The sequence below is a fragment of the Meridianimaribacter flavus genome, assembly GCF_004366715.1.
Taxonomy (GTDB): domain Bacteria; phylum Bacteroidota; class Bacteroidia; order Flavobacteriales; family Flavobacteriaceae; genus Gaetbulibacter_B; species Gaetbulibacter_B jejuensis.
In genome coordinates this window covers 173,015-230,685 of sequence record NZ_SOQZ01000006.1, presented here as the reverse complement: position 1 = coordinate 230,685, position 57,671 = coordinate 173,015, and the positions used below count along the sequence as shown (strand labels likewise).

At 34.5% G+C, this 57,671-nt stretch carries 47 protein-coding genes and 1 rRNA gene (2 of these 48 running past the window's edge); 19 read left to right on the top strand and 29 right to left on the bottom strand.

Translation table 11 applies throughout. The features are described from left to right. The 6 genes from A8975_RS12950 to A8975_RS12925 all read right to left on the bottom strand — a co-directional run. Positions 1–410: ribosomal RNA gene (locus A8975_RS12950) — 16S ribosomal RNA — on the bottom strand (it extends 1,116 nt beyond the left edge of the window). 562 nt (positions 411–972) lie between these two features. After that, positions 973–2,937 (bottom strand): putative porin, encoded by a 1,965-nt coding sequence (locus A8975_RS12945; protein WP_131508997.1) that lies wholly within the window; start codon positions 2,935–2,937, stop codon positions 973–975. A 114-nt stretch (positions 2,938–3,051) separates the two neighbouring features. Continuing rightward, on the bottom strand, positions 3,052–3,903 hold the full coding sequence (locus A8975_RS12940; RefSeq protein ID WP_131508996.1) for a hypothetical protein: 852 nt from the start codon (positions 3,901–3,903) through the stop codon (positions 3,052–3,054). A gap of 22 nt (positions 3,904–3,925) precedes the next feature. Further along, positions 3,926–4,741, bottom strand: a complete 816-nt coding sequence (locus A8975_RS12935) for a hypothetical protein (RefSeq protein ID WP_131508995.1) — start codon at positions 4,739–4,741, stop codon at positions 3,926–3,928. Between the two features lie 17 nt (positions 4,742–4,758). After that, positions 4,759–6,177 carry a RagB/SusD family nutrient uptake outer membrane protein gene (locus tag A8975_RS12930; protein WP_131508994.1) on the bottom strand — a complete coding sequence of 473 codons (1,419 nt, stop codon included), beginning with the start codon at positions 6,175–6,177 and terminating at the stop codon, positions 4,759–4,761. A 12-nt stretch (positions 6,178–6,189) separates the two neighbouring features. Further along, on the bottom strand, positions 6,190–9,225 hold the full coding sequence (locus tag A8975_RS12925; protein ID WP_129761004.1) for a SusC/RagA family TonB-linked outer membrane protein: 3,036 nt from the start codon (positions 9,223–9,225) through the stop codon (positions 6,190–6,192). A 198-nt stretch (positions 9,226–9,423) separates the two neighbouring features. Between A8975_RS12925 and A8975_RS12920 the strand changes: the two genes are divergently transcribed. From A8975_RS12920 to A8975_RS12900, 5 genes are all read left to right on the top strand, one after another. Continuing rightward, on the top strand, positions 9,424–10,026 hold the full coding sequence (locus A8975_RS12920) for a ribonuclease HII (RefSeq protein ID WP_187347870.1): 603 nt from the start codon (positions 9,424–9,426) through the stop codon (positions 10,024–10,026). A 27-nt stretch (positions 10,027–10,053) separates the two neighbouring features. After that, a complete protein-coding gene (locus A8975_RS12915) occupies positions 10,054–12,492 on the top strand; it encodes a DUF3352 domain-containing protein (protein ID WP_134201005.1) in 2,439 nt (812 codons plus the stop codon). 258 nt (positions 12,493–12,750) lie between these two features. Continuing rightward, positions 12,751–13,800 carry a nucleoid-associated protein gene (locus A8975_RS12910; RefSeq protein ID WP_131508991.1) on the top strand — a complete coding sequence of 350 codons (1,050 nt, stop codon included), beginning with the start codon at positions 12,751–12,753 and terminating at the stop codon, positions 13,798–13,800. 109 nt (positions 13,801–13,909) lie between these two features. Further along, positions 13,910–14,419: an OmpA family protein gene (locus A8975_RS12905; protein WP_161566760.1), complete on the top strand. Its 510-nt coding sequence runs from the start codon at positions 13,910–13,912 to the stop codon at positions 14,417–14,419. Positions 14,420–14,673: 254 nt separating this feature from the next. After that, complete coding sequence (locus tag A8975_RS12900) at positions 14,674–15,024, top strand: hypothetical protein (RefSeq protein WP_134201003.1); 351 nt, start codon at positions 14,674–14,676, stop codon at positions 15,022–15,024. On the opposite strand, the gene lipB is transcribed toward A8975_RS12900, so the two are convergent. The 3 genes from lipB to A8975_RS12885 form a co-directional block, all read right to left on the bottom strand. After that, positions 15,021–15,731 carry a lipoyl(octanoyl) transferase LipB gene (lipB, locus tag A8975_RS12895; RefSeq protein WP_131508988.1) on the bottom strand — a complete coding sequence of 237 codons (711 nt, stop codon included), beginning with the start codon at positions 15,729–15,731 and terminating at the stop codon, positions 15,021–15,023. The genes A8975_RS12900 and lipB overlap by 4 nt on opposite strands. 4 nt (positions 15,732–15,735) lie before the next feature. Further along, complete coding sequence (locus A8975_RS12890; protein WP_131508987.1) at positions 15,736–16,491, bottom strand: hypothetical protein; 756 nt, start codon at positions 16,489–16,491, stop codon at positions 15,736–15,738. A gap of 65 nt (positions 16,492–16,556) precedes the next feature. Then, positions 16,557–16,715: a YqaE/Pmp3 family membrane protein gene (locus tag A8975_RS12885; RefSeq protein WP_129761015.1), complete on the bottom strand. Its 159-nt coding sequence runs from the start codon at positions 16,713–16,715 to the stop codon at positions 16,557–16,559. A 276-nt stretch (positions 16,716–16,991) separates the two neighbouring features. On the opposite strand from A8975_RS12885, the gene A8975_RS12880 reads away from it, so the two are divergent. The 6 genes from A8975_RS12880 to A8975_RS12855 all read left to right on the top strand — a co-directional run bounded on the left by A8975_RS12880 (position 16,992) and on the right by A8975_RS12855 (position 25,484). After that, positions 16,992–18,050 (top strand): helix-turn-helix domain-containing protein, encoded by a 1,059-nt coding sequence (locus tag A8975_RS12880; RefSeq protein WP_131508986.1) that lies wholly within the window; start codon positions 16,992–16,994, stop codon positions 18,048–18,050. Positions 18,051–18,157: 107 nt separating this feature from the next. Continuing rightward, a complete protein-coding gene (locus tag A8975_RS12875) occupies positions 18,158–18,589 on the top strand; it encodes a DUF1573 domain-containing protein (RefSeq protein ID WP_131508985.1) in 432 nt (143 codons plus the stop codon). A gap of 109 nt (positions 18,590–18,698) precedes the next feature. Continuing rightward, positions 18,699–20,390: a lysine--tRNA ligase gene (gene lysS / locus A8975_RS12870; protein ID WP_134201001.1), complete on the top strand. Its 1,692-nt coding sequence runs from the start codon at positions 18,699–18,701 to the stop codon at positions 20,388–20,390. 188 nt (positions 20,391–20,578) lie between these two features. Then, complete coding sequence (locus A8975_RS12865) at positions 20,579–21,841, top strand: hypothetical protein (protein ID WP_243832987.1); 1,263 nt, start codon at positions 20,579–20,581, stop codon at positions 21,839–21,841. A 157-nt stretch (positions 21,842–21,998) separates the two neighbouring features. Beyond that, complete coding sequence (locus A8975_RS12860; protein ID WP_134200999.1) at positions 21,999–24,494, top strand: zinc-dependent metalloprotease; 2,496 nt, start codon at positions 21,999–22,001, stop codon at positions 24,492–24,494. 90 nt (positions 24,495–24,584) lie between these two features. Continuing rightward, a complete protein-coding gene (locus tag A8975_RS12855) occupies positions 24,585–25,484 on the top strand; it encodes an endonuclease/exonuclease/phosphatase family protein (protein WP_134200997.1) in 900 nt (299 codons plus the stop codon). A 73-nt stretch (positions 25,485–25,557) separates the two neighbouring features. On the opposite strand, the gene A8975_RS12850 is transcribed toward A8975_RS12855, so the two are convergent. From A8975_RS12850 to A8975_RS14585, 6 genes are all read right to left on the bottom strand, one after another. Beyond that, on the bottom strand, positions 25,558–27,195 hold the full coding sequence (locus tag A8975_RS12850) for a dipeptidyl-peptidase 3 family protein (RefSeq protein ID WP_134200995.1): 1,638 nt from the start codon (positions 27,193–27,195) through the stop codon (positions 25,558–25,560). Between the two features lie 52 nt (positions 27,196–27,247). After that, positions 27,248–27,799, bottom strand: coding sequence for a GDYXXLXY domain-containing protein (locus A8975_RS12845; RefSeq protein ID WP_134200993.1), 552 nt, complete (start codon positions 27,797–27,799; stop codon positions 27,248–27,250). 3 nt (positions 27,800–27,802) lie between these two features. Then, entirely contained in the window at positions 27,803–29,092 is a 1,290-nt protein-coding gene (locus tag A8975_RS12840; RefSeq protein ID WP_134200991.1) for a DUF2157 domain-containing protein, read from the bottom strand. A gap of 103 nt (positions 29,093–29,195) precedes the next feature. Continuing rightward, positions 29,196–29,678, bottom strand: a complete 483-nt coding sequence (locus A8975_RS12835) for a hypothetical protein (protein WP_134200988.1) — start codon at positions 29,676–29,678, stop codon at positions 29,196–29,198. 35 nt (positions 29,679–29,713) lie between these two features. Beyond that, positions 29,714–30,181 (bottom strand): hypothetical protein, encoded by a 468-nt coding sequence (locus tag A8975_RS12830; RefSeq protein WP_134200986.1) that lies wholly within the window; start codon positions 30,179–30,181, stop codon positions 29,714–29,716. An 8-nt stretch (positions 30,182–30,189) separates the two neighbouring features. Continuing rightward, positions 30,190–30,339 carry a hypothetical protein gene (locus A8975_RS14585; RefSeq protein ID WP_161566759.1) on the bottom strand — a complete coding sequence of 50 codons (150 nt, stop codon included), beginning with the start codon at positions 30,337–30,339 and terminating at the stop codon, positions 30,190–30,192. A 151-nt stretch (positions 30,340–30,490) separates the two neighbouring features. On the opposite strand from A8975_RS14585, the gene A8975_RS12825 reads away from it, so the two are divergent. The 3 genes from A8975_RS12825 (at position 30,491) to A8975_RS12815 (ending at position 33,028) form a co-directional block, all read left to right on the top strand. After that, positions 30,491–32,002 (top strand): hypothetical protein, encoded by a 1,512-nt coding sequence (locus A8975_RS12825; protein WP_134200984.1) that lies wholly within the window; start codon positions 30,491–30,493, stop codon positions 32,000–32,002. A 78-nt stretch (positions 32,003–32,080) separates the two neighbouring features. Further along, positions 32,081–32,551 (top strand): hypothetical protein, encoded by a 471-nt coding sequence (locus tag A8975_RS12820; RefSeq protein ID WP_131508974.1) that lies wholly within the window; start codon positions 32,081–32,083, stop codon positions 32,549–32,551. A gap of 138 nt (positions 32,552–32,689) precedes the next feature. Next, positions 32,690–33,028: a hypothetical protein gene (locus tag A8975_RS12815; protein ID WP_131508973.1), complete on the top strand. Its 339-nt coding sequence runs from the start codon at positions 32,690–32,692 to the stop codon at positions 33,026–33,028. A 32-nt stretch (positions 33,029–33,060) separates the two neighbouring features. On the opposite strand, the gene hemL is transcribed toward A8975_RS12815, so the two are convergent. Genes hemL through A8975_RS12800 form a run of 3 tightly spaced genes read right to left on the bottom strand, consistent with a single transcriptional unit; the run spans position 33,061 to position 36,063 of the window. After that, a complete protein-coding gene (gene hemL, locus A8975_RS12810; protein WP_134200982.1) occupies positions 33,061–34,347 on the bottom strand; it encodes a glutamate-1-semialdehyde 2,1-aminomutase in 1,287 nt (428 codons plus the stop codon). 3 nt (positions 34,348–34,350) lie between these two features. Continuing rightward, positions 34,351–35,166: a glucosaminidase domain-containing protein gene (locus A8975_RS12805; RefSeq protein WP_134200980.1), complete on the bottom strand. Its 816-nt coding sequence runs from the start codon at positions 35,164–35,166 to the stop codon at positions 34,351–34,353. A gap of 6 nt (positions 35,167–35,172) precedes the next feature. Beyond that, positions 35,173–36,063: a 1-aminocyclopropane-1-carboxylate deaminase/D-cysteine desulfhydrase gene (locus tag A8975_RS12800; protein ID WP_134200978.1), complete on the bottom strand. Its 891-nt coding sequence runs from the start codon at positions 36,061–36,063 to the stop codon at positions 35,173–35,175. Between the two features lie 155 nt (positions 36,064–36,218). Here A8975_RS12800 and A8975_RS12795 point away from each other — a divergent pair, with 155 nt between their 5' ends. Beyond that, positions 36,219–39,896: a T9SS sorting signal type C domain-containing protein gene (locus A8975_RS12795; RefSeq protein ID WP_134200976.1), complete on the top strand. Its 3,678-nt coding sequence runs from the start codon at positions 36,219–36,221 to the stop codon at positions 39,894–39,896. Between the two features lie 81 nt (positions 39,897–39,977). Here the strand turns inward: A8975_RS12795 and A8975_RS12790 are convergent, their stop codons facing one another. Then, positions 39,978–40,301 (bottom strand): hypothetical protein, encoded by a 324-nt coding sequence (locus tag A8975_RS12790; RefSeq protein ID WP_134200974.1) that lies wholly within the window; start codon positions 40,299–40,301, stop codon positions 39,978–39,980. A gap of 50 nt (positions 40,302–40,351) precedes the next feature. On the opposite strand from A8975_RS12790, the gene A8975_RS14580 reads away from it, so the two are divergent. From A8975_RS14580 to A8975_RS12775, 4 genes are all read left to right on the top strand, one after another. Beyond that, on the top strand, positions 40,352–40,513 hold the full coding sequence (locus A8975_RS14580) for a DUF5522 domain-containing protein (RefSeq protein WP_161566758.1): 162 nt from the start codon (positions 40,352–40,354) through the stop codon (positions 40,511–40,513). 17 nt (positions 40,514–40,530) lie between these two features. Further along, positions 40,531–42,525: a urocanate hydratase gene (locus A8975_RS12785; protein WP_134201013.1), complete on the top strand. Its 1,995-nt coding sequence runs from the start codon at positions 40,531–40,533 to the stop codon at positions 42,523–42,525. An 18-nt stretch (positions 42,526–42,543) separates the two neighbouring features. Then, complete coding sequence (locus tag A8975_RS12780) at positions 42,544–43,089, top strand: DUF4136 domain-containing protein (RefSeq protein ID WP_131508967.1); 546 nt, start codon at positions 42,544–42,546, stop codon at positions 43,087–43,089. 125 nt (positions 43,090–43,214) lie between these two features. Continuing rightward, entirely contained in the window at positions 43,215–44,891 is a 1,677-nt protein-coding gene (locus A8975_RS12775) for a SulP family inorganic anion transporter (RefSeq protein ID WP_134200972.1), read from the top strand. A 34-nt stretch (positions 44,892–44,925) separates the two neighbouring features. On the opposite strand, the gene A8975_RS12770 is transcribed toward A8975_RS12775, so the two are convergent. The 10 genes from A8975_RS12770 to A8975_RS12725 all read right to left on the bottom strand — a co-directional run. After that, on the bottom strand, positions 44,926–47,001 hold the full coding sequence (locus A8975_RS12770; protein WP_187347869.1) for a thiamine pyrophosphate-dependent enzyme: 2,076 nt from the start codon (positions 46,999–47,001) through the stop codon (positions 44,926–44,928). Between the two features lie 121 nt (positions 47,002–47,122). Further along, on the bottom strand, positions 47,123–48,190 hold the full coding sequence (locus A8975_RS12765; protein ID WP_370450278.1) for a branched-chain amino acid aminotransferase: 1,068 nt from the start codon (positions 48,188–48,190) through the stop codon (positions 47,123–47,125). Positions 48,191–48,305: 115 nt separating this feature from the next. Then, entirely contained in the window at positions 48,306–49,589 is a 1,284-nt protein-coding gene (locus A8975_RS12760) for a dihydrolipoamide acetyltransferase family protein (protein ID WP_243832986.1), read from the bottom strand. Positions 49,590–49,795: 206 nt separating this feature from the next. Then, the gene (locus A8975_RS12755; RefSeq protein WP_134200967.1) at positions 49,796–50,392 is read right to left on the bottom strand and encodes a transferase hexapeptide repeat family protein; all 597 of its coding nucleotides are present in this window, start codon (positions 50,390–50,392) and stop codon (positions 49,796–49,798) included. Beyond that, the gene (locus tag A8975_RS12750; protein WP_134200965.1) at positions 50,392–51,150 is read right to left on the bottom strand and encodes an enoyl-CoA hydratase/isomerase family protein; all 759 of its coding nucleotides are present in this window, start codon (positions 51,148–51,150) and stop codon (positions 50,392–50,394) included. The genes A8975_RS12755 and A8975_RS12750 overlap by 1 nt, the downstream gene beginning before the upstream one ends. A 2-nt stretch (positions 51,151–51,152) precedes the next feature. Then, positions 51,153–53,690, bottom strand: coding sequence for a phenylacetic acid degradation bifunctional protein PaaZ (paaZ, locus tag A8975_RS12745; protein WP_134200963.1), 2,538 nt, complete (start codon positions 53,688–53,690; stop codon positions 51,153–51,155). Positions 53,691–53,925: 235 nt separating this feature from the next. Continuing rightward, positions 53,926–55,137 (bottom strand): 3-oxoadipyl-CoA thiolase, encoded by a 1,212-nt coding sequence (pcaF, locus tag A8975_RS12740; protein ID WP_134200961.1) that lies wholly within the window; start codon positions 55,135–55,137, stop codon positions 53,926–53,928. Between the two features lie 142 nt (positions 55,138–55,279). Beyond that, the gene (locus tag A8975_RS12735; RefSeq protein ID WP_134200959.1) at positions 55,280–55,684 is read right to left on the bottom strand and encodes a PaaI family thioesterase; all 405 of its coding nucleotides are present in this window, start codon (positions 55,682–55,684) and stop codon (positions 55,280–55,282) included. Between the two features lie 111 nt (positions 55,685–55,795). Next, entirely contained in the window at positions 55,796–56,950 is a 1,155-nt protein-coding gene (locus tag A8975_RS12730) for a 3-hydroxyacyl-CoA dehydrogenase NAD-binding domain-containing protein (protein WP_134200957.1), read from the bottom strand. Next, positions 56,950–57,671, bottom strand: partial view of an enoyl-CoA hydratase-related protein gene (locus A8975_RS12725; protein ID WP_208325373.1) — the 3' portion only. 58 nt of this gene lie beyond the right edge of the window; the window shows 722 of its 780 coding nt (coding positions 59–780); its start codon lies off the right edge, out of view — the gene reads right to left on this strand; its stop codon occupies positions 56,950–56,952. Before A8975_RS12725 ends, A8975_RS12730 begins: the two co-directional genes overlap by 1 nt.

The window sequence follows — 57,671 nt, the reverse complement described above, 5'->3', positions numbered from 1 at the left end:
GCACGCGGCATGGCTGGATCAGGCTTGCGCCCATTGTCCAATATTCCTCACTGCTGCCTCCCGTAGGAGTCTGGTCCGTGTCTCAGTACCAGTGTGGGGGATCCCCCTCTCAGGGCCCCTACCTATCGTTGCCATGGTGTGCCGTTACCACACCATCTAGCTAATAGGACGCATGCTCATCTTTTACCGATAAATCTTTAATCAAATGCCGATGCCGACTCTTGATACTATGGGATATTAATCCAAATTTCTCTGGGCTATCCCCCTGTAAAAGGTAGATTGCATACGCGTTACGCACCCGTGCGCCACTCGTCATCAGAAAAGCAAGCTTTTCCATGTTACCGTTCGACTTGCATGTGTTAGGCCTGCCGCTAGCGTTCATCCTGAGCCAGGATCAAACTCTTCATCGTTAAATCTTAAATATTATTTAACAACTAATATGGAATTTTATTCAGTACTCAAAATGGTCTATTCTTTTGTTTAATTAACATCGTTTCCAATGCTAATTTTACGCTGTCAATTCAATATGTTAATGAACTTTTATCTTCTCTTCTAAACCGTCTTATCGGTTAAGCGGGTGCAAATATAAAACCCTTTTTTTTATCCCACAATCTTTTTTGATTTTTTTTTGAAAATTTTTTCGAAACAATCCAAAACCCTTTTCTTAATCAGTATTTCTTGTGAACTTTTTGCCTCAACGTTCCCGTTTTTAGCGGCTGCAAATATACAACCTATTTTTTCTTTATCGCAAACTTTTTTTTACTTTTTTTTAATGTTTTTCTCGAAAAATTTCGCCCACTCTATAAACCAATACTTTACATGTAATATTCTTATCATTTATACTTCCTGGAAAACTACATTAAACTAAAATACACACTTTAAACACATATATACATAAACTTAAAACACACAAAATAACTCTACACTATTAATCTCTATTATCTTTATGTATAGTATAGGTGTAATAAAAGTTTATAGAAAGAAGTTCCATACAATACCAAATCTTACTGTGAAGTCTCGGTATGGATAGTTGGGAGCCGAGTAATAATTATAACCTGTCCAAGCTGAGTTAAAATGTTCTGCTTTTAAATAGATTCTTGTTTGACGAACTTTTGCATTGATAAAAAAGTCTAGCCTTGGAAAGTTTCCTATTTTAGTATTGTTTTGAACGTAAAATTCAGCAAGTATTGGATCGTAAGCATTCATATTATATTCGGAGAAATAATTAAATATGACTCCTGTTTGTAAATAGAGTGCTTTTTTAAAGAAGTGATTAGAATAGTATAATGTATTCCTAGTTATTATTTTTGGTACATTTAATATGTTTTCTCCATTTAGTACTTCTTGATACATGATGGTGTTGTCTAATGCAAATTTCCCATACTTAATTTCTTTATTAAGTTTTAATCTAAAATAATTAATTGAGGAATTAGCTTGATATGGTTTTACAAACGTAGTGTCAGTTTCTTTTTGAAAATAGGTGTAATTATCAATTATAGTATAATCAAAAGAAAGGTTTGCAATTTTTTTAGACTGTAATTGAAAAGCTATTTGTTGTGTATTAATATTTTTAAATAAGCTAGTGTTATCCCAATTATAGTTTAAATAGTCGCTTTGGTATAATTGAAAGTTATAATTTGGTGCTCTAGAACTTGAATTGAATGTTGCTAAAGCTTTAGTATTGTCATTAATTTTATAGGAGGCTTTAGCTTTAAAAAAGTTTCCCTCAAAATCTCCAGAAACGTTAACCCCTAGTTCTCCTTCTATACTAAACTTGTTGAAAGATTTATTATATGCTCCTCCTACAGATAAAACATCTCCTTTTATTCTATTAGTGATACTATTGTCATCTAAAAACACAACTGTATCATATCCATAGTTAAAATTATTGTAATCGAGATTTAATCTTAAATGACCAATATCTTTATTATGATAACTTGCATAAAACCTATTGTAGAAATCTTCTAAAGTTACTTTGTCATTAATACTACTGCTTAAAAAAGCGTCACCAAAATAATCGTTTTGTGTAGTTTGCGTAAATTGATAGTATTTATCTTCAAAAGAAATATTGTTACCGATTATTAGGGTATTATTTGCTATTGAGTCTTGAGCTTTGGTGATTTGGTATTGGTGCTCTAGATGAAACCTCTTACCTTCTAGTATGCTTTCAGCATTTTCAAAATTTGGGTCAAATACAGAACGGTCTAAAAACTCTTCATCTCCAGTTTCAAAATTTACTAAGTCTTCATCTTGCAAACCTCCATTTTCTTGGTTCATTAAATCTTGCATGACAATGTGAGCTCTAACCTTGTATCTTCTATTTTTTGTAGTGTAATTGGTAGTAAACCTAAAATTACCAGTACTTGTTAATATGTGCTGGTATTTTCCTAACGAACGAAGTCCTTTGTATGCAATAGAAAAATTTAGTTGTTCAGAAGTATTAACAGTAAAGAAGGCGTCTAATAGTTGACCTTGTTCAAAAGCAGATTTATAAAGAAGTTCTGTAAAGGGGGTTGGAACGTGATAATAATTAATATCTTCAATTTCCATATAATTAAAATGTCTTGCTCTTGCTCCAAAAAGAGGCATTGTTCTCTCGGAGTAAAAATTAGAACTTAATGTATTATATGTCTGTCCAAGATTAGAAAAGTTTAGTAGTTCAAAATTATCCTTTCTTAAATAGTTAAACTTATACTCCTTTTTTATTGTTAAAGTAGTATCAACAATAGTGGTATCGTTTTCAAAAGATATTATTTTATATAAGTCAATTGTAGCATCTTGGTTCTTTATATTTTTATTTGAAGTACTCTTATTTGAACTTCGCATAGTATCATTGACAACTTGATTTCTCTTTAATGCAGCTTTATCAACAGAAATTTCTTGAGCTAATCCTTTTAAACTAAAAAAAAATAATACAATACAAAGAAGGTTTTTCATATGCTTTTGATATACTTGATGCAAAAGTAAATATTTAAAACGAGAATTATAGGTGAATATTATGTATAAAAAAACCCACTTTAAAAGTGGGTTTTTTTAAAATATGATTTGTATTTACTGCTTAATAAGCTTGATTACAGCTTCATAATTAGTAGCACAACCAGAATCTGGTTCAAAATCTAAAATATTTACAGTTACTTCAGAATCGTCTTCAGAATCATATGTTCCTGGTGTAGAACCTGTAGATTGACCAATACTACCATTACCACAACCTAATGTACCATTACCTGGTTGAATAGTTCCAGAAACAAATACATTACCACATATTAAGTCTAATGTCATGAAATAAGGAGAATCGAAAGATCCTGGAGCGTATACATAATTAAATGTACGCGTGTTAGCATCTGCAGTTATGTCAACAATTTGATTACCTCCAAAAGCAGAACCGATACCAAAAGGAGCCGTTCCTGATATTTGTTGCATCATGTAAGAACCAGTTAAGAAATCAGAATCTACTGGACATGATCTAAAAATTGACAAATTGAATTGACTTCTAGCTAAAACACTAGTTTCCTCAACACTGTCTAAATTAAGCTTTAATGAGCTACCTGCTAAAGTAGTTCCTGCATAAATACCTGTTACAGTAAAAGTTCCTACAACAGAACCTGCTGGAATTACTAGGTTACTAAGATTAATGCTATAGTCTACACCACTTTGAGCTGTTGATGAAGGATCTACAGAAACTACATATGATCTATCTGTTGCTTGAGCTTCAGATATACCTACTGTAACTGTGTATACTGCAGGTGCCTCTTCTTCAACTAAAAGTGTTCCACTATTTCCTGGCACAAAATATGCTACAGGAGTTCTATTATCTAAATAGCTTGTATCATCATCTGTACTATCACAAGATACAAACCCAATAAATGTTAATAGAACTAAACTTATTTTTAATATTTTCTTCATAATAATAGTGTTAAATTAAATGTTATTGAGGAGTATAAACTGAAACTCCATTTTCTCCATAACCTGTACAATACCAAGATAATGTAATCACACCTGTTCCTGAATCAACAGAATTAGTTCCACCATCTAATGGAATAATATCACCCCATGGATCTGTTTGACCTTCCCAACTTATATTTCCACAGAAATCTGTAAAAACTAATGTGTTATCTGCCGCATCTGTTCCATATGCACCAGCATAAGGACCTTCGCTATACAATCCACCAGAGAAATCAGATACAGAATAAACACCAGCATCAACTTCAGTAATATCAGCATCTATTGTACTTGGATTATAATCTGGTAAAAAGTCATGATAACCGTAAGTAGTAGTTACAGAATAAGAACCTGATAAATCAGACTCACATTGCTTAAAGATATCTAAGCTATAAGAATTACTAAAACCTGCTACTTCAGCATTTTCAGAATCTAAGTTTAATATTAAACGTGTTCCGTCAGGATCTGCACCATCGTAAAGACCTTCTATAACTAATGAACCAGAGTACTCACCAGCAGCAATAGTAATTGAGTTAGTCATTAAATTAAAATCAACACCTTCTTGTGCAGTTGATTCTGCATCAACAGACACAGAGAAAGATCGTGCAGCATCACTCAAATTAGTTGCAACTAATACAACTTCTTTAGTCGCTCCAGCAGTTGGAACTAATAATGAAGAAGTAGTTGCTCCATCAAAATATACAACACTGTTACCAGTATATTGGTGTACGTTATCATCTTCATCACATGATACTAATACCATTGACAAAAGAATGACTGATAAATAAAATATTTTTTTCATTGCTTTGATTTTTATAATTAGTATCCTGGGTTTTGCTCCATGTTAGGATTTACATCAATTTCACTTTTTGGAATAGGTAATTGAAATCTGTGATCAGAAGCAGTAAGTGTTAAGAATAATGGAGGTGTTCCTGTTCCATCAAAAAACTCACCAGCATTAGTTCTGTTGATAGGTAAACCTTGTCTCTTAACGTCAAAGAAACGGTGACCTTCAAAAGCTAACTCAAGTCTTCTTTCTAACTGAATAGCATCTTTAAGTGCTTGTCCAGTTTCTCCACCACTAACAAAACCAGCATATCTGTTAGATCTTACTAAATCTAATGCAGCCAAAGCAGCACCATCTTGTCCTGTCATTGACGCTAAAGCTTCTGCTTTGTTTAATTGAACTTCAGCAGCTCTAATTACCTTAGAGTCTACTACACCTGAACCAGTGTTAACAGAGCTAGATAAATACTTTGCTACGTGGTTGTAAATTCCAGTAGAACCAAATGGACTAGTATCAATATAAGCAAATCTACGGATGTCAGATGGCTGATATAAGTTGTTTAATCCAAATTCAACAACGTACTCAGAATAAATTCCGTCAGTTAATGTTTGACTGTATGGTACTCCTGTTGATACATTAGTATCAGCATCGAAGTTTTTTAATTCAAAAAGCACACCGTCATCACTTGAATCATCCCAAATACTTGGAAAGTTTGCAGTTGTACTAACACTTGCAGTAACTTGATTAGCTGCAGTTACAACATCTGGCATATTTCCTGCATATAAATGAACTCTAGATAATAATCCATATACAGCATTTCTGTTAAATCTTTCAATACCATTTTCAGAGCTAATTTGACTAGCTGCTGTTTGTAAATCAGTTATGATATTATCATAAACTTCGCTAACTGTATTTCTAGCCGGTGTTTGACGAATATCAGAACTAGTTAAGTAAGGCATACCTAAAGCACTCCCTGCATCAGCAGATTGTGTTGGTATTTTACCAAACAAATTACATAAGTTAAAATGAGATAATGCTCTACCAGCTAAAGCCTGTGCTCTAATATTATCTTTTTGACTTCCTTCTTCAAGTCTGTCAATATTTTCTAAAATAAAGTTAGCTTGTTGAATCACTCTGTATGCTTGAGCCATAAAAGCTCCTTGTGTAGCATTTGCATTATATCTCCACTCGTATGTTACTCTTTGAGTTTGTCTCCCATCTGGGTTATAAATCAAATTGTCTGTTAATACGTCTGGAAAAGACATAAAGTTAGCTCCATAATAGTTTGCTGACTCCATTTGAGTATACATACCATTAATGGCGTTCTCAAAATCAGCTGGTGTTACAAGAGCAACCTCTGCACCTGTAGAACCATAAGGATTCAAATCTAATCTTTCATCGCAAGAGAAAAAGATTAAACTTAATGTTAACAAATAAATATATTTTTTCATATCAAATATTTTTTAAAATTTTAAATCGATTCCTAAAGATAGGTTTCTTGTTGTAGGGTAACTGTAAAGTGAGAACTCCCCAGGAATTACATTAGTTCCTTGTGTTTCACCTGAACCAATACCAACTTCTGGATCACCTTTATAGTGAGGTGCATATGTCCATAAGTTAGTTCCAGAAACATAAATTCTTAAAGCATCGATTGACATTTTTTCTGTGAACTTACTAGGAAGATTATATCCTAACTGTAAACTTCTTAATCTAATGTAATCACCTTTTTGTAAAAATCTATCAGATGTTTGATTAGTGTCATTATTTGGTCTAGGAAGTACGTTAGTGTCACCAGGAGTTGTCCAATAGTTAAATGCATCTACTCTTTGGTTTGAATTAGCATTATCACCATCACTTAACATGTTCATTTCCATCAAGTTATAAATATAGTTACCTTGCTTGAAATAAAAGTTAGCTGATAAATCCCATCCTTTATAATCTAATGTTGTGCTAATGCTTCCGTCTAATTCTGCAAATGGAGACTTACCAGACAATGCTACTTCATTACCTGCAGCTTCATTAGTAATATTACCATCAGTATCATAATATAAAGCATCACCATTTGCTGGATTCACTCCTGCATATCTAGGAATGTAGAATGTGTTAACTTCTTCTCCAACTCTAAGAATTGTGTAATAGTTAGAAGTAGTAAATAAATCCTCACCTGTGTTAGTTAACTTAGTAACTTCATTATCATAAAGGTTTAAGTTACCAGATACTGTCCATCTAAAGTCTTGGTTACGGATAATATCAGCTGATAATTCAAATTCCCAACCTTTATTAACCATTTCACCAAGGTTACCTGTAACTGCATATCCACCAGTTGTAAACGGTAATTGCTCGTTAAGTAATAATTCAGAAGTCGTTCTGTTATAATAATCGATTAAACCTCTTACTCTGTTTTTAAATAAACCAAACTCAACACCTACACCGTAGTTAAAGTTCTCCTCCCAACTTAAGTTAGGATCACCAATGTTAAAAGGAACGATACCATTAAGTCCATTGTTATAAGCTACAGGACCATAAGTGGTAATTGAAGCATAACGTCCAATTTGGTCGTTACCAGAAGTACCAGCTGATGCTCTTAACTTTAAGTTGCTTATTATATCGTTATTTGCTAAAAACTCTTCGTTTGAGATATTCCAAGCAACACTACCACTGAAGAATGTACCGTATTTTGTATTCTTACCAAATCGAGATGAACCATCTCGTCTAATAGTACCTGTAACGATATATCTATCATCGTAGTTATAATCAACGTTTCCTGCAACAGAGAATATTGAGTACTCTGAACGTGCTCCAGCTACTGCAAAAGGAGTTGCTGCTGCATCTAAAACAGATGGTCCTCCTACAGTGAACCCTTGTCCATTAGCAGAATAAGATCTGAAGTTATTAGCAATATATTCAGTTAATGCAGTAACTTCTAAATTGTGTACTTCATTAAATGTATTGTTATACGTTAACTTGTTTAACCAAGTATATGTGAAGTCAAAGCTTCCATTATCAGTTTTACTACCTGTAGGAACTCCTCCGTTAACAATTAAATCTAAAACAGATCCTGGTTGTAAGTAGTTTTCTCTTCTATATTGTTCGTAAACACCTGAACCTTGAGTTCTAAATGTTAAGTTATCATGTAATCTTAAATCTAAGAATAAGTTACCAATCACACGATTGTAGAATCTTGAAGATATATTTTGAGTAAGCTCAGCAAGAACAGGATAACCTGCAGAAGTTGCGTTAAACTGTGGCTGACCGTTAGCATCTAAAATTAAATTACCTGCATCATCCTGTACATATACAGTTTCATAAGGATTGTAATCATAAATAGCTCTAAATGGGTTTTGAACGTTATTTCTATCTCTTGGATCTGTAGTCTCAATAGATGAGAAAGATAAACTTGTTCCAATTGTTGCCCACTCTTTAGCATCATAGTCAACGTTTAAACGACCAGAAAGTCTGTTGTAAGCGTCTAAAGTTTCAATAATACCAGTATCTTCATCATATCCTAATGAGAAGAAATATCTAGTTTTATCTTCTCCACCTTGTGCAGAAAAACTAATAGATTGTACAACACCATCTTGTAATAAATCATCTTCCCAGTTGTGCCCTAAAGCAACTAAACGATTATACTCTGCATCAGAACTAATAGAAGAACCTTCACCTACGTTTAAACCGTAAGCTCCTAATTCTCTTTCATACTGAAGTTTTTGAGCTGCATTCATCATTTCAAAATTGTCTTTAAGTCTTCTGTTAAATCCAATTCTTGAGTTAATTCTAAAAACAGCATCTTTGTCTTTACCACCTCTTTTAGTTGTGATAAGTACAACACCATTACCACCACGAGCACCATAAATAGATGTAGAAGCAGCATCTTTAAGAACACTGATACTTTCAATCTCGTTAGGGTTAATAGCATTTACATCTTCTTCGTTAATCTGAGCACCATCCACAATATATAATGGTTGGTTACCAGCGTTAATTGATCCAATACCACGAACACGTATAAATGCCGTTTGACCAGGCTTACCGTTCTGAGCTGTTACTTGAACACCAGATGCCTGACCCTGAAGCATATTATCAATACTTACAGAAGGTGCAATTCTTTCAAGGTCTTCAGAAGTTACGTTTGATACTGCTGAAGTTAATTGATCTCTAGATTTCGTATTGAAACCTACAACAACAACTTCTTGTAATACCGCAACATCTTCTTCCATTGATAAATTAATAGTATTACTTGCTCCTACTTTTAATTCGGTAGTTTTCATACTTACAAAAGAAAAGACTAAAGTTTCTCCAACATTAGCTTGAATAGAATAATTTCCATCAAAATCTGTTTGAACTCCTCTAGTAGTTCCTTTTACAATTACATTTACACCAGGCAATGGTAAACCATCTGCTGCTGATGTAACTGTTCCAGTGATAGTCTTCTCTTGTGCAAAAGAAAACTGCATCACAAACGCCATAAATAGCGTCATTAACCATGTTAACTTTAATTTCATAAAACAATTATTTGAGTTAGTCTAGCGCAAACATCTTAATAATATATTAAATATCCAAGTGTTTCTCATAAAAAAATGTTAACAAAACCACCATGAAACTTAATGTTTTAGCAATTTTAACATTTACATTAAGTTTTTAGCATTTTTAATTTTTATTTGATTTCTTTCTAATGTTTTATTTTTAACAAAAATTTACTTTTGAGTCTTATACACACCTTTTCAAAACATACTCTTGAATGTGGAACTGACGAAGCAGGCAGAGGCTGTCTAGCTGGCCCTGTTACAGCTGCTGCTGTCATACTTCCTAAATCATTTAAAAACTCATTACTTAACGATTCTAAACAGCTATCTCACAAAAATCGTTTTAAACTTAAGTCTATTATAGAACAAGAAGCTCTTGCTTTATGCTATACTCATGTTTGGCAAGATGAGATTGATAAAATCAATATATTAAATGCGTCTATTTTAGCAATGCACAAATCTATTGAAGGCCTAAGCATTGAACCAGAATTTATAATTGTTGATGGTAACAAGTTTAAACCTTATAATAGTATTCCGCACGAAACAATTATAAAAGGAGATAGTAAATACCTTAGCATTGCTGCTGCATCCATAATCGCTAAAACCGAACGGGACTTGTACATGGAGCAAATACATGAAGATTTCCCTGAATACAATTGGGCTCAAAACAAGGGCTATCCTACGAAAGAACACAGAAAAGCCATTGAAAATTATGGTATAACAAAACATCATAGAACTTCGTTTAGATTATTACCCGAACAATTAAAATTAGACTTATAACTTTTTATATTTGCAAAAACCCTCTTAATGAAACACCTATTTGCATTTTTTATGTTTGCTGTATTATTTTCAAGTTGTGACAACAACAGTAATAAAGCAAAGAAACTTGTTGATCTTATTCCAAGCAATGCTACTCTTGTTATAAAATCAAAAAACATTGAAGGTTTAAAAAGCGGACTAAAAAGCAATACGTTAATTGATAAGCTCTCAAGTTATTCTGAATTCAAAAATTTAGAGCAAAACTTCAAACCGCTGGATTATTTCAATCCAAACAGCGATGTTTTAATTTGCCTTAATAAAGATGCTAACGATAGTTTAGAATTTTCTGTTATTAGCAGATTTCATAAAGATATTTTTAAAACCGACTCTATTCCGAATATAATTTCAGAAACGGTTTCTTCAAAAACTAAATCTATAACTAAGTCTACTATTAACAATAAGATTATTTACAGCGCAATTGTTGATAGTATTTTTATTGCATCCAACAGGCTTAAGATTTTAGAGTCCTCTATTGAGAACAACAATACTGTTGATGACGAGTTTAGAAAAATTTACTCAACAACCGACAACTCTAAAACCTTTTCAATAATTTCAAAATCTAAAGGTCAAAACTACTTCCCAAAAGCTTTTGTTTCTGATTCTTTAAACAATTTACAGTTTAGCAATTATTTAATGCTGGATGTTGATGTGTTGCAAGACGATATTTTAAGCAACGGAATTACAAAAGCAACCGACTCATCACAAAGCTTAATAAACAGTTTTAAAGGTACATTTCCGCAAGAAAATTTGATTAGTAAAATTAGTCCAAAAGATACTGATGCATTTGTAAGTTACACGTTTAATGACATTAAAATTTTTAAAGAAAATTTAGATAAGTTCTACCCTAAAGATTCTACTGAAATTGAAACCGAAATTTTTGACAATATTATAGAGGTTGGCACACTATATTCTAACAATAAAACAGCAGTGTTTTTCAACTCATTAGACCCTACAACAACTGCTTCTAATTTAGACACATCCAACCCTATTGAAACCTATAGAGACATTGATGTTTACGAGTTTAAATCACCTGAATTAATCAGCAATTATTTCTCGCCTTTAATCACCAATTCTTCGGCTTCAAATTTTGTGAAAATTGAGGACTTTTTTGTATTTTCAAATGACATTGATTTTTTAAAAGAAATCATTTCAAATTATCAAAATAACACTACGCTTTTTGAACAAGATCATTACAGTCGTATTATGCAAAATTTAAGTGACGAAGCTTCTATTTTAATTTACGGAAATGCTTCAAGACTTAACACTGTTTTAAACACCAATTTTTCAGAAGAAAAAACCCTTGACTTATCAGGTTATCAATCGTCTGCAATTCAATATATTTATGACACCGATTTTGCGCATGTAAACGCTATTATTAAAAAGCACAAAGCAAAGCGTATTTCCAATAGTATTTCTGAAGAAACCACGATTACTTTAGAAGATGATTTACTTACCAATCCGCAACTAGTTACCAACCATACCAACAATCAAAAAGACATTGTTGTACAAGATGTAAAAAACAATCTTTACCTCATTTCTAACGATGGTAAAATTTATTGGAAAAAGCAGCTTGAAGGAAAAATACTTGGTACTATTGAGCAAATTGATAGCTATAAAAACGGTAGACTTCAACTGGTATTTGCTACTTCAAACAGAGTTTATGTTTTAGATAGAAATGGTAAAGACGTTTCTGGTTTTCCGTTGAAGTTTAATGACCAAATAACGCAACCGCTTTCAGTATTTGACTATGATAAAAAGAAAAACTACCGTTTGCTGGTTACACAAGGCAAATCGCTTTTAATGTATGATAAAGACGGAAAAATAGTTAAAGGCTTTACGTATAAAAAAGCACCAAGCACTATCAATACACAACCGCAACATTTTAGAATTGGAAACAAAGATTATATTGTGTTTTCACAAGGTAAAAAACTCGAAATCCTAGACAGAACAGGAAAAACAAGAGTTAAAGCAAGTACTGATATCGATTTTTCAAACAACAATATTTACCTATACAACAACAAGTTTACCACTACAACAAACAATGGTGTTTTAATACAAATTGACCAAAACGGTAAATTTAGTAGTGCTAATCTTAACTTAAAGGAAAACCATAAGCTTACCACAACCAGTAAGACCTTAGTTACTTTGTCTGAAAATAAACTAGACATAAAATCTAAAACGGTTGAGCTAGATTATGGCGAATACACTGAACCACAAATTTTCTACATTTACGATAAGATTTATGTCACCACTACCGATCTTCAATCCAAGAAAATTTACTTGTTTGACAGTCAAGCAAAGTCCATAGCCAATTTCCCTATTTATGGTAATTCAGCTATTGTATTGGATAATATTGATAAAGACCGAAATCTTGAAGTGGTAACCAAAGGCGACACCAACAGCATTATTTTGTATCAAATCAATTAATTAGCGTCATTTTCTTTGTATATAAAAATCAATTTTGTACTTTTAAAAACGCTATTAATCAATCAATTACAATACAATTTTTTCAAACACCTTTTATTAACTATACAGCGGACAATCCTCATGTAGGTGATGGTTTGTTATGAGATTATAGCAACCAAATCTCAAGTCCCTGAGTCTTCATTGCGCCAAAGGAAACTTTGGCGCTTTTTGTTTAAAATAACTCTAATTTTAGTACTATTGTATCCTTAAAAAAATACTATGATAAAGCGCAACAAAGCATCTATTTCAAAATGCATCTTACATAAAGTCGGTAATAAGTTCAACAGCACAAAAAACGCGTTTTCTGAGCAACTTATAGATTTTGACGAAGTTAGCTACGACCTTATTGTACCTTATCTTTTAAGACCTTTTACTAGCATAGCCGAAACCTACAGGTTCAATCATCATTCTAATATTGAGCTTAACGAAATCAACACCTACTCGTCTCAATTACTTAACGATGATAGCAACTTTATTGAAGTGTCAAAACACATTGTTACACATTTGTTTGAGCAAAGTAATTCTGCGCAAATAAAAACAGGAGATGTTATTGTGTGCATGCTTCATGATATACAGTATGAAGACTATGTGTGTGACGCTGTTGGTATTTTTAAAATTGAAAACAAAGCGCATTTTTTTCAAACCTATTTAGAAAACAATAGCTACGATATTATTGTACAAAAAGGCATTGCCACCAAAAAAGTTGATAAAGGCTGCATAATACTTAATACCGCTGATACCGAAGGTAAAATTGTGCTAAGTGTGGACAACAACAACTACGACACACAATACTGGATTAAAAGCTTTTTAAACGTTAAATATCCTGACGACTCTAACCAGCACACTAAAAACTATATCGAAATGTGCCGAGAGTTCTCTAAAGATGTAATGCAACCACAGTTCGGAGGTCAAGAGCAAAGTAACTTTTTAGCTAAAACGGTTGATTTTTTTAAGGAAAACGAAATTATAAACGTTGAAACCTTTAAAGAAGACGTCTTTGATGACGAAGATAGAATACAGCTTTTTGAAGACTACAAGAAAACCTATGAAAGCGACCATAACCTATTGCTGAGAAACCAGTTTGATGTCTCTGAGGTCGTACTTAAAAAGCAAAAACAAAAAATAAAAACCGAAATAAAGCTAGACACCAACATACAAATAAAACTAGATGTTGATGCTCCTGATGCTTCTGCCGAATATTTAGAAAGAGGCTATGATGAAGCTAAAAAAATGCACTATTACAAAGTGTTTTTTAACGAAGAAGGCTAAGCTTGACTTTATAAAAATTTTCAATTAACTTCGTCTAACAGTCGATGTAGTTTATTAAAACAATCCATATCTTTATGAAGTTGTAAGTAATATGAGAAACGCATTGTACTTGATAATTTCACTTCTATTCCTCGCTTCTTGCAGAGGAACAAAATACAATTGTGCGGAATTAAAATCAATAGAAAAAATACCAACCGAAACTCTTATTAAAACTGCTGACTCAATTTCTGAATTACGGAATCTTGTGTGGAAAGAAAAAGAGGAAATGGAAAAGAAAGGAATTATGATAGATTTTAGTTTTGAAAATCCAGTGTTTTTTGAACAAAACTGTAACTCGAAATCTGAATTAAAAGAAACTTATCATATTATAGGTTCAATGATAAAACACGAAAAAATAAAAGTCCGAATAATTGGAAATTCAGATTCTGTTGAGATTGAAAACAAGCCGAATTTATCACTCGAACGTGCTGAATTTATAAAAGCTATATTTATAAAAAATGGAATTGAAAAAAATCGGATAGAAATACTCGATGCAAAGTACGACAGACCTTTTGGGCCAAAAATGGAAAGTGGAAATAAAGAAAATAGACGAGTAGATTTTGAAATTATTGCTCAATAAAATACTGCTCACAACAACGTGTATAATTCATTGCTTCTACTCGCCTACACTTCTAAAAACACCTTTTTATTGTCTTCTTCATTAAAAATAAACAAGTACCCTTTTTAACTTCTATTTCAACCCTAAAAACCACTATTTCCCTGAAAATATTAGTGTTATATTAACAAAAAACAATAGCGTTTTTTAGTATATTCGTATTTCAATTTGCATATTTTAAGAAATCAATAAATAACACTAATTCAATACTTTACATTATGAAATCAATTCTTATTTTAGTTTTAGCACTTTTTTCGTTTAGTATTCAAGCTCAAGACACTGTTAAAGAAGGAGACGTTTTACGTATTGGTAAGGCTAGTGGCGAAAACTACTCACATGTAGATTTTCCACGTTTAAACACTTTAGTAAAAAGAGGTAGTGTAGCGTCTTACAAAAATGTAGTTGGTGAATTGGCAGTAGTGGAATCTGTAACTAAAAACAAAGACAACACTGTAAAAATCACTTTGAAATTAAAAAGCGGAAAGAAGTTTTTTAACTACTTAAACTCAGTTTCTGCCGATTATGATAAAGCTATAGCTTCAGGCGAGCTTAAGCAAGCCGCATATTAAACTGTAACCGTATTTAGTTCTGCCTCAAATAGAGTTGAAAAATGTTTTAATAATTTTTCCTTTACTTGAGGCATACTTATACGCTCTACGCCCAACTCTACATTAAGCGACGTTACAGCCTTTCCTCTTATACCACATGGTATAATGTTATCAAAATAGCCTAAATCGGCATTGACGTTAAGTGCAAAACCATGCATAGTTACCCAACGACTCGCTCTTACTCCCATTGCGCAAATTTTTCTTGCAAATGGCGTACCTACACCCAACCAAACACCTGTTTCACCAGGACTACGCTCTGCTTTTAAACCGTATTCGGCAAGCGTAAGAATAATCATTTCTTCTAGTAACCTCAGGTATTTATGAATATCGGTAAAAAAGTTATCTAAATCCAAAATAGGATAGCCAACAATTTGACCTGGTCCATGATAGGTAATATCTCCTCCTCTGTTTATTTTATAAAACGTAGCTCCTTTGTCTTTTAGCTGCTCCTCGTTTAAAAGAAGGTTAGACATATCACCACTTTTCCCTAAGGTGTACACATGAGGATGCTCTACAAACAAAAAATAATTGCTTGTAGGCTCGTTAGTAGCTTCTCTTCTATTGCGAATCTTTAGGTCTAAAATGCTTTTAAAAAGCTCTTCTTGGTAATCCCAAGTGTCTTTGTAGTCTTTTAAACCTAAGTCTTGTATGTCTATTGTTTTGTTCAAAAAATTAGTCTTCTAAAATTACTTCAACATCTAAAAGTGCAGGGTTTTTTAACGACTCCATAAAGTTAACTTCTAGAGTAAAACTTTTACGGTCTTCACTAAACAAGGCTGCTTCGTTTGATACTGATTTTATAGGTTTAGGGAAATGATAATTCAATGTATAGTTTGAAGTTGCAAACATCATTTCCATTGAGCTTAAACTATCCATAGCTTGTTGGTGTAGTTCTGTATCAATAATTTTAGCAGAACGCTTAAAAACACCTTTATTGAAAGTATATTTAATATCTGTAGCACTATTGCTTCCTAAGCTAGAAAACGGATTTGAAGCATCGGCAGGTTTCATTCCACCTTCACCTTGCATATTGCCAACACTGTTCATAGCTTGAAACATATCTTGCAGCTCACCAGCATCTTTAAAATCGGTTAGTAAATCAAACTTCATAACGCTAGTTTCAGTATCCATAAGCATGTGCATTTTAAAGTTCTCTAGAGCCTTAAGCTTATCTTGGTCTTCTTGCGGAAGCTTAGAAATACTATCTCTTTTTTCGTCTAAAAAGTCTTTAAACACAATGGTAGAATCCATTCGTTCAGTACCATCTTCTTTCATTTTTTCACCAGCCATTTGCATTAACTCTGAAGCATCCATGGAAAACTCCATTTTACCGCTTCCGTCTTCATTAATGTAAATGTTTTCAGAAAATTGACAACTTGTAAGGCAAACCATTGCCAGAGATACCACTAGTAGGAAAATTCTATTCATTGTATTGAATTTAGATTATGATTAGTGGTACAAAGATACGGTTTATTCTGCTTTAGAAAAAAGGCTTATCGATCAGGATTATTTAAGATAACTAAAGCTGCTATAACTCCAGGAACCCAACCACAAAGCCATAATAAAAACACGATAATTATTGAGCCACAACCTTTGTCTAAAACTGCCAAAGGTGGACAGATTATGGATAAAATTACTCTCCAAATACTCATTGATGATTAGTTTTAATGATTGATGTACTTATTTGACGTGCTATTTCAGCATTTGTTACAAATCAGTTATCCTTCATTCTTAATTTTAATAAAATATAAAGAAGTGTCAGTTCGAGTAATTTTTAGTTTATAAAAATTGTATCGAGAACTATTTATTAGTACAAATTCTAATTCTCGATACAAATTTTACAATTTATTATTGCAAAATTCACTCGAATTGACAAATTTGCCCTTAAGCGCAATAAGGTTTAATTTTTTTTATAGTAGATTCGTGACATGAGGTTTAAAGCACTTTTTGTAGCCTTCGTTTTGATGTCGTTTTATGGTAAAGCGCAGCATTTATTTTCTGGTCAAATTGATAAAGCTCATTGGCACGAAAATGTGTACTTATCTGTTATTGAAGACTACAGAAAAATTTCAGGTGTATATCCTGAACAAATTATAGCTAAGGTTACAGCAGATTCTTTAGGTTATTTTCAGTTTACAGGAAATCAGCTAGAAAACGAACATCGCATTTACAGAATTCATGTTGACAATTGCATTGAAAACGAGCAAGACGCCAACCATTTTAGCGGACATTGCGATGATAGCAAAGAAATTGTATTTATCGCTAAACACAACGACACCATTAATTTTCCGTTTTCTTTTAATAAACAAATGTTTTGCGATGTAAAATCTGACAACGAACAAGCTAATGCGTTTATAAAAATTGACTCGCTTAAAGAAGACATGCGTTTTGCTTTTGGTGAATTTAGAAGTGAAGCCAACCGTAAACTGAACAACAAAAAGTGGTTTAAAACACTACAGGATTATGGCAAACAACTTAACGAGCCAATTGCTGAGCTTTACATTTATGCATTCCTCTCAGAAAGAAGTAATAGTGTACATAGTTACTATCTTGAAGATTTAAAAAACAACAACTACTACGACGATTTATTGACTCGTTTAGAAGCGCGTTATCCAAACTCGCCTTATACCAAACAATATAGGAGCGAGCTAACTTCAGATGAATACATACTATCCAACACCAGCGAAAATTCTAACTTTAATTGGACCTATTTGCTCTATCTTTTATTAGCGATTTCTATCCTTGGGAACTTATGGTTTTGGTTAAAACTGAAAGCCAGTAAAAGTCAATTCAATAAAACAACTAAAGAACAACTTACCAATCAAGAGCAAAAAATATTAGACTTATTGCTTAACGATAACACTAATAAAGAGATTGCTGAAAGCCTTTTTGTGAGTTTAAGTACAGTAAAAACACATATAAACAACATTTACCGAAAGCTAAACGTACAATCTAGAGACGAAGCTAAATCGCTATTTAACAAATAGTTAATGAAATTCAAACCAGGTACTAGTACTCATTTCAAACCCTAAAAATGTTCTTTTTTTAATTGTAATGTTGATGTTTGCGAAAGTATTAATCAAAAACAAACATTATGAATTATTCAACATTACAAAACAAGAACAACAGTTTAATTTTAAAATTATCATTAGTTGTTTGCTTACTTATCTCAGGATTCGGTTTTGCACAAGAGACAGCAAAAGCTGGTCAACTTACTTTTGAAACAGAAGAAATCGACTACGGAACAATTGCACAACATGCTGATGGAGAACGCACGTTTAAGTTTACCAATACAGGTGAAGCTCCAATAGTAATTTCAAATGTAAAAACCTCTTGTGGTTGCACAGTTCCTGAGTATTCAAGAACTCCTATTTTACCTGGTGAAACAAGTGAAATTACGGTAAAATACGCTACTAACAGACTAGGAGTATTCAAAAAAACAATTACAGTAATGTCTAACGCAAATCAACCTACTAAAGTCCTTAAAATTAAAGGTGAAGTTCTAAAGAGTGATACTGAAGGATAATTATTAAAAACCGTTTGACACTTTTTAGAGTCAAAATGTTAAATCAACCTAAAAAGTTGCGTGCTAGTTGTGTTAAAAAATGTAATTTTGCATTTCAAAATCAAATAGCATGCAGCTTTCAGAACAAGAATTAGTAAGAAGAGAGAAACTCAACAAACTTCGCGATTTGGGAATCAACCCATATCCAGCAGATTTATATCCAGTAAACCATACCTCAAAACAAATAAAATCTGATTTTGAAGAAGGTAAAAAAGTAATTATTGCTGGTCGCTTAATGTCTCGTCGTATACAAGGAAGTGCTAGTTTTGCTGAATTACAAGATAGCGAAGGTCGCATCCAAGTTTATTTTAACAGAGATGAAATTTGCTCTGGTGACGACAAATCAAAATATAACGACGTTTACAAAAAGCTTCTAGATATAGGAGACTTTATTGGTGTTGAAGGCACACTTTTTAAAACCAAAGTAGGCGAAAAAACTGTAATGGTAAACGACTTTACCTTACTTAGTAAAGCGCTTAAACCATTACCACAACCACGTGTAGATGCTGACGGTAAAGTTCATGACGCATTTACCGATCCTGAACAACGTTACAGACAACGTTATGCTGATTTAGTGGTAAATCCTCATGTAAAAGAAGTATTCGTTAAGCGTACAAAATTGTTTAACGCTATGCGTCAGTTTTTTAATAACGCTGGTTATTTTGAGGTTGAAACTCCTATTTTACAACCTATTCCTGGTGGTGCAGCTGCAAGACCTTTTGTAACACATCATAATAGTTTAGACATTCCGCTATACATGCGTATTGCTAACGAGTTATACTTAAAGCGTTTAATTGTTGGTGGTTTTGAAGGTGTATATGAGTTTTCTAAAAACTTCCGTAACGAAGGTATGGATCGTACTCATAATCCTGAGTTTACAGCTATGGAGATTTATGTGTCTTACAAAGACTACAACTGGATGATGGATTTCTGTGAGCAATTACTAGAGCATTGTGCTGTTGCAGTAAACGGAACTCCTGAAGCTACTTTTGGAGAGCATAACATAAGCTTTAAAGCACCTTACAAGCGTATTACAATGCGCGATTCTATCTTAGAATTTACAGGTTTTGATATTTATAATAAGACTGAAGACGAGATTCGAACTGCTGCAAAAGACATGGGAATTGAAGTTGATGACACCATGGGTAAAGGTAAGTTGATTGATGAAATTTTTGGTGAAAAGTGTGAAGGCAACTACATACAACCAACCTTCATTACAGACTATCCAAAAGAGATGAGCCCATTATGTAAAGAACATAGAGAAAACCCTGAGTTAACTGAGCGTTTTGAACTTATGGTTTGCGGTAAAGAAATTGCAAACGCTTACTCTGAGTTAAACGACCCAATTGACCAAAAAGAACGTTTTGAGCATCAATTAAAGCTAGCTCAAAAAGGAGATGACGAAGCTACTGAGTTTATAGATTACGACTTTTTACGTGCGTTAGAATATGGTATGCCACCAACTTCAGGAATGGGAATTGGTATGGACCGTTTAATCATGTTCTTAACCAACAATCAAAGTATTCAAGAAGTATTATTCTTCCCTCAAATGAAACCTGAAAAAAAACAGGTAGAAATGACTGAGGAAGAAAAACTAGTATTCAATATTCTAAAGTCTAACTCTCCAATTGACCTTAATGAGTTAAAAACTCAGTCTGCACTTAGCAACAAAAAATGGGACAAAACCATTAAAGGATTAACTGGTAAAAAGTTAGCTAAAGTTAATAAAACTGATGACAGCCTATTGGTTGAATTAGCTTAAAAAACTAACACTATAATTTATTAAAAAGAACCGTTTATTAGCGGTTCTTTTTTTATGTATAAACTAAAAGAAAACATTTTAACAGCTCTTTTTGAGGAAAAAAACTCGCACAACACCGATTTAAACTGCTCATTAACAACTTTTTTTATTACATTCGCTCAGCTATTAATCAATTTTTAACCCAAACAATGAAAAAACTTAGTCTAGCTTTAATGCTTATGTCATTATTTTTTTCGTGTAATAATGACGATGACCAAATTACAGTTCCTGAGTGTATAACTCCCTACAACTTAACCGAAACCAATATTACATATCAATCAGCTATAGCGCATTGGGAAGACGACAATGTAGATGCTGTTTACAAAATTGAATTTGGTGTTAGTGGATTTCAATTAGGCACAGGACAATCATTTACAATTTATGATAACTCCTACTTATTTACAGGCTTATCAGCTAATACAACTTATGATTACTACGTAAAAACCATTTGCGACGTCAGTAACGAGAGTATTTTATCCAGTGTAAAAAGTTTTACTACGCTACCTAATCCTGTGATTCCTGAGTTTAAACCTACACTTTCTGAATTAAATCTTTTTAGTGGAAATTTATCCAATTTACAACCTAGCACTTATACTTTTGAGTACCAATTACATTCAGCACTTTACACTGATTACGCTCATAAACAAAGGCTAATAGCTTTACCGCTTGGTGAAGAAATGATATACAATGGAGATGGCTTACCGCTTTTCCCTGACAATACTGTTATTGCAAAAACCTTTTATTACAATGTTGACGACAGAGACGAGTCTCTAGGAAGAAACATTATTGAAACTAGAATTCTTATAAAATTAAATGGCGAATGGGAAGCTGGTAATTATGTTTGGAATGAAGCACAAACAGAAGCTTATCTAGACAATGATGGTTTAGAACTTCCTGTAAGTTGGATTGACAATAACGGAGATACTAAAAATGTTAATTATAAAGTACCATCTTATGATGATTGCTTTACTTGTCACCAAACTTATGGAGCAATGACTCCAATAGGACCAAAATTAAGAACACTTAATTTTAGCGTTGATGATGTTAACCAACTTCAAGCATTAAAAGACAGAATGTTTCTTGCAGGTCTTTCTGACCCTAGTACAGTAAGCACATTACCTAATTGGGAAGACTCTTCTTTATCAACTCAAAAGCGTGTTAGAGCTTACTTTGATGTAAACTGCGCGCATTGTCATTCAGCTGGTGGTTTCCATAACGAAAGTTATTATGAAGCATTAAACTTAGACTACGAATCAGATTTTGAAGATACTTTTATTTACGAAAGACGCTATAGCATAATGGCAAGAATTCAAACTTCAATTGAAGGTTACAGCATGCCTTTTATAGGTGTTACAACACCTCATCAAGAAGCGTTAGATTTAATTATACCATACCTAGAAACCCTAGAATAAAAATAAACTTCACAAATAAAAAAGCAGCTATAAATCAATAGCTGCTTTTTTTATATAACACTAATTTAACGTTAAAAAAATACTAAAAAACTCTAAAAGACCTCTAAAAATTTTCAAGTATTCCGTATTTTCACGCATCTTAATTTAAAACCAACATATTTTGAAACGATTTTCTATTAAATTGCTTTTTGTTGCAACAGCGTTCCTAGCGTTCTCTTGTTCAACAACAAAAAAAGCAAGCAAATCAAAAACCTCAGCAAGTGCTTCAGCCAAAGCACCTTCTAAAAAACCAGGAAAAAACGACCCACAACCTTACAGTAAAGTAATCACAAAAGATGCTAAAAGTGATGCTGGTCTATTTACAGTTCATCAAGTTGATGAAAGTTTCTTTTATGAAATCCCAGATTCTCTGTTTGAGCGTGAAATGTTAATGGTAACAAGAATAGCTAAAACTGCTAGTGGACTAGGTTTTGGTGGTGGAAAACAAAACGAACAAGTATTACGTTGGCAAAAGAAAGGTAACAAAGTAATTTTAAGAGTAGTATCTTACAATGTTGTTGCTGCTGACTCACTTCCAGTGCATGAAGCTGTAGTAAACTCAAACTTTGAGCCTGTATTATTTACGTTTCCTGTAAAAGCTATTGGAAAAGACTCTACAAGTACAGTAATTGACGCATCTCCTTTATTTGAAAAAGATGTAAAAGCTTTAGGACTACCACAGTTTAGAAGAAGTGGTTATAAAGTTTCTAGAATGGAAAGCGACAAATCTTTTATTGAATCTATTAAAAGTTACCCTCACAACATTGAAGCTAGACACGTAAAAACGTATGCAGCTGGAAATCCGCCTTCAAACTCTAGCACAGGAACTATTTCATTAGAAATCAACAACTCAATGATTTTGTTACCAGACAACCCAATGAAGCGTCGTTATTTTGACGAGCGTGTTGGATGGTTTACAAGCACTCAAACAGATTACGGACTTGGTGACCAAAGAAGTAAAACTCTTGAATACTTAGACCGTTGGAGACTAGAAGTAAAAGACGAAGACATTGAAAAGTTTAAAAGAGGAGAATTAGTTGTTCCTAAAAAACAAATTGTATACTACATTGATAGAGCAACTCCTGTAAAGTGGAGAAAATATATTAAACAAGGAATCGAAGATTGGCAAGTAGCTTTTGAAGCAGCCGGTTTTAAAGAAGCTATTATAGCAAAAGATCCTCCATCTGTTGAGGAAGACCCAGAATGGAGTCCTGAAGACGTTAGATATTCTGTAGTACGTTATTTAGCATCTCCAATTCCAAATGCAAATGGACCTCACGTAAGTGACCCAAGAACAGGAGAAATTTTAGAAAGTGATATTAACTGGTACCACAACGTTATGTCTTTATTACGTGGTTGGTTCTTTGTACAAACTGCCGCTATCAACCCAGATGCTCAAAGCCCAGAGTTTAGAGATGAAGTTATGGGACGTTTAATTCGTTTCGTATCTGCTCATGAGGTTGGTCATACTTTAGGATTACCACACAACATGGGAAGTAGTGTTGCTTACCCAGTTGAAAAATTAAGAGACGCTGAATTTACTCAAAAGTATGGTACAGCTCCTTCTATTATGGATTATGCACGTTTTAACTACGTTGCGCAACCAGGAGATGAAGGTGTTGCATTAATGCCAAACATTGGTGTTTATGATAAATATGCTATTGAATGGGGTTACAGACCTATTTTAGATAAAACTGCTGAAGAAGAAAAACCAATCTTAAACAGTTGGATTACTAAGCATGCTGGTGACCCAATGTACAGATTTGGACACCAACAAGTAGGTGATATTCACGACCCAAGCTCTCAAACAGAAGATTTAGGTGACGACGCTATGTTAGCAAGTGAATATGGTATTAAAAACTTAAAACGTATTGTACCAAACTTAATCACATGGACAACTGAAGCTGGAGAAGATTATGATGACTTACAAGAAATGTACGGTCATGTAGTGTCTCAGTTTAACCGTTACATGGGACACGTATCTAATAATATTGGTGGTGTATATGAGCATTACAAAACTGCTGAACAAGATGGTGTTGTTTATACTGCAGTACCTAAAGACCACCAAAAACGTGCAATGAAGTTTATACAAGAAAACTTATTTGATACTCCAGACTGGTTAATTGACAAAAACATTTTTGATCGTATTGAGTATTCAGGTTCTGTTGACCGTGTTAGAGGAATACAAGTAAGAACATTAAACAACATTATGAGCTTAGGTAAAATGCAACGTTTAACCGAAGCTGAAACATACAATGGCAACAATGCATATTCGTTAACAGACATGATGAAAGATATGCGTTCAGGTATTTGGAGTGAATTACGTACAGGTAGAAAAATTGATACTTACAGACGTAATTTACAACGTGCTCATATTGATAGACTAGGCTATTTAATGACTGCTGACAGTCAAAGAAAAGCTCCTGATTTTGGAGGATACCAAAAGTCTACTGCTGTTAACACAAGTCAGTCAGATATTAGAGCAGTTGTAAGAGCTGAGTTAAAATCACTTCGTAGCCAATTACGTTCGGCTCGTGGTGCTGATGAAATGAGTAGAATTCATATTGCTGATGCCTTAGAGCGTATTGATGCAATTTTAAATCCGAATGGATAATTTACATTAGTAATTAATAACTGAAAAAGCTCCAGAATTATCTGGAGTTTTTTTTATACAATAATAGCATAAATCAACAGTTAAATAGTAATGATGAAGCTTATCAAAAAGTATCGTAACTTCCTTTTAATAGTCTTTGTTATACTGCTTTTAATTCATTTTGTTTTAAAAGACAATTTCCCTTTAATCAGCACTGTATTTTACAGCACACCTCTTATAACCATTATCTTTTCAGGGATTACTTTATGCTTTATTTTTTATAGAAAAAGAAAACTAGCTCTGCTTCTTTCAGCTTTATTAACTCTATTAACTTTCTATTTTTTCAACAACTACCACTTCAACAATAAAGCAAGCGTTAAAAACACAACATCATTAGTATTTTGGAATGTAGCTAAAAAAGAACATTTTCCTATTGAAATAATTTCTAATATCATTCGCGAACATAACCCAAATATTCTATCATTTGTTGAAGCTATAGATGTTTCAAACGATGACTTAAACACTCTTAACAAATTACATTCTGAGTTTGAATTTAAAGTTTTGAAAGGAAACATGCTCATTGGAATTAAAGGTTCAATTATTGAAACCAATTATCTTTCTAAAAGTGATAACTACAGGTTCAACATTATTAAAGCCTTAGTGAAAAATAAAGAGCTTTCTATTTTAATGACTGATCTTTATGCAAGTCCGTTAAAAGACAAAACAGAAGCGTTTGAACAAATAGCACTTTACAACAAAACACACTCATTTGATTTTATTCTAGGTGATTTCAATACACCTTATGAAAGCATTCATTTTAAACAGCTTAAAAACAACTTTACTAGTTTCCACTCAAAAAGCAATGGTTTTACAGCTACATGGCCTTTTGGTATTCCATTGTTGGAGTTAGATCAAATTTGGATTTCAAAGAAATTCAACCCTATAAAGCTAAACAAACACTACTTTCAAAATTCATCTGACCACGCTTTATTAGTTGCATCATACCAATAAATAAAACTTAAGTATTGAAACAAAAAAAGCTCTAGGTTTCCCTAAAGCTTTCTTTTATATTAATGAGTTTAAATTACAGTCCTAATACATCTGCTCCTTGTTCGTAAATAACATCTACAGGAATATTAGCTGAACTTAAACGGTCTAAATCTGATTGTAATTCCTCTGAGATTTTACCTTTTTCAGCAACAAGTTTTGCTACACCATCATAGTCACCATTCCCTTGAAGTGTTAAAATAAGACTAGATAAATCTTTCATTGCAACAATCATATTTGCATAGTCAATTTTATAAGTTCCGTCAGCATTTCTTGTAAATGCGCCTTTGTCTTTAAAGAAATTAAAACGAATCATGTTTGCTTTACCATGTGCAGATGATGCACCAAAACGAACAGAACGGAAAATACTAGCCATAAACGTAGTCATGTAGTCTTTCATATCGCCATCAATTTCGCCTTTTTCATGTAATTGTTGTACCATATAAAGTCCTAACACGTCTGCTTTTCCTTCTTCTAAAGCACTTGCAAGCTCTTTTAACGACGTTCTAACTGTTCCTTTACCGTTTATAGTATTTTTTATACCAAGACCATGTGCCACCTCATGAAACATTGTATTAGCAAAAAAAGCATCAAAAGTGATGTGTTGTCTTTGGCTTTCATCTATTAACACATCTGAAATTGGTACTAAAATTTTATCAAACTTAGCACGCATAGCATTTTTAAGCTGAAGACGTCTAGTTCCTTTTTGCAACTGTACTTCCTCATCGTTAGGTAAGTTAATAGCAATTGTTTTACTACCAGAGTTACAATCTCCAGCATAATACACTACATCGTAAGCATTTAAATCGCTATCTGTTCCTGGAGTTTCTTGTTTGTAAGCATCAGCTACAGGAATTCCCTTTTGAAGTTCTGGTAAAAAGCTAGCAAAACGCGCTAATTTAGCACTCCACTCTTGGTCTTTAATTAACACATAACCTTCGTGTGCTGCTTTATTACCAAACATTTGGTCTTCATAAGTTTCAATTGGACCAATAACAATATCAAGCGTATTGGTTTTCATATCCATCCAAGCTAAATCACTTGGTTGATAGTTATCATCTAATAACGCTTGTGCTCTTAGCTCTAAGTATGTTTTTAAACCTTCATCTTCTGCTAGTTTAGCTGCTTCTTTTAATAACTCAGAAACCTCCTTAACTTCATTTTCAAATTGCTTGTGATAAGGAATTGAATACAGTTTTCCGTTTTCGTCTCTACGTACAAAGTTGTAGATACTTGATTTATCTTCAATATCAGCAGCTTCAAATTCTTTTTTGGTCATATCCTTTGGATAGAAATTTGCACCTAAAGGCTTCTCTCCTACACCATCAACAAATGGTTTATTACCATCTAATCTATCCCAAGGACCATAATTGATTTTTACAAAAGTTTTAGTGTCTTCGTCTTCAATTGAGTTCAACAACTCTGTTTTGTCTCCATAGGCTTCATACCAAAATAAGTCGTTCATTTTTTCAGCAGCTTTAATAAGCAAAGGCAACATTTGTTGTTCTTTTTCGGAAAGCTTATTTACATCTGAAGTTAGTTTAACGCTTACGTATTTACCTAAGTTTTTTTGCATTTCGGTTTGCGTTGGTTCTTCACTTACAACTTCTTTTTTGTCTTCTTTACAAGACGATACAATCACCATAAGTGAAAGCATTGCGAGTATATTCTTCATAAAATTTAATGAGTTAATTTTGATTGTTTCAAAGTTAGTCATTTCAAATATACTATTCAACATAATCAGCAATAGGAATCTCATCAATAAACACATTATCCAACACTGTTTCGCCTTCTTTTATAAACACTAAAGCGTAAGTGTTATTGGGTATTGAGTCATTTTGTGCATTGGCATGAGCAATTTCAGCGTCAAAGGCTTTGGTTTCGTTCATATAAAACTCATTAAACGGATAGTCTAAACGAAGTGTTTTATCATAACTGCTATAATAACTCACTTTTGCATTTACAAAATCCCCATTACTAGGTTTAACTCTAGTTACTTTATCAACCATAGCAAACCCTAAACTATCCTCAACAACCGACACGAAAACCGGTTCATGTCTTGACCAAGTAGAATCAGTAGTTTTTATAGTATTAGCTTCGAAATTTAAGTAAATATACTTGCCCTTAAATGGGTTTGAAGGATCTACAGGTTGAGTTTTAAATTTAAAAGCTGTTCCTGTTTTTAAAATATCTTCTTGGTTAAAAATCATTTGAGCTGGCAGTATCAATTGCGCAACAGCAACCAAAATAAACACGATGAATATATGTATCGTTTTCATGATTTAATGTTTAGAATTAAGTTTAGACTTTTGCTTTTTAAGCATTACATAATTAGTTATAAAAAATCCAGCACCAACACTCACAAAAAGCAAACCTCTAATAACATAGCTCATATCTGTATCAAAAAAGCGACAGACAACCAAGGCTGTTATAATAAGTAAACCGTAGTTTAAAATTCCGAAGTGAAATTTATCTGTTCCAATTTTTACGGTTATTAATCCTAAAGCAAAAATGATACAGTTAATGGCAATTGTTGGTATAATACTGTTGCTTGTTCCTATAAAAAACAGAACAGTAAACATAATAAACACGATGTGGAACAAATTGAAACCTTTAATCCATTTTTTTGAATACGAATACCCTAAAACCATTGCTGTAACTACAAACAAAAACAAGGCTATAAAAAACTCTTGAGAGGCAAACGTTAAATTGTTTTCGTTAAATTCCCAAATCCAGTTGAAACTTGTCCACAATAATAAAATTACCGTTCCTACAGAACCAAAAATCAAGTATCCATTACGTCTCAATTTTTGATCATCAAAAAACGGAATCTTACCAATGTTATAAAACAAACCAAACAAGATAACATACATTAAATACCCATAATCACCTTGATTGTTTACAAAAGCACCTAAGATGATAGTACAACTTAAGGGTAATATCCAGTTAAATATTGAAGTAACGTTGGCTTTTGGGTGGTTTTTTAATAGTTGCCAGTAATGCGGCAATACCAAAACCATTAACCCTAAATACAACCAAGGCGTTTGTTGCATTGTAAAATAACCGTAACCATAGTTGCATGCATAATATGTTGCAAATACTATGTGAAGCATTGCCAACGCATTAGATTTGAGCAAATAAATTAGTGGTAAGCATAGTACAATCCAAGTGAGTAAAAAAGAACTTAAATCACCTGGTATATTATAAATTTGGCTTACCAAAGCTATGCTAGAGCCTACTGCAAAAAACAGAAATGTTCCTGAGGCTTCTTTCCAAGTGGCACTCTTATTTTTAAAAATAGAATAGCCTACAAACAACTGACCTATTACCAAAGGTAAAAATGCAAAAATGGTTTTTGTTGCTCTTGTAAAATTGTCCCAATTATGTGCTAAAATGAGAATAACACCTAAGCCAACCAAAATGGATCCCAACACACCAAATACTGTAAATAATTTATTTGGTTTATCGTCTTGTTTCAACTGGTAATAGACCTCAATATTACGAGCCACGTCTTCTGTAATGACTTGATCTTTTACCAATTGTGGTAATTCTTTTATGAGTTTTGAGTTCATTTTATTTTTTGATATTAAGTTAAAAAATAAACCTATATGATTTTGTTTTAAAACCTCGCAACCAAAAATTTAGCTACGAGGCTTGAGGTTAACTAACCAATCATCAAAACAAAAAAATCATATATACAATGATACCTTCGGCAATTCCTGTTACGATGCTCATTCCTAAAATGTCCTTAATCTTGGTTTTTAAAAAGAATACTGTACTTAGTATCGCTATAATAGCTGCCAATAAAATTTCTAAAGCACCTATTTTAGACAGTAAAAATGTAATACCAGTAAAGGCTACAGTAATTGCTACTGTAATGATGCAAAACTTTATTATTTCCTGTTTGCTATAATTACCTTCAATAAATCCTTTGCGTAAATCTCTTAATATTGAGAGTATAAAAAGCAATGGCACTACTGATAAAAATGGTGCAAAAACAACTTTGATGCCTTTTACTATAGACAAATCGTTGTAAAAGAAAAACGCAATTGCGGTAAACGCTAAGAGACCTGTAACAATTATAGATTGAAATGTGAATAGTAGTTCTCTTTTTCCTGAGTTACTTGTTGGTTTTGGAGTATTCATAATTGGATTCATAATATTAAATTTTGATGATTAAACTTTGTTTTGATTTAAGCTGATAAAAAGAATATGTGTATCGCTAATGATAATAACACACCACTTAAAATACCGTTAGCTCTTAAGTTGTTATACAGAATGTAATTAAGCACATAGCTACTAATAGTTGTAGAGTTTATTAAGTGCGCAAAAATTAAATTATCTTCAAGTTTTTGATTTGTTATTAGTTCTACAAACTGCATAAACAGTACACCTATAACAATAGTAGCAACAAGCAACACTGTTGCTGGTTTTTGGTTTTTTGCTTTGTATTCGTCTGTGTTTTGTGGTAAAAAATGTTCTATTAAAATAAAACGCACAAAAAACAACATTGGAATTGGGAATAGTATTGATGCTATAATTTTAATAACATCTTTTAAGGTTTTTATTTCGTCGTATCCTAAAAACACCAAATAAATAAACACCACTACCGAAATTCCTGTAGTAACAATAAAAGCTGTATTTAAATTTTTGAGTTTCATTACAGCCATTATTGGTTAATACTTGCAACAGTATTATTTGCCATAAAGGTGACACAGTTATTGTATTGGGTTACAACTTCTTTTGAAATAGATTTTGAAAAGATTGTAATTGTACCGAATACAATTACAAATACGCTTACTTTTAAGAATGACTTCATAATATTTTGTTTTGTTGATTACACAGCAAATCTGCGACACTTCACAAAATATCAAAACACGTTTTTAAAATATTACTGACGATATATTTTATAATTTACAGTTAAAAATTATTATATTTAGTATTACAAATAATTATTTACTGACGATTAAATGACTGACTTAAAATCTATTATTTCTACATTTTCAAGCGAAGACCAACAACGTTTTGTTTTGTATTTAGAAAAAAAGAACAAACGCAACGACACTAAAAACATTCAGTTATTTAAGCTATTAACCAAGGATGGTTTAACATCTAAAGATATCTGCATAAAACTTTATAAGAGCAACAAAGCAGATGCCTATCATGCGTTGCGCAAGCGTTTGTTTCAATCTTTAATCGATTTTATTGCGAATGCAAATCTAGAAGAAGAAAATTCTGTAGATATGCAAATTATAAAATACATTTTAGCTTCTAGAACATTCCTACTACACAACAACCCTAAAGTTGCTTACAAACTATTAGACAAAGCCGAATTATTAGCACAAGAGCACTACCTATTCCCTATTCTTAATGAAATTTACCATACCAAAATACAGTATGCCTACACCAATCCTACAGTTGATATCAATACACTCATAACCAAGTTTAAAATCAACCAAAAAAATCACTTTTTAGAAGAAGAACTCAATATTGTGTATGCAAAAATTAGACAAACATTACACAACATGACCTACAAAGGTGAGATTGTCGATTTTCAAACCTTATTAAATTCAACACTAAACGAACACAACATAAGCGTTTCAGAATCTATGTCGTTTAAATCGTTATATCAGCTCATGACCATTGTAAGCATTTCAGCTTTTGTTACTAACGACTATCTAAAAATTGAACCGTTTATCATCAATACTTACCAAAGCATTAAATCGCACAAAACCAAAAACAAGCAACCGTTTTATCACATTGAAGTGCTCTATTTAATAGCCAACACACTGTTCAGAAACAAAAAATTTAATAGCTCATTAGAGTATTTAAACCTGATGCATGAACAAATGTTACAGTATAAAAAGAAACACTACAATAATTTTAAACTGAAATACAATTTGCTTACTGCTTTAAACTATAATTACACTAACCAACAAGACAAAGCCATAGCATTACTAGAAGGTTTTAGAGTACCAAAACATCCTGATATAGAATCGTTATTAGACATCTATTTAAGTTTAGTGATGTTTTACATTCAAAAAAATGAATTCAAAAGTGCTTTAAATATCTTTTCAAAATTCTACCATACTGACAATTGGTATATGCAAAAAGCAGGAAAGGAATGGGTTATTAAAAAGAATTTAATTGAAATTATTTTACATATTGAACTCAAAAATATTAACCTAGTAGAATCGCGCTTATTAAGTTTTAAAAGAACGTATCGTAGTTACCTAAAAAACATCAACCAAGAACATGTAATTACATACCTAAATCTTGTGGAGTATTACTATAAAAACCCAGAGCAAGTCACCACAACAACGTTTAAAAACAAAGTAGAAAACTCATTTGTTTGGCTAGACGCAAAACAGGAAGACATTTTTGTTATGAGCTTCTATTCTTGGTTAAAAAGTAAGATGGAACACCAACCACTATACACCACAACACTCAACTTAATCACTAAGGCTCAAACTGTTAATTAGTAGTTAAATTTCATCTCAATATTAAACCTTTTAAAACAACAGAAGTCAAAAGAACAAATAACTTTAAAAATAGACACGATGAAAAAAGCAATAATCATTGCGTTGGCACTAGTCGCTTTTCAAGCCAATGCACAGGAAAGAAAAAAAGATTTTAAAAAAGGAGAAAGAAAAGAACGAATGGAAATGATGAAGGATTTGACTCCTGAAGAGTTTGCAACATTACAAACTAAACGCATGACACTTGAGTTGGATTTAACCGAAAAACAGCAAGAGCAAATGCAGGCTATTCATCTAGAAGAAGCACAACTTAGAAAAGCACAAATGGAAGAACGTCAAAAACTAAAAGATAGTGATGATGCCGAAAAGCCTTCTAAAGATGAAATGGTAAAACGAATGAACGACAGATTAGATCATCAAATAGAAGTAAAACAAAAAGTAAAAAACATTTTAAACGCTGAACAGTTTGAGAAATGGGAGGAGTCAAAAGCTAAGCATAAAGACAAAAGAGGAAAGCGTAAAATGATGAAAAAAGAACACAATAGAGATTAACATTTTTGATTGGTTGAGTATAGTTTTTTTGTTAATTGAAGCATCGAGATAAAACTCGGTGCTTTTTGTTTGTGATTATATCACAAAAATCATTAATTTAGTCAATCTATTTTTTTAAATACTTTAATCTTATCTATAATGAAAAAAATAATTACGCTTTGCTTATTTGCTTTTGCAATGTTACTTGGAGCACCTCAACTAAGTGCACAAAACAAACTTCAAATAAATCAAGCAGCTTCTGAAAAAGCAAAGGAACTGAAAAAAACCCTCAAATTTGATAACATTCAACAAGAAGAAGTGTATCAAGCATTTCAAGAGTACGAAAAAGTATATCAAAGAATAAGCTCTGACATGGAAAACAATAAAGAGCTTAAGCAAAAGATTGACTTAGTATTGGCTCAAAAAATGAAAAAAATACTAAACGAAGAACAATACACGAGATACAAAGAACTCTACAACGTAGAAGACGAAGAATAAAAAAAAGCGGTTTAAAAACCGCTTTTTTTATTTTATAATGTTTTAGCTACTCTACTAACAGCCTCTATAGTTTTATCTAAATCTTCATAAGATAAAGCATCGCATAAAAACCAAGTTTCAAAAGCACTTGGGGCAATATAAACACCTTCGTTTAACATACCATGAAAAAAGGCTTTAAAACTAGCATTATTTCCTTTAGCCGAAGTTTCAAAATCATAAACCTCATCTTTACAAAAATGAACCGAAATCATTGAACCCACTCTATTGATTACATGATCTATATTATGCTCTTGGAGTATTTTTGTCATACCTTTGTGAAGGTATTCTGTTTTTTCAGCTAAACGTGTAAACAGCTCATCATCTAAATTAATTTCGGTTAACATTGCTAAACCAGCAGCCATAGCTAATGGATTTCCACTCAATGTTCCTGCTTGATAAACAGCTCCTAAAGGTGCAAGGTGATTCATAATTTCATTACGCGCAGCAAAAGCGCCTACTGGTAATCCGCCTCCAATAACTTTTCCAAAGCAAACAATATCTGCATCCACATTAAACAACTCTTGAGCGCCACCTTTAGCAAGTCTAAAACCTGTCATAACCTCATCAAAAATCAATAGAATATTATGAGCATCACATAATGTTCTTAGTTTCTGTAAGAAGTTATCTTTTGGTGGAATACAACCCATATTCCCTGCAACAGGCTCTAATATAATACACGCTATTTCATCTGCATTTGCTTTTATAAGCGCTTCAACATTATCAATATCATTATACCTAGCCAACAAGGTATCTTTTGCTGTACCTTCAGTTACTCCAGGACTATTAGGACTACCAAAAGTTACTGCTCCACTTCCTGCCTGTATTAAAAACGCATCGCTATGTCCATGATAGCATCCTGCAAACTTTATTATTTTCTCTTTGCCTGTAAACCCTCTTGCAAGTCTTACCGCACTCATACAAGCTTCGGTACCTGAGTTTACAAATCTAATTTTATCAATATTTGGGACCATACTAATTGCCAATTCAGCAATTTTAGTTTCAATCTCAGTAGGCATACCAAACGACGTTCCTAGTTTCGCTTTTTCAACCACAGCATCTACAACTGGTTTATGTGCATGACCTAAAATCATCGGTCCCCAAGAATTAATGTAATCTATATATTGATTATCATCTTCATCAAAAACATAAGCGCCTTTTGCTGATTTTGCAAAAATTGGAGTCCCTCCAACAGCTTTAAATGCTCTAACAGGTGAGTTTACTCCTCCAGGAATTACGTCTTGCGCCTCTTTAAATAAAGCACTACTTCTTTTATATAACATAAATTATTCAGATTTTATAATAAGCACCTGACCTATCGCAAGGTCATTATTACTCATATTATTCAACCGCTTAAGAGTTTCAACAGTTGTATCGTATTTTCTAGAAAGTGAATAGAGCGTATCTCCTTTTACAACTTGATGCGTAACATGTTTTTCCTCAACAACGTCATCATATTTGTTTGAAGGCCTACCAAGCACTTCTTCGTCATAACGATAAAGCTGATAGCGTTCAATTAAACTTATCAGTTTTTCGGGATATTTTCTATCGGTTGCATATCCAGCAGCTCTTAACCCTTTAGCCCAACCTTTGTAATCATCAATCTTTAACTGAAACAATTTTGAATAACGACTTCTTGATGTTAAAAACGTAGAATGATCTTCAAACGAAGAATTTGCATGATTGTATTTTCTAAAACATTCCTGGGCAGCATCGTCATCATGGTAAATTTTAGCACCTGTCCATCCGTGACATTTAATCCCAAAATGATTATTTGCTTCAACTGCCAAACGTCCTTTTCCTGATGCTGACTCCAGTATTCCCTGAGCTAAAGTAATACTTGCTGGTATTTTATATTTTCGCATCTCCTCCATTGCTATTCCACTATAAGTTGCAATATATGCATCAGTAGGACTAGCATAAGTTTTTGGAGAAGTGTCTTCCTTTTCAGACGGATTAACTACAGTAGGTTCTTTTTCTGTTGGCCTTGAAACTTGTTCTGTTCTTGTAGTATTTCGTTTCTTTTTTGTAACAATTTTCTTTTTTGAACCACAGCTTAAAGCAATGGAACATAATAATAGTACAGCAAGTAGTTTTCTCATAAATTCTTAAACGATTAAAGGCCTATTTTGTTGCTTTAACTTTTGGTTCATTCCTTCAATTCCTTGTAAACCTCCAGTATGAATTGCTAATATTTTGGAACCTTTCAGGAAATAGCCTTTTTCAATTAAATCGTAAATACCAAACACCATTTTACCTGTATAAATAGGATCTAAAGGCACATTATGTTTACTCTTAAAGTTATTGATGAATTCTATTAAATCATCATTAGTCTTTGCGTAACCTCCAAAATGGTAATCGGTTATTAACTCCCAATTATTTTGTGTTGCAAATTTAGCAATTTCTTCTTGTAAAAAATCACCTTTTAACGCAGGAAATCCTAGAATCTTTTGATGTGAATTGCTAGAATTAATAACCCCAGAAATAGTACCTCCTGTTCCAACAGGACAGCAGATGTAATCAAAAACGCTGTCGGCTTCAGTCAAAATTTCTTCACAACCTTTTACAGCAAGTTCATTAGTACCTCCTTCAGGAAGAAGGTAAAATTCCCCAAACTCTTCTTTTAAGTTTTTTATAAAATCCTCATTAGTCTTCTCTCTATACTGCTGTCTTGTAACAAACTTAAACTGCATGCCACAAGCGTAAGCAAAAGACAAAGTAGGGTTAGTCTTAAAACTAGTTTTAAGCTCCTCTCCTCTTATAATCCCTATGGTTTTAAACCCAAATTCTTTACCAGCTGCTGCAGTTGCTGAAATATGATTTGAAAAAGCACCACCAAAAGTCAGTAGCGTATCAATATTTTGGTGTTTTGCAAACTCTAGATTGTATTTTAGCTTTCTTAGTTTATTTCCAGACACAAATTTATGATTGAGATACTCAGCTCTCACAAGCAAACGATTATCAATATTTAAAGTATTTTTAATAGGTTTTTTTTGCATTCAAACAGTTTTTCAATAAAATTTCAAAAACAAACGTTAAAACTATAATTATTTTTCATAAATTTAACATTATAACTCACTCCAAATCTATCATTTAAATAGCTAATCTAACATTTACAACAAGTAATGTTATGGCTAATTTAATGTTTAGGTTTATGATAAGAAAATTACTTTGTTTTTCACTTTTTTTCATTCTGTTTATAAATTTTAAAGCATATTCACAAGGCGCTACATGCGGCACTGCTTTTAACGCAACTGTTGGAGTAAACTATACAGGAAATATAACTGATAGCACAGTAACAGACCCAACAGAGTCAGCATGCAATGGACAAACCATGTTACGGGATGGATGGGTTAGTTTTGTAGCATCTTCTATTGAAGTAAATATTTCTGTAACCTCCAACAGAGGACCACTTTTACACGCTTATTCTGGAACCTGTGGAGCGTTGACTAACATTGGGTGCTCAAATAATTTCCCTACAGGTGTTGGAGGAGGTGGAAGTCAAACCGAAACTTTAAACCTTACTGGTCTAGTTCTTGGCAACACTTATTTTGTAAGAATAGGTAATGCCTATAACAACAACATGAATATTACTTCATTTATAATATCCCCCGTTTTATCCAATGACAATTGTAACGGAGCAATAACATTAACATCTAACACAAGTTGCACCCCAACTAATGGTTCAACCATTGGAGCATCCCAAAGCACAACCGCAGTAAACTGCGGCTTTACTGGAAATGCCGACGATGATGTTTGGTTTTCTTTTATTGCTACTTCAACAAGCCACAATATCACTGTAAATCCCGGAACCATCGATGATATAGTCGTCGACTTAAGAAGTGGCAGCTGCAACGGATCTTCAATTAACTGTGCCGACAATACAATTACCTCTGCAGAAACTATAAATGCAACAGGTTTAACCATTGGTAACACCTATTATATTAGAGTTTATAGTTATGGCGGAAATGGCAATCAAGGTACTTTTGATATATGTATCACTCACCCTTGCCTTCCTGGTAATGGCGCAGGCACCACAGCTTTAGCTTGCCCAAGTGTTGATGTTATGGATAGTGGAGGAAATGACACTATAACTATTAATTGTACTTCACCTTCCTCCGTAGACTTAGAAGCTAACTATCTAGAACTAGGAGAAACCACAAGCTATAACGTTGAAAGTATAGCTTACAACCCACCTTATCAATTTGATTGCTTAGCTAACCCTGTAAGCGTTAATGATGATGATATATTTTCCCCTGTGGTAAACCTTCCTTTTAACTTTTGTTTTTATGGCGCATCATATAACACTTGCACCATTAGCTCAAATGGTGTCATTTCTTTTGACACTTCGCTTGCTAATAACTACATAGGCTGGGAAATAAACAACAATTTACCTAGCTTGGTCAACTCTACAGAGCACTTCTTCGGTTTACAATTTGACTATTTCTTTGGCCCCTCAATTTATGGTGTACATCACGACATTGATCCAACAGCTGGAGGCGAAGTAGGTTGGGAACTTATAACTCTTAACACTGGCTGCAGAGCTCTTGTGGCTTCATGGAAAGATGTACCAATGTATAACGACACAAGCACTTTATATACAGGTATGATAGTCCTATACGAAGACACAAACGTAATTGAAGTATATGTTGAAGAAAAAAACATAGACGCTTATGATAGTGGATATGCTGACATTTGGAACTTCGGAAATGCTCAAATAGGCTTGCAAAATGCTGACGGGACACAAGCCACAGTAGCTAGAGATGTTTCCGATGGAGATTGGACTGCAACTAACGAGGCATGGCGTTTTGTTCCATCTGGAAGCTCTATCACTGATTTAAAATGGTATGCTAATTCAATTTCATCTGCTAATGAAATTATTGACCCAGATGATGATGGTGTCATTACCGTTTCACCTACATCTACAACAACTTACATAGCCGAAGTAACCTATAATCTTTGCAACAGCTCTACAATTGTTGAAACAGATAATTTCATCGTTACTGTTAATGGTGTAAAAATATGGGATGGCTCTGAAGCTACTAACGATTGGATGGAACCACTCAATTGGTCTGATGACACTATTCCTACTTCAGCAGACTGTGTAGTAATTCCTGTCACAGGAAATGACCCAGTACTTTACACCAATGACGATGGAGATGGATTAAATCTTACAGTACACGATGGAGCAACTTTAACAGTACAATCTGACGCCTCTGTTACAATTGTTGACTTTGTAGACATACAAGGGGTAGGAACAATTCAAATCAATAGTAGCGGCAGTTTAATTCAAGTTAATGATGTACCAACTGTTCCAAATACAGGCAACATCACAATGAACAGGGATGCTAATATAAGAAGCACTGATTACGTATATTGGTCATCTCCAGTCAATAATTTTAATGTAAATAATGTTTCCCCAGGCACTTCAACAAATTATATTTACGAATGGATTACAACTATACCTAATGGTTTTACACCTCCTCCTGTTATTCCTATTTGTTTTGGAAACTGGTCAAATTCAGCAGGATCCTTAATGCAAAACGGGAAAGGATATATTGTAAGAGGTCCAGATGCTTTTACCAACACTCCTACAACTTTTACTGCAACATTCAATGGTGTAGCTAATAATGGCATCATTACCAAAACCATTAATAGCGGAACCAACACAAACACAAATAGTAATTTCACATACAATCCGTATGGCAATGATTTATTAACCGTAACTCCATTTGATGACAATTGGAATTTACTAGGAAACCCTTACCCTTCAGCCCTTGATGCTCAAGCATTTTTAACCCATCCTAATAATACCATTATTGAAGGAGCAGTTCATATATGGACTCATGGCAGCATTCTAGGAACTTATACCGATTCATTTTATGAAGACTATGTATTAAACTATAATATCTCTGACTATGTAACATATAATTTCTCTGGAACCAATACCTATCAAGACGAATCATTTAGTGGACAAATAGCCTCTGGTCAAGGATTCTTTGTTTTAGCACTTAATGATAGTGAAACTGGTAGCGTTACATTCAACAATAGCATGAGACAACTGTCAGCAAGCTATGATAATAGTCAGTTTTATCGAACACAATCAAGCAACAATGTAAATTACAATACTGAATCAAGCCTAGAAAAGCATCGTATTTGGTTAAACTTGGTATCTCCTAGTCAATTATCCTCTAGCATATTAGTAGGTTACATTGAAGGAGCTACAAATCAAAAAGACCGCCTTTATGACGCATACAATAAAGAGTCCAATGCATTAAACTTGTACTCTAAAATTGATGACAAAGGAATGATCATACAAGGAAGAGCTTTACCTTTCGACCAAAATGACCAAGTACATCTAGGTACAGTTTTAACTGAACCAGGGATTCACACTATAACTATTAGCAATGTAGATGGCTTATTCACTAATGAAGACCAAAACATATATCTAGAAGACACTTACACCAATACAATACATGATTTAAAAATTTCGCCTTATATCTTTAGTGTTAGTCAACCAACAACATTTGACGACCGTTTTATCTTAAGATACACCAATGAAACACTTGACATCGACAAAGATGACATTAGAGATCAATTAAGTATCTCTGCTCCTAACGGTGATTATATTAAAGTAAAATCCGAAACAAACACTATAGATTCTGTAATTATCTACGACCTATTAGGCAGAAATTTATTTGAGCAAAAGAATATTAACCAATTAGAATTTATCATACATGACAGTAATCTTTCGGATGCCACATATATTGTAAAAGCTACTCTTACTGAATCTAAAAAACAAAAAATCCAAAGAATCATTTTAAAACAGTAAAAAATTAATATATAGCACTTCTCTAGAAAAGACCTATCCAATTACGTTAGGTCTTTTTTTTTGCATCTAACTTGAATAAAATTATAAATACTTTAAAAAACTATACAACCTACGATACTTTAAATAATCAAGCTGAGCTTCCTGAAAGTAAGCTTCTCGCTCAAAAGAAATATTTCTGTAAGCTAAACTCCATCTTTTATACTGCAAAAGTCTTATAAGAAACTCAAAACTATAAATCACAAAAAAAGGAATAATCAACAGCTCCAACTGCTGCTTTAAATGAATTTTTTCATGATTTAAAAGCACAACATCTTCTTTCAAAGCTTTATACTTTAAGAATACAAAAGGGAAAATTGTAACCCCAACATAACCTTTAGGCACTATATATTTCGAAACCAATATCATAGTCTTGAAACTTCAAAAATCAATCCAAATTACATTATCTTTGTTAGATTATGAAAAAAATCATTCCTATTGAAGAAGGAGATTATTACTTAACTCCTGAAGGCTATCGCTGTTTCACAGAGCAATACCACCTAAAACGCGGCTATTGCTGCGAAAGCGGATGCAGACACTGCCCATACGGATTCAATAAAAAGCAATTAAAAAGAAACTAATGTCAACAACAACTAACATATCTTTTAAAGAACAAATACTGCAAGGAATACCAAACACATTACCTAATCCTAAACCTTATGAAGCTTCTATTAATCACGTACCTAAACGTAAGGAGATTCTTTCTGATGAAGAAAAAAAATTAGCGCTTCAAAATGCGTTGCGCTACTTTGAACCGCAACACCACGCAACACTTCTTCCTGAATTCAAAGAAGAATTAGAGACTTATGGACGCATTTACATGTATCGTTTTCGTCCAGATTATAAAATGTATGCACGCCCAATTGATGAATATCCTGCAAAATCAAAGCAAGCTGCCGCGATTATGCTAATGATTCAAAACAATTTGGATTATGCTGTTGCACAACATCCACATGAATTAATTACGTATGGCGGCAATGGCGCTGTGTTTTCTAACTGGGCGCAGTATTTATTAACCATGCAATATTTAGCAACCATGACAGATGAGCAAACGCTTGTTATGTATTCTGGTCATCCTATGGGTTTATTTCCATCACATAAAAACGCGCCTCGTGTAGTTGTCACCAATGGCATGATGATTCCTAATTATTCCAAACCAGATGATTGGGAAAAATTCAACGCTCTTGGCGTTACACAATACGGACAAATGACAGCCGGAAGCTACATGTATATTGGACCTCAAGGCATTGTTCACGGCACAACAATTACCGTTTTAAACGGATTTAGAAAAATAAACAAATCTCCTAAAGGACATATTTTTGTCACCTCTGGTTTAGGCGGAATGTCTGGTGCGCAACCAAAAGCAGGCAACATTGCTGGCTGTATTACGATTTGTGCAGAAGTGAATCCTAAAATCACTCAAATCCGATTAGATCAAGGTTGGATTGATGAAAAAATTTCAGATTTAGATGAATTAGTAACACGAGTACAAAAAGCGCAAACAAACAAAGAAACAATATCAATAGCATATCTAGGAAATGTTGTTGAAGTATGGGAAAAATTTGATAAATCTAATATTCATATTGATTTAGGAAGTGACCAAACTTCATTGCATAATCCTTGGGCTGGTGGTTATTATCCTGTTGGAGTATCTTTTGAAGATGCTAACGAGATGATGGCAAATAATCCAAACCTGTTCAAGACTAAAGTTCAGGAAAGTTTACGTCGTCATGCAACTGCTATTAATAAACACACAAAGAAAGGCACTTATTTCTTTGATTACGGAAACGCTTTCTTGCTCGAAGCTTCTCGTGCTGGTGCAGATGTTATATCTGAAAACCCAACTATTGGTCGTGAATTTAAGTATCCAAGCTACGTGCAAGATATTATGGGACCAATGTGTTTTGATTATGGATTTGGTCCTTTCCGTTGGGTATGTACCTCTGGAAAACCTGAAGACCTTGCAAAAACAGACGCTATTGCTTGCGAAGTCCTTGAGGAAATCATGAAAAACTCACCTGAAGAAATCCAACAGCAAATGGCTGATAATATTCAGTGGATTAAAGGTGCTCAAGAAAACAAATTAGTTGTAGGCTCACAAGCCAGAATTCTTTATGCAGATGCCGAAGGTCGAATGAAAATCGCTAAAGCATTCAACGATGCCATTGCAAAAGGTGAAATAGGCTACGTTGTTCTAGGTCGTGATCACCATGATGTATCAGGTACAGATTCACCTTATCGTGAAACCAGCAATATTTACGATGGTTCTCGTTTCACTTCAGATATGGCTATACATAATGTTATAGGTGATAGTTTTAGAGGCGCGACTTGGGTAAGTATCCACAATGGTGGTGGCGTTGGATGGGGAGAAGTTATCAATGGTGGATTTGGTATGGTTCTTGATGGTACTAATGAAGCAGAAACACGCTTAAAATCAATGCTTTTCTGGGATGTAAACAATGGTATTTCTAGAAGAAGTTGGGCAAGAAACGAAGGTGCTGTTTTTGCTATAAAACGCGCTATGGAACAAGAGCCTAATTTAAAAGTTACGGTTCCTAATATAGTTGACGACAAACTAATGGACTCGTTATAAACTCAAATAAAAAAGAATATGAAAAACACATTAAAACTATTAAGCTTTGTAGTTATTACTACAATCTTCACATCATGTAGCTCAGTGAGAGTTGCATCCGACTATGATAAAAGAGCAAGTTTTGACAACTATAAAACGTTTGCCTTTTTTAAAACAGGTATTGATAAAGCAGAGATTAATGACATTGACAAAAAACGTATTCTACGAGCTATTGAAAGTGAACTTTTGGCCAAAGGATACACAAAATCTGAAAACCCTGATATCCTAGTAAGCATCTTTACCAAATCAAGAGAAAAAGTAAATGTTTACAACAATGGTTGGGGACCTTATGGATATGGCTGGGGCTGGAATCCGTGGTATTGGGGACCTTACAACAACACTTCTGTTTCAACTTCAACAGAAGGAACGCTCTATATCGATTTAATTGATGCCAACAAAAAAGAATTAGTTTGGCAAGGTATGGGAACTGGGTATTTGACTAAAAATATTGATAAAAAAGAAGAACGAATCAATGAGTTTGTTGCTAAAATCATGGAAAAATATCCTCCTGAGCTAAATCAGTAAAATCTTTTTATATAATTTTATAAAGCATCAAACTAACGTTTGATGCTTTTTTATTAATTCTTCAATAATACCCATTTTAGGCTTAACCTATAAAAACTTATATTTGCGGCTTCAAAAAGTAAATTATGATTTTAGGTCAAACTACAAGAAAGAATTTCACCCAAAACCCTAAAGACGATATTTTATCAGGCCTTACAGTTGCATTAGCATTAGTGCCTGAAGCTGTTGCTTTTGCCTTTGTTGCTGGCGTAGACCCTTTAGTTGGATTATATGGTGCTTTTATGATGGGAATCGTTACCGCTTTGTTTGGTGGTCGACCAGGAATGATTTCTGGTGCTACTGGCGCAATGGCTGTAGTTATGGTGCACCTTATTCAAAAAGGAAATGAAGTTGGTATTAATTTAGATACACCTATTGAAAACCTTGGGCTTCAATGGCTTTTTATTACCTTACTATTTGTTGGTGGCATTCAAATTTTGGCAGGTGTTTTTAAACTCGGAAAGTTCGTTAGGCTTATTCCGCATCCTGTAATGATGGGCTTTGTAAATGGTTTGGCCATCGTCATTTTCCTATCACAATTAAAATTATTCCCTAATGCTGTTCCACAAGATATTTCATTTTTTAGCAATACTTCTGAGTGGTTTTCTGCATTATTCTCAAATGCTGCTTTTTGGAAAATGATGGGCTTCATTGGATTGACAATGGGAATTATGTACGGACTACCTAAACTCACCAAAAAAATTCCTGCAGCTTTAGTGGCAATCCTTGTTGTAGCTTGTATTACGATTTTTGGTGGAATTGAAATGAGCACTGTTGGTTCTTTTATTGCAGAAGGCGGCGGAAAAGGTTTAGAAGGTGGATTACCAACATTTCAAGATCAAATTTTCGGATTATTCGGAACACTCGCTGGACATTGGGATATGATTATTTCAACTGCTTTTATATTGGCTGCTGTAGGTTTAATCGAATCTCTAATGACCTTAAACCTTGTTGATGAAATCACTGAAACTAGAGGTAACGGAAATCGCGAATGTATTGCTCAAGGAAGTGCTAATATGCTAAATGGTCTTTTCGGTGGAATGGGTGGTTGCGCGATGATTGGTCAATCGATTATCAACGTCGATTCTGGTGGTCGTGGTCGTTTATCTGGCGCATTTGCCGCAGTAGCATTATTAGGGTTTATTCTATTTGCCGCACCATTAATTGAACAAATTCCTATTGCTGCACTTGTTGGTGTAATGTTTATGGTGGTTATCGGAACATTCGCTTGGTCTAGTTTTAGAATCATTCGTAAAATACCTATTGCTGATGCCATTGTACTTATTGCTGTTTCTGCAATTACCGTTTGGAAAGATTTAGCAGTAGCCGTTATCGCTGGTGTAATAATTTCTGCATTGGTATTTGCTTGGAAAAATGCAACGATGATTAGAGCGCGTAAGCGTATGCAACCAGATGGCACTAAAACTTACGAAATTTGGGGACCGTTATTCTTTGGGTCTATTCAGAGTTTTAATTCTAAGTTTGATGTAAAAAATGACCCTGAAAACGTTGAAATAGATTTTGTTGAATCTCGTGTAAGTGATCATTCTGCTTTGGAAGCTATCTTCAATTTAGTGAATAAATATGAAGCTGCTGGTAAGAGCTTAAAATTGAAACATCTTAGTGAAGACTGTAAAGCTTTAATGTATAAAGCAAGCCCTAAGTTTAAAGAGGTTATTGTCGAAGACATTAACGATCCTCGTTATTATTTGGCTGCTAATCCTGAAGAATTTACAAAACCACTTTCGGAATACGATTTATAAAAGAAAAGCGACTCTATTGAGTCGCTTTTTTATTTTAATAATTCAGTAAAACCTCAATCTTAGCTTTCACCTTTTCAGTTGAAGGAATCATTGTTTGCTCTAATGTTGAATTCAGTGGAATTGCAGGCATATTTTCACTACCAATAGTCATTACTGGTGCATCTAAATATTTGAAGCATTCTTCTTGAATTTTCCCAGATAATGCTCTTGCAAAACTGTTATTACTTGGCTCTTCAGTCACCACTAAACACTTACCTGTTTTCTTAACCGATTTCATTATCGTTTCTTCATCTAGAGGATATAATGTTCTTAAATCGATAACTTCTACTTGGTCTTTTAAACCCAATTCTTCTGAAGCATTCATTGCCCAATGCACACCCATTCCGTAGGTTACAATCGTGCAGGTTTCTACATCGTCTTGCTTCCAAATTTCTTGTAACACCCAAGCTTTTCCAAAAGGTAACACATAGTCTTCAGCAGGTTCTACAGAGGTTGCACCTTGTGTTCCTGGCACTTTAGACCAGTACAAACCTTTATGCTCAAAAATAACCACAGGATTTGGATCGTGATATGCGGCTTTCATTAAACCTTTTAAATCAGCACCATTACTTGGGTATGCAATTTTTACACCTCTAATGTTTGTGACCACACTTTCCACAGAAGATGAATGGTAAGGTCCACCACTACCATAAGCACCTATTGGCACACGCAAAATCATACTCACAGGCCATTTACCGTTACTTAAATAACAGCTACGACTCACTTCGGTAAATAATTGATTGAGTCCTGGCCAAATATAATCAGCAAACTGAACCTCAACAATGGGCCTTAAACCAACCGCACTCATACCAACCGTAGAACCCACGATAAAAGCTTCTTGAATTGGTGTATTAAAAACACGGTCGTCACCAAATTTCTGTGCTAATGTAGCCGCTTCTCTAAATACACCACCAAGTCGTCCACCAACATCTTGTCCATAAAGCAGGCATTCAGGATGCTTTCGCATCAATTCTTCTACAGCGAATAAGGCACAATCTACCATCACTACTTTTTCTGCACCTTCTGGCGAACGCTCGCCTTTTTCCTCGGTAATTGGTGTTGGCGCAAAATCGTGCGTAAATAAATCTTCTGGTGTTGGATCTTCTGCTTTTAAGGCGTTTTGAAAATCATTTTCAACCAACGTTTTTATTTCCGCTTCAATGGTATCAATATCCTTTTGGTTGAAACCATTATCTAACATTTGCTGTTTTAAAACAGGATATGGATCACGAGATTTTGCTTCCTCCAAGTCATCACGATACCATTCCATACGAACACCAGACGTATGATGATTTAATAACGGTACTTTAGCGTGCACCAAAAATGGTCGACGCTCTTCTCGTATGGTTTTTATAACTTTTTCCAATGCTTCGTAGCTTTCAATAAAGTTAGCACCATCTATAGAAATAGCCTCTAATCCGTGGAAACCTTTTGCATATTCTGCAGCATTTTGCGCTCTGGTTTCGGCTTCATTGGCTGAAATATCCCAACCATTGTCTTGCACCAAATATAGAATTGGCATTTGCTTTAAAGCAGCCATTTGAAAGGCTTCTGCAATTTCACCTTCGGTTACTGATGCGTCGCCTAAACTACAAACCGTAATTGGATTTAATTGCGATTCTTTGCTATCATTCTGAACAACATTTGAATTTTGAAGTCCTTGCTTTTCCAAATATTGCATTCCCATTGCAACACCAGTTGCAGGAATCGCTTGCATACCTGTTGCTGATGATTGATGTGGAATTTTAGGCTTATCAGCATCTTTTAAACTTGGATGCGAATAATAGGTTCTTCCACCAGAAAATGGATCATCTTTTTTAGCTAATACCTGAAGCATTAAATCGTAAGGTGTCATACCAAAAGCTAACAACATTGCATCGTCTCTGTAATACGGAAATGCATAATCTTGAGGTAACAATTGCATTCCTAAAGCCGTCTGAATGGCTTCGTGACCACGTGATGTGGCGTGCACGTATTTTGAAACTACTTTGAAGTTGGCTTCATACAATTCTGCCATTGTTTTGGCGGTTACTAAATTGGTAAACCCTTTTTTTAATATGTCTTTATTCATCATTATATCTATTCGTCAGTTCGAGTGGAATTGCCTTAAGCAATTTTGTATCGAGAACTTTATACTTACTTCTCGATACAATTTGCTCGTTCCTCACAAATCACTCGAAGTAACGTAATCTTTACACTAATTCCTTTTCAACCTTTATCATCCAGTTGAATTTATCTTCAATTTTTCCTGTTTTTATGGCATTTAGCATGTCGTTAACCTCTAATCCTACCGGACTTTCGTCAGAGACGTGAATGTCGCCATTTTCTGTGCCAATACTCTGAATGTAAGCAATACCAACGGCTGTTCCTGTTCCGAAAGCTTCCTCTAAAAGGCCTTTTTCTGATGCTTCTCGGATTTCGGTAAGCGTGATTGGACGCTCAATAACTTCAAAACCTTTATCTTTTAGAATATCGATAACGCTCATTCTGGTAATGCCATCGAGAATGGCGCCATCGCGACGTGGTGTGATGAATTTTCCATCGATTTTAAAGAAAATATTCATTGTTCCCACCTCTTGAATGTACTCGTGCTCAACAGCATCTAACCACAATACTTGGTCGTAGCCTTTTGCTTTTGCCAATTCCGTTGGACGAATTGCTGCTGCATAATTTCCAGCTGCTTTTGCTTCGCCTGTACCACCATCTACGGCACGAACGAATTTCTTTTCGGCCCACAATTTTATACGCTTGCTGAAAAATGGTCCTGCTGGCGATGCCATAATGATAAACTTGTAACTTGTGGCTGCACGCATACCGATAAAGGCTTCATCGGCATACATAAATGGACGTAAGTACAATGCACTACCATCTTGTGGTGGAATCCACGCTTTGTCCATAGCCACGAGCTGTTTTAAACCTTCTACGAATAATTCTTCTGGAACATTTGGCATTCCCATTCGGTCAGCACTAAAGTTTAAACGCGCTGCATTTTTATCGGCACGGAATAGCATTGGTGTTCCGTCTTCATCTACATTAGCTTTCATGCCTTCAAAAATGGCTTGTCCGTAATGCAACGCCATTGCTGCTGGATGCGTTGGAATTAAAGCTAAAGGTTCAATTCTTGGGTTTTGCCATTCGCCATCTTTATAATCGCAGATAAACATATGATCTGTGAAAGAGGTTCCTAATGGTATGTTGTTGAAGTCGATAGTATCGACTTTTGATTTTTCTATTTTTTTGATTGAAATATTCATATTTATGTTTTTTCGTCAGTTCGAGTGAAATTGACTTTAGCAATTTTGTATCGATAATGATTTAACTGCTTCTCGATACAATTTGCTCGTTCCTCACAAATCACTCGAAGTGACGTCTTTTTTAAATTGTTCTATTCGTGTCAAATTGCTCTAAATAATCAGCAACTCTTCGCACAAAGCTTCCACCCAGGAAACCATCCACAACACGATGGTCGAAAGACAGCGATAAGTACATCATACTTCTGATAGCGATTTCATCGCCTTTTTCAGTTTCGATGACTTCGGCGCGCTTTTTAATAATTCCTAATGCTAAAATGGCAACTTCTGGTTGATTGATTATTGGTGTTCCCATAACGCTTCCAAACGTCCCAACGTTAGAAATAGTGAACGTACTACCTTTAATATCGTCGCCACTCAACTTGTTTTCTCTTGCTTTTCCAGCGAGCTCGTTTACGTTTTCGGCTAACGTTTTTAAGTCTTTGATATCGGCATTTCTAACTACTGGCACAATTAAGTTTCCACTTGGTAATGCTGTTGCCATACCAATATTAATATCTTCTTTTACGATGATATTACTGCCATCAACAGACGCATTGATATTTGGAAAATCCTTGACCGCTTTAGCTACTGCTTCTACAAACAATGGTGTAAAGGTTAGTTTTTCGCCATATTTTTCCTGAAAAGCAACTTTATTTTCATTTCGCCAATTTACCATATTGGTTAAGTCGGCTTCAACATAAGCTGTTACGTGCGGTGACGTGTGTTTGGAATACACCATATGATCGGCAATCATTTGACGCATACGATCCATTTCTACAATCTTTCCTTTGCCTTTATCAAACGTTAATTGAGGAATGCGATAAGCTGTTGGATCTTGAACCACTGATTGTGCAAACTTATAAGGTCTGCCATCTTCGATATAATTGAATACATCGCTTTTTCTTAATCGTCCTTCGTTTCCGGTTGCTGGGATTCTTGCTAATTCTTCAAAACTAATGTGATGCTCTTTGGCTATGGAAATAATTAGTGGTGAGAAGAATGTATTTGTATTATTTACTGAAAATGAATTTGAAGTGGATACCTCAACTGTGCTCGATGTGATAGAACGCTTCTTTTTTTGTTGCTTTTTATCTTTTTTAGATGCTTCGCTATCGTTCTGAATGACATCATTTTTCTTTGTTGATTTTACTTCTTCAGAAACTTCTAAAACAGCGATAATCTCACCAACTTTTACCACATCTTTTGCTTGGTATTTGGTTTCTAGCAACGTTCCTGCTGCTGGTGCAGGCACTTCGTTATCCACCTTATCTGTGGCTACTTCTAATATGATATCGCCTTCATCAAAAGAATCGCCTTCATTGATTAACCAATTAATGATGGTTCCTTCTGTGATGCTTTCGCCCATTTTGGGCATTTTTAGTTCAAATTTAGACATAGTCTTTATCTTCAATTTAGATTCCACATCAAGTGCGGAATGACTAAACGCATTAACTAGCGTTTGTTAGTTTTTATTTCTTACGCGTTAGCGATTGAAACGGCATCCTTTTTTGCTATTAAAAGCAAAAAAGATATAGTGTAAAGCGCGACCCCTGTGGTAACGCCCAAATTATTTTACTTTTTCATAAAATCCCTTAAGGTGTCATAAGCACCTTCTTGGATTTTCATATTTTCTGGAACTTCGCGTAATGGCTCAACGGCTTTTAAACTGTTGTGACAATCTTGCGGTAACTGTTGATATAACTGCGTTCCTTTAGTTTTCCAAGCAATCATCTCGTCGCTTACCTGCTTGATGACTTTTGCTGGATTACCAACCACCAAACTACGTGGTGGAATTTTAGTTTCGGCCTTAACAAATGCCATGGCTCCAACGATACTTTCATCTCCAATTTCGGCATCATCCATAATTACGGTATTCATACCAATAAGACAGTTACGACCCAAATTGGCTCCGTGAATGATAGCTCCGTGACCAACGTGCGCACTTTCTTTTAGGGTAATAGATTTACCCGGAAACATATGCACTGTACAGTTTTCTTGCACATTAACGCCATCCTCTAAAATGATTTGTCCCCAATCTCCTCGAATGGCAGCACCTGGACCGATGTAACAGTTTTTGCCAATGATGACATTACCTGTGACTGCTGCCAACGGATGCACGAAACTACTTTCGTGTACGACTGGTGTGTATCCTTGGAATGCGTAAATCACTATTTAAATCGTTTTAATGTTTCTTTTGTAAAATCACTTAATACTAGACGACCACTAATGGCTGCTCTTTCAGCTAGAAGCGTATCCCAATCTTCGGTACCTTGCCAAAAGGTTTTCTTCATTTCTTTCATTGCTTCTGGATTGTAATTGCAAAGATTTTCAGCAAAGGTTTTAACGGCTTCGTCTAATTCGTCTGTAGTTTCAAACACTTGTGTAAATAAGCCTTTTTGTTTTGCCCATTCTGCTGGATAAAATGTATTGGCATCAATGGCTATTTGTGACATTCCGCTTAAACCTAACTTGCGCTCTACTGCTGGACCAACTACAAACGGACCGATACCAACATTTAGTTCACTTAATTTAATAGCTGCAAACTTGGTTGCCATACAATAATCAGTTGCCGATGCCACTCCTACTCCACCACCAACGGTTTTTCCTTGCACGCGACCAATGATAAATTTTGGACATTTACGCATGGCATTAATCACGTTGGCAAATCCTGAAAAGAAGACTTTTCCTGTGGCTTCGTCATTGATATTTATGAGTTCATTAAAACTTGCTCCTGCACAAAATGTTCTATCTCCTCCACTTTTAAGAACGATGACTTTGATATCGTTATTATTGCCAGCATCGGTAATAGTTTGTGCTAATTCAGCTAGAATATTTCCTGGTAACGAGTTATGCGCAGGATGAAAGAATTCAATGTATCCTACTTGGTTTTCTATGGTTTGTTTTACGTATGGTTGTTGTTCTGACATAATTATATTAATCCAAATTGTTCAAAATGATGATTTAAATGTTTTCTTTCGAGCAAGTAAGATTCGTAACGATTCAACTCGCCAAATACTAAATTCTTCAATTTAGCATCTGGATTTTCCTTGAAAAACTCGATGTATTTTTTGCGTTGTTCCTTAAACTTCTCAATCGCTGTTTCTAAATCTTGATGCTTTAAATCGTCTAGCGTGTCTTTTTCTAACTGTGGAAATTGAGAGTTTTGTGGAAACTTTTTATAGTTATACAAGCTTGCGTGCACCTTGTCTAAAATCTTTTCTGGTGTGGCAATTTCAAAATCTTGAATTTCGCCAGACGCAATTTTATAAGTGTATTCTAAATGCTCAATCATATGTTGAGGCGTCATAATTCCCCATTTTGGTTTAGCATCTGCTTTTAACTTTGATAAGCATTCATTGATTTTCCCTTCGGTCATTTCAACAAATGTTTCTTGCTTTTTCTGAACCATTGTCAGGATGGTAGCCACTGCAACCAACGGACTGTCTTTGTCTGTTTTTTGACTTTCTGGTCGGTTTTCAAAATTAGCATCAAAAACCTCAACGTGCCATTTTACAATACCACTTGGGTGCTCGGTTGATGAAACATCTCTATCCACTTTTTCCTTGCAGGTTAAACGCACATAAATGGTATCATTGTGATATAACGGTCTTAAAAATCGGATAGAATCCAAACCGTAATTTGCCGCTACAGGACCTTTATTTGGATACACAAACAATCCAGCTGCAGCCGAAATTATAAAATAACCGTGCGCTGTTCGTTTTTCAAAAATACTTCCATCTAAAGAGGTAATATCTGTATGTGCGTAAAAATGGTCCCAAGTTAAATTGGCAAAATTCTGAATATCAGTATCCGTAAGTGTACGCTTATGCGTTTTTAAAGACATTCCTGGTTGAATATCTTCCCAATGGTACTTAAACGGATGGTCTTCAGCTTCCTTATATTTTGCATTTTGCTGATATATGCCAGTGATTTCGGTAATTGTTGATGGTGTTCCTTGAATCGCTGTTCGTTGCAAATAGTGTTTAATACCACGCATTCCACCCATTTCTTCTCCACCACCAGCACGTCCTGGACCTCCGTGAACCAAGTAAGGTAATGGCGAACCGTGACCTGTACTTTGTTTTGCCATTTCGCGATTAATCACCAATATTCTTCCGTGATGACTTGCTGCATTTACAACATAATCGGTTGCAATGTTATCATCGTAAGTTGCAATAGAAGACACTAATGAGCCTTTACCCATTTGCGCTAATTGCACAGCTTCGTCCATTGACTTGTATGGCATAATAGTACTTACTGGTCCAAATGCTTCGCGCTCGTGAACCACATTATTCTGGAAAGGATTATCAGTTCTAAACACCACAGGACTTATGAATGCACCTTTATTAGCATCCGCACCAATGGTTTCGATATTATCGAGATTGCCATAAACCATTTCAGCTTCTTTACTGATATCTGCAATAGAACTTTTAACAGCTTCAACTTGTTGTTTGCTTACCAATGAGCCCATTCTCACTTCCTTAAGTCTTGGGTCTCCAATGGTAACTTTATCGAGTTCCTTTGCTAATGCAATTTGAACATCTTCAACTAAATTTTCTGGAACAATAATGCGTCGGATGGCTGTACATTTTTGTCCAGCTTTTACGGTCATTTCCTTTCGAACTTCTTTAACAAACAAGTCGAATTCTGGTGTTCCAGGAACTGCATCTTCGCCCAAAATAGAAGCGTTAAGTGAATCGGCTTCCATAGTAAAAGACACAGATTCTTCAATTAATCTTGGATGCGCTTTTAATAAACGACCTGTTGCCGCCGAACCTGTAAAGGTTACGACATCTTGAGATTCAACGGTATCTAAAACAGTTTTTACGGTTCCGTTTATGATTTGAAGTGCGCCTTCTGGTAAAATACCTGAATTGATGATTTCTCTCGCTACAGCTTCAGCTAAATAAGCCGATGATGGCGCAGGTAAAACAACTGCTGGAACACCTGCCATCCAGTTAACAGCACACTTTTCTAGCATTCCCCAAACTGGGAAATTAAACGCATTGATATGAACCGCAACACCTTTTTTTGGCACCATAATATGATGCGCCATAAAACGTCCACCACGAGATAAATCGATTGGATCTCCTTCTACGTGAAAAGGTTGATTAGGAAATAGTTTTCTTAATGAAGCATTAGCAAACAGGTTACCAAAACCACCTTCTATATCTATCCAACTATCTACATGAGTTGCGCCAGTTCTGTAACTTAAATCGTAAAATTGTTCTTTGCGTTTTGTAAGGTAAAGTGCCAACTTTTTAAGCATATTACCTCGTTCTTGAAAGGTCATTTTACGAAGTACTTCGCCTCCTTTTGTGCGTCCGTAGTTAAGGACTTCAGGAATATCTAATCCTTCAACAGCCCAATTTGTGAAGTGTTCGCCTGTTATGGCGTCGTAAATTGGTGCTCCTTCTTCTTTTCCTGTGGTCCATTGTCCTTGGACGTAGTGTTGAATTTTGTTCATCTTAATGCCCACGAAAGTGGGTATCTATTTAAATTAAACTTCTTTTTGTGTTGGCGTTACCTAAAGGTCGGGCTTTCCGTTATATCTTTTTTACTTGTTCTCGATACATCCCGACCTTTATGTCGGGACACTCGAACTGACGCAAAAAAGGATGCCACTTTAATCCCTAACGCACTTACTTGTTATGTTTATTTCTTTATCAAAATTTGTTTTCTTTTTGCTAAGAGATTCCTGCCTACGCAGGAATTCGTTCAATCACAGCGGCATAGCCTTGACCCACGCCAATACACATCGTTACCAATGCGTAACGCTTGTTTTGCTCTTTGAGCTCTAAAGCCGCTGAATAGGTGATTCTGGTGCCTGTAACGCCAAGCGGATGGCCTATTGCGATAGAGCCTCCATTTGGGTTGATTCTTGGGTCATTGTCTGCCAATCCCCAAGCTCTGGTGCATGCCAATGCTTGTGCAGCAAAGGCTTCGTTGAGTTCTATGATGTCGATATCGTCCATTGTTAATCCGGCTTTTGCCAAAGCTTTGTTGGACGCCTCAACTGGACCAATGCCCATAATTCGAGGTTCTACACCTACGACAGCCGAACTCACGATGCGCGCTAAAGGCTTTAGATTGTATTTTTTCACAGCCTCTTCACTAGCGATAATGGTTGCTGCTGCTCCGTCGTTTAAACCTGATGCGTTTCCTGCGGTTACGCTTCCGCCTTCTTTTTTAAAGGCTGGTCGTAATTTGGCTAAAATCTCTTTTGACGTTGTTGGTTTTACAAATTCGTCTTTTGCAAAAACGATTGGGTCTTTTTTTCGTTGAGGAATTTCGACAGGTAGAATTTCTTTTTCTAATCGTCCGTTTTCTTGTGCTTGTGATGCTTTCATCTGACTCCAGTATGCGAATGCATCTTGGTCTTCTCGTGAAATGTTATATTTCTCGACAAGATTTTCGGCTGTCATTCCCATTCCGTCTGTGCCATACATTTCGTGCATTTTTGGGTTTACAAACCTCCATCCGAATGTGGAATCGTAAAGTTTTGAATCTCCTCCAAAAGCGCTTGATGGTTTTGCCATAACGTATGGTCCGCGTGTCATATTCTCAACACCTCCTGAAATAAAGACATCGCCATCTCCTGCTTTTATCGCTCTGTTTGCGTGAATAATTGCTGACAAACCTGAACTACATAGTCTGTTTACAGTTTCTCCTGGAACTGTAAATGGCAATCCTGCTAAAAGTGATGCCATTCTAGCGACATTACGATTGTCTTCTCCAGCTTGATTAGCACAACCCAGAATAACATCGTCGTATGCTTCTTTTGGAATGCTTGGGTTTCGTTTTACGATTTCTTTAATTACTAAAGCTGCTAAATCGTCTGTACGTACAGCCGATAATGTGCCTTTGTAATTTCCTATTGGTGTTCTTATGCCGTCTATTATGTATGCTTCCATAAGCCTTTCCCTAGCCCTTTCCAAAGGAAAGGGAACTTGTTTTAGTTATTAATTTTAATATTTTGAGCTATTCATCGCTCAATAAATTGAATTATCTTTTTTAAATATTTTTTGTTGTGAGATTACTGCCTTCGCAGGAATTTTACTCCCAATCTTTTTGAGTGCGATAAACAACACCTTTAAAAAGGGCTACCAGTTCATCTCCTCGTTTTACTTCTACGATATTAAATCCGAGTTTATTTTTTACGTTTTCAATCACAGATTCAGCGACTAAATAATCTCCTTCTTCTAAAGCTTCTATATGGTTGATGCTGGTTTCTATAGACACAGCAAATTTTCCGTGTGTATTTGCCGCAAAACCAAAAGCGGTATCTGCCAATGCATAACTGATTCCGCCGTGTGCTTTTCCCATACTATTAAGCATTTCCTTGCGAACTGTCATTGCCACGCGACAACGACCGATTTCGCATTCTAGGATTTCGATGCCTAGCCAAGTGCTGAATGCATCTTGACTTAACATTTTATGTGGAATTTGTTCTCCTTTCATATTTCAATTTGTCACTTCGAGTAATTTTTGACAGAAAATTGTATCGAGAAGTTTTGCTTGTTCTCGATACAAAATTGCAGAAAAAGCAATTTCACTCGAACTGACGTTCTGTTAAAAAAATGTTTTATTTTCTTTATTCATCTTACGCAACAACGGACTGCAACGGTATCTGTCTTCGTGGTACTCATTGTATAATTCATCTAATTTTGTTACACACCAATCCATTCCTTTTTCATCTGCCCAGGCTAATAATCCTTTTGGATAATTAACACCTTTAGTCATTGCGTTGTCTATATCTTCTGCTGATGCGATGTTTAGAAACAAAGCGTCTGCTGCTTCGTTGATTAACATTACTAAAACTCGGTCGAAAATGGTTTGTGCTAATTCGCTATCTTCTTTTGGTTCTTGCTTTACAGATCCTTCAGAATAATCATAGTAACCTTTTCCTGTTTTTCTCCCTAAATAGCCTGCTTCACTTAAACGCTTTTGTGTGAAACTTGGTTTGTACCTTGGGTCGAAATAAAAGGCTGTAAATACGGTTTCCGTTACTATGTAATTGACATCGTTACCTATGAAATCCATTAATTCGAATGGTCCCATTCTAAAACCTCCCAATGTTTTCAAGCTATGGTCAATGGTTTCAAAATCAGCGATACCCTCTTCGTAAATTCTTAAGGCTTCTCCGTAAAATGGTCGCGCTACACGGTTTACGATAAAACCAGGTGTATCCTTGGCAACAGCTACTGTTTTTTTCCAACTTTTTATGGTTTCAACCGATTTGTCTAAAACCGCTTTTGAGGTTTGCACTGCTGGAATAACCTCAACCAACTTCATTAATGGTGCTGGGTTGAAAAAGTGAATTCCGATGCAACGTTCTGGTTTTTGCAATGATGATGCTATGGATGCTATGGATAAACTCGATGTGTTTGATGCAATGATACAATCATCCGCAACATAGCTTTCCAATTCTGAAAAAACTTTCTTCTTGATATCGATATTTTCTACAATAGCTTCAATCGTAAGATTTGAATCTGCTAATGCTTTTAGACTATCGACATACCTGATATTTGACTGAATTCTGTTTTTTTCTTCAGCATCTATTCGACCTTTTTCAATGAGTCTATTTAATATTTTTTCAAGGCTTGCTTTAGCTTTGTCTAAAGCCGCTTGATTTGTATCGTATAATTTCAAAGAACAACCTGCAGTTGCCGCTACTTGAGCGATACCGCTTCCCATTGTTCCTGAACCTATTATTCCTACGTTCATTATTTTCCTTTAAAAGTTGGTTTACGTTTTTCTACAAAAGCTGAAACGCCTTCTTCGTAATCTTTAGTTTGAGCTGCTTCGATCTGTAATTTTGATTCTAATGCTAATTGCTCTTCCAAATTATTGGTTAAGGATTGATTAAACGCTTCCTTGATTTTCCCTAAAGCTAATGTTGGCATATTAGCGAGTTTTAAGGCTAGTTTATTTACTTCCTCTTCAAAACTTTCTAATGGCAACACTTTGTAAATCATTCCCATTTTTTCAGCTTCATCGGCAGACACTTTATCTCCTAACATCGCTAATGCAGATGCTTTTTGAAAACCTATTAATCGCGGCAAAAAGAACGTTCCTGCACTATCAGGAATCAAACCTATTAAACTAAACGCTTGAATAAAACTTACTTTTTCGTGAGCCACAACGATATCACAAGCCAATGCAATGTTAGCTCCTGCACCAGCCGCCACACCATTTATCGCACCAATGATTGGTTTTTTAATGTTTCTAATTCTGGTGATAATTGGGTTATAATGCTCTTCTAGAATTTTCTTGAATCCTGGATTTAGTTCCGGACTTGTTACTTCTTTTAAATCTTGACCTGCGCAAAATGCTTTTCCGTTTCCGGTTAGCACAATTGCTCTTACTTCAGAATTACTTTCGCAATCGTCAAAAACTTGCTGTAGGTTTAATGCCATTTCACGATTGAAGCTGTTAAAAACTTCTG

Excerpts from the sequence above, each read along its gene's own strand:
- A8975_RS12945 (WP_131508997.1), bottom strand. The coding sequence starts at position 2,937 with ATGAAAAACCTTCTTTGTATTGTATTATTTTTTTTTAGTTTAAAAGGA.
- A8975_RS12940 (WP_131508996.1), bottom strand. The coding sequence starts at position 3,903 with ATGAAGAAAATATTAAAAATAAGTTTAGTTCTATTAACATTTATTGGG.
- A8975_RS12935 (WP_131508995.1), bottom strand. The coding sequence starts at position 4,741 with ATGAAAAAAATATTTTATTTATCAGTCATTCTTTTGTCAATGGTATTA.
- A8975_RS12930 (WP_131508994.1), bottom strand. The coding sequence starts at position 6,177 with ATGAAAAAATATATTTATTTGTTAACATTAAGTTTAATCTTTTTCTCT.
- A8975_RS12925 (WP_129761004.1), bottom strand. The coding sequence starts at position 9,225 with ATGAAATTAAAGTTAACATGGTTAATGACGCTATTTATGGCGTTTGTG.
- A8975_RS12915 (WP_134201005.1), top strand. The coding sequence starts at position 10,054 with ATGAAACACCTATTTGCATTTTTTATGTTTGCTGTATTATTTTCAAGT.
- A8975_RS12910 (WP_131508991.1), top strand. The coding sequence starts at position 12,751 with ATGATAAAGCGCAACAAAGCATCTATTTCAAAATGCATCTTACATAAA.
- A8975_RS12900 (WP_134201003.1), top strand. The coding sequence starts at position 14,674 with ATGAAATCAATTCTTATTTTAGTTTTAGCACTTTTTTCGTTTAGTATT.
- A8975_RS12890 (WP_131508987.1), bottom strand. The coding sequence starts at position 16,491 with ATGAATAGAATTTTCCTACTAGTGGTATCTCTGGCAATGGTTTGCCTT.
- A8975_RS12885 (WP_129761015.1), bottom strand. The coding sequence starts at position 16,715 with ATGAGTATTTGGAGAGTAATTTTATCCATAATCTGTCCACCTTTGGCA.
- A8975_RS12880 (WP_131508986.1), top strand. The coding sequence starts at position 16,992 with ATGAGGTTTAAAGCACTTTTTGTAGCCTTCGTTTTGATGTCGTTTTAT.
- A8975_RS12875 (WP_131508985.1), top strand. The coding sequence starts at position 18,158 with ATGAATTATTCAACATTACAAAACAAGAACAACAGTTTAATTTTAAAA.
- lysS (WP_134201001.1), top strand. The coding sequence starts at position 18,699 with ATGCAGCTTTCAGAACAAGAATTAGTAAGAAGAGAGAAACTCAACAAA.
- A8975_RS12865 (WP_243832987.1), top strand. The coding sequence starts at position 20,579 with ATGAAAAAACTTAGTCTAGCTTTAATGCTTATGTCATTATTTTTTTCG.
- A8975_RS12855 (WP_134200997.1), top strand. The coding sequence starts at position 24,585 with ATGATGAAGCTTATCAAAAAGTATCGTAACTTCCTTTTAATAGTCTTT.
- A8975_RS12850 (WP_134200995.1), bottom strand. The coding sequence starts at position 27,195 with ATGAAGAATATACTCGCAATGCTTTCACTTATGGTGATTGTATCGTCT.
- A8975_RS12845 (WP_134200993.1), bottom strand. The coding sequence starts at position 27,799 with ATGAAAACGATACATATATTCATCGTGTTTATTTTGGTTGCTGTTGCG.
- A8975_RS12840 (WP_134200991.1), bottom strand. The coding sequence starts at position 29,092 with ATGAACTCAAAACTCATAAAAGAATTACCACAATTGGTAAAAGATCAA.
- A8975_RS12835 (WP_134200988.1), bottom strand. The coding sequence starts at position 29,678 with ATGAATCCAATTATGAATACTCCAAAACCAACAAGTAACTCAGGAAAA.
- A8975_RS12830 (WP_134200986.1), bottom strand. The coding sequence starts at position 30,181 with ATGAAACTCAAAAATTTAAATACAGCTTTTATTGTTACTACAGGAATT.
- A8975_RS14585 (WP_161566759.1), bottom strand. The coding sequence starts at position 30,339 with ATGAAGTCATTCTTAAAAGTAAGCGTATTTGTAATTGTATTCGGTACA.
- A8975_RS12825 (WP_134200984.1), top strand. The coding sequence starts at position 30,491 with ATGACTGACTTAAAATCTATTATTTCTACATTTTCAAGCGAAGACCAA.
- A8975_RS12820 (WP_131508974.1), top strand. The coding sequence starts at position 32,081 with ATGAAAAAAGCAATAATCATTGCGTTGGCACTAGTCGCTTTTCAAGCC.
- A8975_RS12815 (WP_131508973.1), top strand. The coding sequence starts at position 32,690 with ATGAAAAAAATAATTACGCTTTGCTTATTTGCTTTTGCAATGTTACTT.
- hemL (WP_134200982.1), bottom strand. The coding sequence starts at position 34,347 with ATGTTATATAAAAGAAGTAGTGCTTTATTTAAAGAGGCGCAAGACGTA.
- A8975_RS12805 (WP_134200980.1), bottom strand. The coding sequence starts at position 35,166 with ATGAGAAAACTACTTGCTGTACTATTATTATGTTCCATTGCTTTAAGC.
- A8975_RS12800 (WP_134200978.1), bottom strand. The coding sequence starts at position 36,063 with ATGCAAAAAAAACCTATTAAAAATACTTTAAATATTGATAATCGTTTG.
- A8975_RS12795 (WP_134200976.1), top strand. The coding sequence starts at position 36,219 with ATGATAAGAAAATTACTTTGTTTTTCACTTTTTTTCATTCTGTTTATA.
- A8975_RS12790 (WP_134200974.1), bottom strand. The coding sequence starts at position 40,301 with ATGATATTGGTTTCGAAATATATAGTGCCTAAAGGTTATGTTGGGGTT.
- A8975_RS14580 (WP_161566758.1), top strand. The coding sequence starts at position 40,352 with ATGAAAAAAATCATTCCTATTGAAGAAGGAGATTATTACTTAACTCCT.
- A8975_RS12780 (WP_131508967.1), top strand. The coding sequence starts at position 42,544 with ATGAAAAACACATTAAAACTATTAAGCTTTGTAGTTATTACTACAATC.
- A8975_RS12775 (WP_134200972.1), top strand. The coding sequence starts at position 43,215 with ATGATTTTAGGTCAAACTACAAGAAAGAATTTCACCCAAAACCCTAAA.
- A8975_RS12770 (WP_187347869.1), bottom strand. The coding sequence starts at position 47,001 with ATGAATAAAGACATATTAAAAAAAGGGTTTACCAATTTAGTAACCGCC.
- A8975_RS12760 (WP_243832986.1), bottom strand. The coding sequence starts at position 49,589 with ATGGGCGAAAGCATCACAGAAGGAACCATCATTAATTGGTTAATCAAT.
- A8975_RS12750 (WP_134200965.1), bottom strand. The coding sequence starts at position 51,150 with ATGTCAGAACAACAACCATACGTAAAACAAACCATAGAAAACCAAGTA.
- paaZ (WP_134200963.1), bottom strand. The coding sequence starts at position 53,690 with ATGAACAAAATTCAACACTACGTCCAAGGACAATGGACCACAGGAAAA.
- pcaF (WP_134200961.1), bottom strand. The coding sequence starts at position 55,137 with ATGGAAGCATACATAATAGACGGCATAAGAACACCAATAGGAAATTAC.
- A8975_RS12735 (WP_134200959.1), bottom strand. The coding sequence starts at position 55,684 with ATGAAAGGAGAACAAATTCCACATAAAATGTTAAGTCAAGATGCATTC.
- A8975_RS12730 (WP_134200957.1), bottom strand. The coding sequence starts at position 56,950 with ATGAACGTAGGAATAATAGGTTCAGGAACAATGGGAAGCGGTATCGCT.